Source organism: Psychrobacter sp. SCQQ22 (genome assembly GCF_015864605.1).
Taxonomy (GTDB): domain Bacteria; phylum Pseudomonadota; class Gammaproteobacteria; order Pseudomonadales; family Moraxellaceae; genus Psychrobacter; species Psychrobacter fozii.
Map to the genome: position 1 here is coordinate 115,343 of NZ_JADYWZ010000003.1, position 57,671 is coordinate 173,013.

Here is a 57,671-nt window from a genome sequence, read left to right on the forward strand (position 1 = left end):
ATCAAAAATTTCAACAAATTTTTCGAAACTAATAGAAGTTTTTTCGTCTAAATACGAAGGTATATCATGTGCAAGCATAATGACTAACAATGATTTTAGTATTTGACTCTTGCTATCAAAGGACAAGTCAGAATTAGATTTTTCGAAAATCATACATAAAAACTTCTGAACACGTTGATAGAAACGTAAATTCTTAACACTTAGTGTTTGATAAAATTTTTCATATATAGGAAAGAGCTTCTCATCTTCAATAATATCTTTAATTATAGAGAGTGATTCATCTAATACTAAGAATTCATCAAAAACTTTTTCCTTTTGCTTTTCAAAATCAACTTTATCTTCAGACTCTGCATCATGCAAAATCATAATAACTTGGCAGTTTCGTTCGTTCTTAAGGTAGTTAACTAATCCCATTACCTCTGACATTGGTAAGTTTTTTGATTTTCTTTCAATATCATCTAAACATACCAAAGTGTTTTTGAGATGGGACATAATGATATTGGTAATCAGTTTATTGCCAATGTTTATACCAAAACGTATATCACCAGCAGTACCACCTGTGCTTCCTCCACCTACGAAGTTGAACAATTTTTTAAAATGTGTAGAGACGTCAGTATTTAAGATTGATTCTTCAGTCGAAGTGGTCTGTACTTCAGTGGCAATTGCAAGCTTAAGGCTATCTAAGGAATCCAAACCGAATAAAGAGATATAGGCATATTTCTTGGCAATAAAGCTTTCCTTTTTGCTAGTTTCAAGATCTATTTTTTTGTTGGTAACAAAATTCTCTTTATTAGCTTTATAGAACTCTTTCCAAAGATATGTTTTGCCAATGCCCCATTCACCAGTCAAAGCGATAGCTAGTGGATTATTATGTTGAATAAGCTCCAAAAGCTTATCTTCGAGTTTTTCTACATTTGCCATCGCTGGTTACCTTACATATATTCTTAAATTGATAATGATATTAACACCAAAACAAAAACTCGACCTAACAAAAAAGGCCACCCTATAAAGAGTAGCCTTCTATCACTGATTATTTGAAGTACTAATTATTTCGTACGGCCTTAACCTTCAGGTTTTTTATACCCTTTTGCAGTCATATATGCCTCCAATTTCCAGCATCAGCCTATCTATTGAAATCAAAACAAGTTCAGTAAGCCTATAACGATACCTAATAAAAAACATATACCGAGAAGTAAAGTCTTATACGTGGACATTTCAAACCCCTGTCCAGAACAGCTTGAATAATATCTTCTTTTATCATAACTCTTGAACAGTTCAGTATGACATATTTCTTTTTTAGTAAGTAAGCCAACAGCAACTGGGGTTTTATAATACAGTTTATAATATGTGACTTGAGTACCTACTAGCAATACGTCCTTGCCTGTATATTTACATAAATCGTAGTAAAAAACGGTATCTTCATAGGCATCCCGAATATAGGCTTTATATAAGATACTATCTATATTAGTAATGATGCCATCACTTATATCAGGACCCATTTCTTCCTCTGAAATTTATATGTTGGGCGAAGATTGTAATACCCAATGATCGTGTAGTTGATTCAGTTTAAAAGAGATGCAAGGCAACCGAGTACAGATGTAGACGCGATACTTTGAGCGAGGTTAACTTGTCCGAGTTGTGGCTGTCATCAAGAAACATTAGCTGAACGGAGAGTATTTTATTATTCTCAACAAAAAAAGCCACTCACTAGAGAGTGGCTTTTCATCATCGTCTATCTAAAGATACTAATTAATGTGCAGATGGACGGCCTTCAGGTTTTTTATACCCTTTTGCAGTCATACATGATTCTAGTTTTTTCATATCGCTTTTACTTGGGCGACCGTCCTTATCCATTTTTACGCCCGCTTTTTTAGCACAGTCATCCATAGCTTGCTTCATTTTAGCAGACATCGCAGGTCTTTTATCATTATGATCACTTGTGCCGCTTGAAGCGCAGGCCGCAACACCAACAGTAGATGCTAACAAAATAAATAGTAATTTTTTCATGGAAAGTCCTTAAAAATTTTAGTGGTCATGCAAGAGTGAGTAACGTCAATTCGTGCGTGTTATATCGTTTTTAATCAGTTATTTCTATCATCGTATGCATTTACGCATGATGTTGAGCTATTTGAATATTAATACATTTGAATTTTAAGTATCTTTAATAAACATTAAGAAAGGTAACGTAGGGCAGTAGAGGTAGCTGAAACGGCATATAGGTATATTGACTAGGGTTTATGGCTTGTAAATTATATGACTTTGCCATGCTCAGTAAAAAAGGCCACCCTATTTAGTAGAGTGGCCTTTTATCAATAGTTCATTAACTGATATCAGCTTACTTCTTTCATGCCTTGTTCAAGCATCGGCTTTAAGAATATACCCGTGTAAGACTCTTTGACTTCCGCTACTTCTTCAGGCGTACCTTCAGCGATGATCATGCCGCCACCTTTACCGCCTTCAGGGCCAAGATCAATCACCCAATCCGCCGTTTTGATGACATCCAAGTTATGCTCGATGACCACGATGGTATTACCTTTATCACGTAGGGCATGCAAGATGTTGAGCAGCTTATCGATATCATGGAAATGCAAACCAGTGGTTGGCTCATCCAAGATATAGAGCGTCTGTCCTGTATCACGTTTAGCAAGCTCACGTGCTAGCTTGACTCGCTGTGCTTCACCACCTGATAACGTGGGCGCAGACTGTCCAAGACGGATATAGCTTAGACCAACATCCATCAAGGCTTGCAGGCGACGATAGATCGCAGGAATGGCTGAGAAGAATTCAGTCGCATCTTCAACCGTCATATCGAGCACGTCAGCGATGGTTTTACCTTTATAGTGAATCTCTAGTGTCTCGCGGTTATAGCGCTTGCCTTCACAAGTATCACAGGGCACATACATATCCGGTAAGAAATGCATCTCAACTTTGATGAGACCATCACCTTGACACATCTCACAGCGTCCGCCTTTTACGTTGAAGCTAAAGCGACCGGCTTTATAACCACGGGCACGCGCTTCTTGCGTTTGTGCAAACATCTCACGTACTGGGGTAAACACGCCTGTATAAGTCGCTGGGTTTGAGCGCGGTGTACGACCAATTGGGCTTTGATCGATATCGACCATTTTGTCCAAATGCTCAAGACCGCTAATGCTTTCAAACTTATCGGCAATCAGCGTTGAGGCATTGTTTAACTGCGTTGCGGCTAATGGCATTAGGGTACGGTTGATCAAGGTTGATTTGCCCGAACCCGATACGCCAGTCACGCAAGTCATAATACCAATGGGAATGGTCAAATCTACATCATGTAGGTTGTTGCCTGACGCGCCTTTTAGCTCAATCGTCATCGGTACTTTTTTGGGTTTGGCTTTACCTTTGACTTCCACATCTATCATTTTTGGCTGATGACGAATGGCTGGAATCTCGATTCTCTTTTTACCAGACATGTATTGTCCAGTCAGCGAGTCCTTATTTGCCATGATGTCATCGACCGTACCTTGAGCAATGACATGACCGCCATGTACACCTGCGCCGATACCGATATCGATGACGTGATCCGCTTGGCGAATCGCATCTTCATCATGCTCAACGACCAGTACCGTATTACCCAAATCACGTAAGCGTGTGAGGGTTTTTAGCAGACGATCATTGTCACGTTGATGCAGACCGATGGATGGCTCATCGAGTACATACATCACGCCCATCAGACCGGCACCAATTTGGCTAGCAAGACGAATACGTTGTGCTTCACCGCCCGATAGCGTTTCAGCAGAGCGAGCCAAGGATAAGTAATCCAGTCCAACACTCACTAGAAAGTTCAGACGCTCATTGATCTCTTTAAAGATTTTTTCTGCGACTTCGCCTTTATGACCACCAATTTTTAGCGTTTTATAATATTCTGCTGCATCACCGATAGACAGTTTGACGATTTGAGCGATGGTCTGATCATCAACACGGACATTGCGTGAGATTTCATTCAGACGCGCACCATCACAGACGTTACAAGTCGTATCAGCTAAGTATTTGGCCAGCTCGTCACGGACGAGATTGCTTTGCGTCTTAGCATAACGACGCTCTAGATAAGGAAGCACGCCTTCAAATGGTACAGTTTTATTGGTTTTACGACCGCGCTCATCGGTAAAGTTAAAGGTTAGCTTCTCTTTACCAGAGCCATTCATAATGAGGTCTTGTTGCTCTTTTGGCAGGTCTTGCCACGGCGCATCCATGTCAATTTTAAAATGATTGCACACAGTTGACAGCAGACCGAAATAATAAGCATGACGCTTATCCCAGCCATTGATGGCACCTTGATTGAGCGATTTTTCGTGATGGGTAATCAGTTTCTCAGCAGAGAAGTACTGACGTTTACCGAGACCATCACAGCTTGGGCAAGCGCCGTATGGGTTGTTAAAACTAAACATACGCGGCTCAAGCTCAGAGACGGCACGATCACAGACAGGGCAAGAATGCTTGGCTGACATGACTTGGTTGTCATCGCCGCCTTCTTTTGGATTACCATCCATAAAATGCAGCGTGACCAGACCTTGACCTAAGCGTAGAGCAGTCTCTAAGCTTTCTGCGACGCGGTTGCCCAAGTCATCACGGACTTTAAAACGATCCACCACGACTTCGATGGTGTGTTTTTTCTTTTTATCGAGGGTCGGTAGCTCATCAGTATCGTAGACATCACCGTCGACGCGCACACGCACAAAGCCTTGGCCAATGAGCTGCTCTAGTAAGACGGTATGCTCACCTTTACGCTCACGAATGACGGGTGCCAAAATCATAATCTTGGTGTCATCGGGTAGCGCCATGACTTGGTCGACCATTTCAGTGACCGATTGTGCAACCATTGGCTCGCCATGCTCAGGGCAAAACGGCGTACCAATACGCGCATACAGCAGACGCAAATAATCATAAATTTCAGTAATCGTACCGACCGTAGAGCGCGGGTTATGGTTGGTCGATTTTTGCTCGATGGCAATCGCAGGGGATAGACCTTCGATACTATCAACGTCAGGCTTTTCCATCTGTGATAGGAACTGACGTGCGTAGGCCGATAAGCTCTCGACATAACGGCGTTGCCCTTCGGCATATAACGTATCGAATGCCAATGATGATTTACCAGAACCTGATAAACCAGTGATGACCACGAATTTATCTCGTGGTATGTCTAAATCAATGTTTTTTAAATTGTGCGTACGTGCGCCGCGTATTGCGATATGGTCATGTGCCATCGGTGATAGGTTTCCTATTTGCTAAAATGGTATTTAAAAAAATGTCTAAACGTTAAAAGCGTCAATGAAGTCGAAGTGGTTTATTAAAATTGTGGATAGTGCTGTCATTCATATCGCTCTATAAAGGCGTGGATAGCTTCATAGAGCGATATAAATAATTGCCAATGTGCTCTGGTTTTAGTTTCTTATTTTAAGTTTTCATTTTGATAAGTAAATCTAAATCAAATCAGCAGTGAGTAACAGGTAAGGTTTGTTATAGATTTTGCCAAACAATGTCATTTTATGAGAGGTATTCGTTATATGGTCAATTCTGCACAAACGATATAGTGCTGCTCTGGTAATGTTTGCACCGTCTTACTTTATTGTCATGATGACCGCATTATTCAAGGTACGGTTGCTATCAGATGCACTTGGTAACAAAAATATGGCATCACATTTACCGTTAAGTCTGGGCGCAAAAAGTAAAAGTTTCGGCAACCAAATGACGAATGTCTTATACTAGTGGGCTTGATTTATAGGCTGATGACTCGATAAAAGCAGCAGTGATAAACTAGCTAATGATCAACCAGTGAGGCGAGTATGAATAGCGTAGAAAAACGGGCAATCCTCGGGGTCGGTGGTATCTTTGCCTTACGGATGGTTGGTTTGTTTATGATTGTCCCGGTATTTTCTGTATACGGTAACAATTATGCGCATGCGACGCCATTTTTGATTGGTTTGGCAGTTGGTATTTATGGGCTTGGGCAGGCTATTTTTCAGATACCGATGAGCCTTGCTGCTGACAAATTTCCGCGTAAACCTATTATATTTTTAGGGTTAATCTTATTTGCTATCGGCGGTATCATCGCGGCCAATGCGACAGATATTTATGAGGTCATTATCGGTCGGGCGCTGGCAGGTAGTGGTGCGGTCTCTGCTGTATTGATGGCATTACTAGCGGATGTGACTCGTGAGGAGATGCGTACCAAAGCCATGGCTACGATGGGTTTGACCATTGCGACCTCCATTATGCTTGCCTTTGCCTTTGGCCCGCTGTTGGTTGGTTCGCTTGGCATCTCTGGGCTGTTCTGGCTCACCGCAGGCTTTGCTATTTTGGCAATGTTGCTATTAATGATAGTGCCGACGCCACTAAGGGTACTCAAGCATAATCTAGACAATAAATCGATCGGTCAGCAATTAGCGACAGTACTCAAAATTGGTGATTTAAACCGCTTGCATATCGGTATCTTTGCGCTACATCTGACCATGACTGCGATATTTGTCATTTTGCCGCATCAGCTCAATGAAGTGATGGGATTGTCGGTACGCCAGCAGGGTTTGGTTTATCTACCATTATTGTTTATTGGTTTTGCGGTAGCGATACCTTTTATTATCATCGCTGAAAAGAAACGCAAAATGCGTCAGGTATTTTTGGGTGCATTGGCATTAATAACTGCAGCTTTAGCCATACTCGCACTTGGCAGTCAGGCTGGTATTGGTATTATTTTAGGCTTATTACTGTACTTTATGGGCTTTAATCTCATTGAGGCGACTATTCCTTCGTGGATTTCTAAGCGCGCACCAGTGGCCAATAAAGCGACGGCAATGGGAATAAGTTCATCTAGCCAGTTTTTTGGGGCATTTGTGGGTGGTGCAATGGGCGGGCTATTATTGAGTCAGCCTAGTCTGTTGGCATGGGGTATATTGGCGGTCATTATGGGTGTCGCTTTGCTGCTTATTATACCGATTGCGCAGCCACCATACCTATCAAGCACGACCGTTAGTATTCCTAAAAATGTCAATATGCAAGACTGGTCACGCCAAATGCTAGCAGTAGATGGTGTCGATGAGCTAGTCGTGATGGCAAAAGAGAAAGTGGCCTATCTTAAATTGGATAAAACCCAGCTGACGGACGATTCAAGACAGCAGCTATCAAGCTTGGCACAGAGTCCGCTAGATATATAATAGGCCATACATAATGGTATTAGGTTGGTCGAAAAGGTCTGGATAGTCAAAAACAGAGTAGACAACAACTGTATAGACCGCCACTATTATGAGGGGCAATCTAAATCTCTTCACTTAAATCTATCTCTATTTAAAAGGAATTAATATGAGTAAGTTTACGATGCTGTCTAGTGGTGCTGTTATTGGTAAAGGTGCTCCTCAAACAGCCAAATCATCTACTTCTTTATCTTTGATGCCTCGATCAGTAGCTAAGGTCGTGGTAGGTGCAGGGCTATCAGCCACTTTATTCATCTCTGGCTGTGCAACCCAAAATATTCAAGCCTATCAAAATACGACGCCAACGCTCGATATGCATGAGTTTTTCTCAGGTCAGATTGATGGCTGGGGGATGTTTCAAGGTCGAAATGGTGAGGTTAAGAAACGTTTTTATGTCGATATCGATGCCACTCACGAGGGTGACGACGTTATCGTTTTAGATGAGAAATTCTCGTGGGCAGATGGGTCAAAATCGCAGCGTATATGGCGATTGACCAAGCAAGATGACGGTAGTTGGAAAGGTACGGCAGGCGATGTCATCGGTGAAGCTACAGGGGAAGTCTTTGGTAATACGCTCCATTGGAATTATTTATTAGAATTGCCTGTTGAAGACAAGACTTACAAAGTCAATTTTGACGACTGGATGTATCTTATCAATGAAGATGTCATGCTGAATCGTTCAGTGATGAAAAAATTCGGCGTAGAGCTGGGTAGTGTTACCTTAAGTATGCACCGTCATCGCTCTGACGCTAAGTAGAGTAATAAATCGCGGCGCTATACTAATAGTCAATGAAGGTTGATGGTGTTAATCCACTGATTAAAGTGGCAAAATAGCACTATTACTGTCTTTTGATAGTAGGGACTGCGATAAATGTATTCAGAAGAAATATATCTAGGCGACATAAGGTGTCGCCTTTAGTAGATAGTCTGTAGATATTTAAACTAAAATTAGTTACAGTAAAATTATATTATTAATAGTATTAATCGATACTATTAACGAAAAATTAGAAAGCTTCATCAAATTATTCATAAGCAAAAGGACGGTATCATGCGCGGAGTTAATAAAGTTATCATCATCGGTAACCTTGGAGCAGACCCTGAGGCACGTCAATTTAGTAATGGTGGCGGCGTGACCAATATCTCGGTTGCGACATCAGAACAATGGACAGACAAACAAAGCGGTGAAAAAAGAGAAGCCACTGAATGGCATCGTATTGCACTTTTCAACCGTTTAGGTGAAATTGCGGCACAATACCTGCGTAAAGGCAGCAAAGTTTATATTGAAGGCAGCTTGCGCACACGTAAATATCAAGATCCCAATGGTCAAGACCGTTATATCACCGAGATTCGCGCTGAGCAAATGCAAATGCTAGATGGTGCAACTGGTGGTGGTCAAAGTGGGGATAGCTTTGGTGGTCAGAATCAAGGTCAGGGCAGTAGCTATGGCAATCAAGGTGGTCAAAGCAACCAAAACAACTTTGGTCAGCAAGGCAACAATCAGCCAGCTCAACAGGGTGGCTACAATCAAGCTAGCGGTGGTCAGAACAGCTTCAATAACAATCAAGTACCTGCCCAGCAAAACCAGTTTAATCAACCTGCACAGAAACCTGCTCAATCTAAGCCTACGGCAATGCCAGACGGCCCTGTAGACGACGATATTCCGTTCTAAATCTTATAAGAATCAAAGTGTAAAGATAGTTAGAAACCCCGCTAATAGCGGGGTTTTTTGTATGTGACGATAAATAATTTGAAAAAGTCGTTTTATCGTATTGCTAAAAGCCATATGGGAATTAATTAGACTGTCTTTATCTATATATAGTCATTCCGCTATAAAAACGTTACTGCGTTAACGTCGCTTGAAGTATTGCATATATATCTAGACTCGGTTGCTTTGTAGCAGAGTCAATCCTCTATAGACTGGATACGGTTTCAGTCTCGCTTAGTCTACTATTTGTAGCACTTTCACTCGACTTCCTTGTATCCAAGTTATATTGAATTGAATATGCTTTTAAATCGAATCAACGGTAAGTGTTAATTACCAAATGAAATAAAACGTTTGTCTGTTTCTGATTATACTAATGGTATTAAAAACTCTCATTTTCAAAATAATAAAAATTCAATAATTGGTTGTTGAGTATTCAAAAAGGTTAATAATCGAATAGGTATTGGTTAGAATAATTAAATTTATAAGGTTTATTTCGCTTATTATTTCGTCAATTTATATGTTGAAAACGATAAAAACTACCTTTCATATCCTATATCAACCGTCTGTTCTATTAAATACAATTAATACTAACAGTCTATTGGACAGGTTGATATAATCCACTTGAATCAATGATTTATACGATATTAAACGTTCGGCTTTCGTTTAAAGTGATTTTTATTAGCAAATGAAAAGTCAGGGTTTAGCCATTTAATGGTTTAAAACATAAAAACTTACTTGGTCGGCATCTTAAAATAAGAATGCCCACCTCACTGCTAGTATTGAGTATACATAATGAATTATGGTGATGTGTTTCGAAAAAGTGATTTAGGTAGAGAAGAGATTAAATCTCAGAGTCTAGGTGTATTGCCGCGAGAAGCCAGAACATTACTCATTATGATTGATGGCAGACGCACGTATCAGAGCTATCTTAATACACTCGACAGTAGCAAGATGTTTGCTGAGTTTGGTGGTATTACACCGCTATTTGAGCTGCTTTTGAGCCTTGAGTGTATTGAAATAGCAGTGGCTGGCAGTGCTGAGACAGAAGAGCCCACGCCTGCTCAGACGACGACAGCCGTACCTGTCATTACTCAGTCTCAACCAGCAGTACCTGTCTTTGATGAGAAGTCTGAAATAGAGTTCAATAATACGTTCAATAATAAAAGCACCACTAACGTAAAAGAGTCAGAAAAAAAATCAATCAGTAGTATGTTCAAAACTAAGTCATCTAGTGCTAACTATGAAACGATAAAATCTGATTTAGCTACCTATATTGAAAAGAATGCACCGCCTGTAGAAGCCTGGGGTTATTTATTAAGTTTAGAGCAATGTGGTAGCAGTACGCAATTATTGATCTTAGCAAAAGAAATACAGAATACGGATAGTGGTAATTTATCACGTGGTATGAATGACTTTATCAAAAGAATTCAACGTTAATGTTGACGGTGTTTATATAGTAAAAACGGATATGACAAATATTTAGTTATGAAAAATAACGGTGCTGTCATTGTTGAAAAATCTAGCAAACTAATTGGAGTTTCTTGTGGAATCAGCTGAGCTATCGGAATTAGATCGTCTAAAAATGCGTCATGGTGAGCATGTTATTTTACGTTTGACTTATATTAGCCGTTATAACAGTGACAACCCTACTGGTGAAGTGACACGTATTCTCACCCAAGCGCAGCAAAATAATGAGCGTAATGGTATTACGGGTGCTTTGGTGTTTAACCACAATTACTTTTTGCAAAGTATTGAAGGGGCGAGACCTGTTATCAATGAGCTGCTTAGAAAGTTGGTCGAAGACGATCGACATTATGCACTGCAAGTTATCGAGTGCCGTGAAGTTGAGCAGCGTCATTGGAGTAAGTGGTCAATGAAATATTTAATCCCAAGTGATGAAAACAAGGGGCTGGCACTCAAGTTTTCGACAGGCAATCAGTTTAATCCGTATTTGATGAATACCAATCAAATTATGATGCTGATTGATACGTTATCAGAACTTCAAGAGCAAGAAGAAATCGATGCTTCTAAAAAGAAGAGATCTTGGTTTTCTTTGAGTTGATTGATGTTTAGAGAAGCTATCAGACCCTATAACTTTATTATAAGAGATACGATATGACATCAATAATGGAAGATGCGCCCATTTTAATGAGCATGACATATGCGAGTCGTGCCAATCCAGGCGTGTCAGCTAAAGATTTCAATGAAATATTGAAGCAAGCACAGGTGAATAATGCCGCCAACGGTATCACTGGCATGCTGACATTTAATAAAGATTATTTTTTGCAAACGGTAGAAGGTCCGAGAGCGCAAATTAATCGTCTACTGTATAGCTTAATCGCTGATCAACGTCATTATGATTTACAAATTATTGAAACACGCGAATTAAAGTATAGAACGTGGTCCAAATGGTCTATGAACTATGCCACACCGACTGAAAAAAACGCTGCGATTTATTTAAAATACTCTACCACTGTTGATTTTAATCCGTACTTATTAAGCGCTGAATCAGCCCGTGAATTGATGAATGAGCTTAGTGACCAGCACGACTAATTGAATAGATTTTTTATTTTAATATTACAAATATAAAAATAATTTTCAAAACTAAAAATCTATATCAATATATGGATTTATGTTTATAAAATATGCATTCTGTTAGCTTTGAAGTGCACTTTATGAGTGGTTATTCGGTAAAATATATAAACAAATATTGATTTATAAATGAATATTTGAATCTTCAAACTTTGCCCATTTACCAAATTTTACTATCCGTTGACTTTTGATATATAAGATCTGATAGTTTGCGGTTGTGATAGCATTGCTTTTTGTTTATATTGTCTCCGCCCATAGATATATTGGCTAACCATATTTTTATTACAAAGAATATCTATTTATGACTTTATCGAATAATGAATAAGTCATCTTGGTTCTTAATGGAGAATATAATCTCTATTAAGGTTGTACCTTTTATTTTACAGTTGGATTTACTATGAGCAAAAATAACGCAATTGATTTAGATAATCTAAACGTCGACGAGCTACGAGCTATTACTGAAAATGCTCAGCAGCTTATTGCTAAAAAACAACATCAGCGTCTATATGATGCTTATGTGAAGTTCGAAAAAATTGCAGAAGAAAGCCATGCCTCTATCGAAGAAATTTTGAAAGCGGGTGAAACCCTAGAGAAGAAACGCAGTATTAAATACCGCAATACTGACAACAACGAAGAAACTTGGACTGGTCGTGGTCGCAAGCCTACATGGTTGGTTGAAGCATTAGCAGCAGGTCGTGATATCGAAGATTTTGCTATTTAATGTTGTATTAACTAATAAGTTTTCTTATTAAGTTTGATAGCGATATCGCTGATTATAGTTATTCCATTATGAAAGTATTACTGCGTTAACCTCACTTGAAGTATTTAACATACATCTACACTCGGTTGCCTAGTACTACTTTTAAATTGAATCGACTACAGTAGATGAAAGCCAGTATCTTTCTTGCCATTATTTGGTAAGAAGCTACTGGCTTTTTTATGTCTTCCGCACGCCATATCTTTAGTACTATTAAGGCGTTGATGGTTTGTTAGCCCAATTAATACCCACAGTAGCAGCGGTGTTCTCAGAGAGTAGAGCTATACATTAGATTGCGTATTCATAACATAGATAAACATAGGACTTATCTTATCCAAGTATAATAAAGCAGCAATGTTTTAATAAATATTCATTATGAACAATTGCTGATAAAATAGATGGATAATGATATAAAGGTATAGGGTAGATAAAGTGACAGAAAACATAAAAGTAAAAAAATGGATTTCTTTGGGAATTATTGCGACAGCTTTATTGCTTCTACCTCGGCGTAGTAGTCGAAAGCCTGATATGGACCTCTCAAACAAAAATAATGCAAAATCTGATAGTAATATTAATAGTATTCAGAATGTTAATAACGGCAAAGTAATGAAATAAAGATCAAATTAAAAATTCAATACTTTTAATATAAGTTATTCTAATTATTAATGATGTCTATAAAATGCCGAACGATACAACGCTCAATTAAGAAACGTTGATTTTGGAGTTTATTAATGACCTCTATAGTTCCATTTATAATCGGTTCAATATAATTTGGATACAAGGAAGGCGAGTGAAAGTACTACAATTATTAGACTAAGCGAGACTGACACCGTATCCAATTTATAGAGAATTGACTATATGATATCTAAACAGACATTACCCAAGACTTATCCTCTCATTGATACCCATACTCACTTTGATGCTCCGGTATTTGATAGCGATAGGGAGTTGCTAGTACAGCAAGCTTATAAGCGCGGTGTACGTCATCTCGTATTGGTGGGGTATTCATATCAGTATTTTGAGAGGATGTATAATACTGAACAGCTATTGAACAAGTTGCTAGTGCCCTTGGCTACTGAAGAAAGGGATAGCTCAAATCTGTCACAGATTGAGACTCATACTGCGATAGGCTTACATCCTTTTTATATTAAAGAGCACAGTGAAGATCATCTAAAAAACATGGCGCATATGATTGCTGAGCAGCGGCCAATAGCAATCGGTGAGATTGGATTGGATACTTTCACGGAATCTATGAGAGAGCCTGAGGTATTTGACAAACAAAAACAGTTTTTTAAGGCGCAATTGGACATAGCAGTGCTTCATAAGTTGCCAGTGATGCTACATATCCGAAAAGCACATGCAGAAGCACTGGCAATACTAAAGGCACACGATTATGATGCACACCAATTAGGTGGTATCGCACATAGTTTCAGCGGTGGTGAACAAGAGGCAAAGGCGTTTGTGAGGTTAGGATTTAAGTTAGGTGTTACTGGTCAGATTACCAACCCAAATGCCAAAAAACTGCGGCGTGCCATTCATGCTGCTGTGGAGACTTACGGTATAGAATGTTTGGTTATAGAGACAGATTGTCCAGACATGACGCCTATTCAGTGTCAGATGTCAGACAATAGTTGTGCTGATAAGCAGTCACATGATCGTAACGTACCGGCTAACTTGCCATGGGTATTATCAAGCTTAAGTGAGTTGCTCAATGTGTCGCCAGACAGACTTGCTGAACAATTATGGCACAACAGTTGCAGCGCTTTACATAAGACATGGGCTTATCCTTTAGTATAGTTATACCTATTGTAGGCCATTATTATTTACTGCTAACTTGTACAATAGTAAATAATTCAGTAGTAAATAACTGAAGCACCTATAGATAAAATAATTTAAAAGAGCATTTAATCCGTTATGAATGAAACACAACAATTTGAGCCAACAGAGGCAGAGTTTGTCACCACTGAACACTCTATAGTAGAAGAAGCGACTGTAGAGGATGATCAATATGAGCGTCGTTTTCAAGGTACACGAACACTCTATGGTACCTCAGCAGTTGACACTTTCGCGGCTGCCCATGTCTATGTTATAGGCGTAGGGGGTGTTGGCTCTTGGGTAGCCGAAGCTCTGGCTCGGACGGCAGTGGGTACTATTACCTTGATTGATCTGGATGTGTTGGTTGCTTCCAATGTCAATCGGCAACTACCTGCATTAGATAGTACTTTCGGTCAAAGTAAAATTGTGGCAATGGCAACTCGTGTTCATGAGATTAATCCAAAAGTTACGCTCAATTTAATTGATGATTTTTTGACAGTAGAAAATGTAGCTGCTCTATTACCCAGTCGTGAAGAAGCAAAAGCGGCTGCAGAGCAAGGCAAACCTATCGTTATTTTGGATTGTGTAGATGACATGAGTGCTAAGCTGGCCATTGCGCTACATTGTCGTTTTAATAAACTAAAACTGGTCTGTGCAGGCGGTGCAGGTGGCAAGATAGACCCTAGCCAAATTAAGGTGAGTGACCTAAAGGACAGCTATCAAGACCCGCTACTTGCTAAATTACGTAATAAACTGCGCCATGAAAAAGGCATCAATAGCGCTTTAAAAGAAAAGTTCGGTATTAAATGTGTTTATTCGACAGAGCCACCACGGGTAGATAAAAGCTGTCAAACAGGCGGGTTGCACTGTGGTGGTTATGGCTCGGCAGTTGTCGTTACATCAGTCGTCGCGATGATTATGGTGAGTGAAGCTTTGCAATTATTAATAAAACAGACGGTTATCAAACAGAGCGTCTGATCTTATTTAATGGAGTCTATTTTGTCTATATCTAACGCACCTAAACACAGCTATCCAGTAGCAGCGGATGAAGTAGAACGTATCCATAAGCTCAGAAAATATAAAGTACTGAATAATAATAATGAGCCTGCATTTGAGCGCCTAATCAATCTGGCTAAGCGATTTTTTGATGTATCCGCTATTACTATCAGCTTTATGGATGAAGAGACACAATATCTAAAATCTGCCTACGGCCTTGACGATGTATGCCAAACAACACGTGAAGTCGCTATTTGTAATTACACGGTGCTCTCTGATGAGGTTTTTGTGGTGCCAGATTTAACAGCAGATAGCCGCTTTAGCCAAAGTCCACTGGTGACGGAGGCTCCTTACTTACAGTTTTACGCTGGTGCACCAATTATCCTCATTGAGGACAATAAAAGCTACAATTTAGGCTCTTTTTGCTTGATGGATATAAAGCCTAATCATGATTTCGACGATGAGCAATTACAGATATTGGCTCAATTTGCGATGATGGCAGCCGACGCTTTGCAGCTACAAGATAAGCAGCGTGATGCTAAACATGCTAATGAGATGAAGTCGAGTTTTCTGGCCAATATGAGTCATGAAATCCGTACACCGATGAATGGTATTATTGGTATGGTAGAAATGCTAGGTGATACCAAACTTAGCAAAGAGCAGCAAGATTGTGTGGATAATATCAAAGTTTCCAATGAGCATTTGATGGCCATTATCAATGGCATTTTAGACTTGTCGAAAGTTGAATCTGGGAAAATGACAATTGATCATATTCCGGTCAATTTATCTGAATTATGTAATGAAGTTGTCAGTCTCTTCTCTGTCAAAGCACATCAGCGAAAATTGGTTTTAAACTACAATTATACCGAGTCCTTATCACCCTATATAGAGGGAGACCCAGTACGTCTCAAACAAATCATTACGAATCTCGTCAATAATGCGATTAAGTTCACCCGTGAAGGTGGTCAAGTCAGTATTGATGTTAAACACGTACTTAATTGCCAGTGTGATGGTGTTGACGTGCATGGTACAGCAGATGAGCACCGCTCTCAAGCAATTCCAAACAGCACTTCGAATGAAATTACTGTTCACGATACGAGTATAAAATCTATTCCTCCTAAAGGAATGACGGTATGTATTGAAGTCACAGATACTGGCGTTGGTATTAAAGAAGAATCGTTGGACGCAATATTTAATGCTTATGACCAAGCAAATCAATTCACACATCGTCTCTATGGTGGCACGGGTCTTGGACTTTCAGTTTGTAAGTCTTTGGTCGATTTGATGGATGGCCATATTGAGGTCAGTAGTGAAGTAGGTGTTGGCACTACTTTTACTGTTTTGTTGCCTTTACCTACTATTGATGAAAAGCACTATCAAAAATGGCAAGCAGAAAATGACTTCACTATGATGAAGCCGACGCAAGAACGTGCAGGTCATATACTGTTGGTCGAAGATGACACTGTTAATGCGATTATCGCGAAAAAAGCGCTGACTAATAGTGGTCATACTGTGACGCATGTCGCTGATGGGCAGCAAGCCATCGAAGCGTTTGTACTGTCACCTGAGCGCTACGATGTTATCTTGATGGACCATCATATGCCTATTTTAGATGGGGTGCAGGCGACCATAAAATTGCATGAAATGTATGATTCACAATCATTACCACCTATTATTGCTTTGACGGCCAATGCGATGGATGGTGAACGCGAAAAATATCTAAAAGTTGGTATGCAAGACTATTGCACTAAGCCATTTAAACAAGAGCAATTGAATGCATTGGTACAGTATTGGTTGATACAAAAACAATCAGCAGAGTAGCTGGATGAGAAGTAATTATTGAGCTTGTTGCATAGTTATTTCCTCTCATTGTTATAAGTACAAAAAAGCTGAATCCCTTAATGAGAGATTCAGCTTTTTTATGACATACTCAAAATAATATAGATTGCATATTATTTTTACGTGTTATTAGTTAACGCGAGTTTGATAGTCACCAGTACGAGTATCGACACGTACGACTTCACCTTGCTGTACAAATAGAGGTACACGTACGACAGCGCCTGTCTCTAGCTTAGCTGGTTTACCACCACCACCTGATGTATCACCACGCACACCAGGATCCGTTTCAGTGATCTGTAGCTCAACGAAGTTAGGCGGTGTTACTGATAGAGGTGCACCGTTGAATAAAGTAATGGTACATGATGCATTGCTGTTTTCTTTTAGCCACTGTATTGAGTCGCCCATCGCTGTTTTATCAGCTTGGATCTGCTCAAAGCTTTCTGGATCCATAAAATGCCAAAACTCGCCATCGTTATACAGATAGTTCATTTCAGTATCCATCACATCAGCAGCTTCTAAGCTGTCACCTGATTTAAATGTCTGTTCCAACACTTTACCGCTACGAAGATTGCGTAGTTTGACGCGGTTAAAGGCTTGGCCTTTACCTGGTTTGACAAACTCATTCTCAAGAATAGAACAAGGGTTGCCATCTAGCATAACTTTTAGACCAGCTTTAAATTCATTAGTAGAAAAATTTGCCACAAGAGACTCCTAGGGATGGTAAATATGATGATAAATAATAAGGGGTTGGGGCTTACGGTAAAAAACCTGCTATTAAGCCTAGTGTAGAGCGAGCAGTTGGTATACTTTGATAGGGCACACTCTAAGAGCGTATAATATCGGCTTTTGGGCACAGGTAATAGGCTGTCATGATAAACCATTTAATCACACAAAAAAACTGGCAAACGCAATTATCCGAGGCCATTACTTCTATTGATGAGCTATTAAGTATTTTGCAGCTCGAATCCCTACGTACCAGTGTCTATGTGCCTAAGCATTTTGAGCTGCGGGTACCACGGGGTTTTGTGGCAAAAATGACCGTTGGGGATAGTAATGACCCTTTATTGAAGCAAGTATTGCCAGATCAACAAGAGCAAATCAAGGTAACGGGCTATGTGGCTGACCCCTTACACGAGAATGCTCAAAACCCAGTAAAGGGCATGCTTCACAAATACCAGTCGAGAGTATTGCTGACCATTACAGGTGCTTGTGCTATTCATTGCCGTTATTGCTTTCGTCAGCATTTTGATTACAGCGCTAATATGCCAACGGCCGATGCAAAAGAAAATATCATTCGTTATATTACTGAGCATCCAGAAGTCAATGAGGTGATTTTGAGTGGTGGTGATCCATTGAATGTGACAAACAGGCGTTTGTTTGCATGGCTGGATACGCTAGAGTCGCTCCCGCAACTGACCACGATTCGACTGCATACTCGCTTACCCTTGGTCATTCCAGCACGTCTAGATGATGCATTGCTGGCTAGATTATCTCAAAGTCGCTGCCATATTGTCATGGTGATTCACTGCAATCATGCGAATGAGATAGATACCTTAACGTCCGAATATTTGCAACGTGCGAGGTCCGCTGGCGTGACTTTACTAAACCAAGCGGTTTTATTAAAAAGAATTAATGATAGTGTTGAGACTCAAACACAATTAAGTCAACGTTTGTTCTCATGTGGTGTATTACCTTATTACTTGCATGTATTAGACAAGGTCGCTGGCGCCGCACATTTTGATAAAGACGAGCGGTCGTCAATCGAGCTTTACTGGTCATTACTGGCCGCATTACCAGGCTATCTTGTACCAAAATTAGTAAGAGAGCTACCGAACAAACCTTTTAAGGTGCCAATTAACATTTACAATGTAAATTAATGTAGGCACTATAGGGTATTAAAAAATAGTAAACAAAGAGTGTTTTATTTGAAGGTTTGCATGCTGACAAATAGGTATTGGATGTCTTTATGACTGCTAAAATCTTATCCTGTCAATTTTTGAGAGTAGTGGTTACTTTGCATTATTTTATTATTATAAGTGGTATGGCTAGATAGTTGCCTTTTACTAAGTTACTCAGAGTTACTAGGAAAAATGATGATAACTTTATCGACGTTTCAAGAGTATTTATCGTCTACAGAGCCACTACCGCCATTATCGATTCGAGCGGCAAATGGTCAAGAGAGTTACTTGCTCAAGCTGTTGGCAAATTTGCCTTCGCAAACGCAGGTACAGCAGGTTGAGCAGCTAGAAAAAATACTGACGGTATTGCGCGTGGCTAATATAGATGAGCAGCAACGTCTTAAGTTAATGGCTACTGTGATAGGTGCCTCAGACAAATTAATTGCTGCATTGCGGCAGCATTGTATTTATGAGCCAAAAGGGTTTAATAGCGTTCAATTGGGTTATGTGAATCAGATAAAGTCACTGTATTATCTCATCATTATGGTCTATGACAGAGTTATACGGCATAGAATATCGCTATTAAACAGTCAGCATAAATACACGGCAAGTAATGGTTGGCAACGTTATTTCAATGGTGACAAGTCTTCATCACTGACAATTGCTATCGTTATCTATCAGACGTTGATGATGTATCAAAGACTCCTGTTTGCAGAAGCGCTTTGCTATCAAAAACCCTCTCCTTATTTATGGGCCAAAATCAATCAGCTTTACTATCTTGCCTATCAATATCATGCCACTGAGATTGATTTAAGTAAAGTGATTGATGTCCAACGTGCGGATAATATACATCGCTTGTACTGTCAAATTTGTTTACACAGCTTACTAAACGTACGTGCTATGCGTCGTCCTAATATCTTGCTAGTACAACGTTTGTTACCGGTATGGGCTGAGCATATTATTGCGACGATAGAACCACAAACTGATACTCGGATATACGTAGATTTACAAAGTAATAAGCCGCCTTCTTATCTCACTGCCAATTCTATAATCAATCCATACGAAGATCGCTATCACTGCTTATTTATAGAGTTGGATCCAATGCTCGAGTATTTTAACTCGCGTAGCCAAGCATTAGTTAGGGACGGCAATGCAGGGTTAGAGAGTTACTTACTCCAAAACATAGCAGCGACGATTCGTTATCGTTATCTAAAGTTGCCACTATCGGTAGCACCGAAACGCTATACAGAAAAAGAGGCTGTTTTGGTGACTGGTTTTAATAAAATCCATTACTGCGTGGGTCATTCACAAAGTTTTGCAAGCTTGATTGCTAAAAATGAATTGCCAGATGAGCATCAACCTCGTTACGATACCGTTAGTAAAAAACAAAATGATAGCGATATACTAGCCAATGAAATATTCGACCGTAATGATGATTTATCACTATTTCGCACACTGAAATTATTAGATAAAGTAATCAAGATAGATGAAGAAAGTTTAGAAGAAAACCATGGTAAAGAGAGTATAGAGGCAGTGACTACTGACGATGATGTCGCTATGACAGCACCACCGCCATTACATGTTATGAGTCTTCTGTTAGTCTGTCGTGCTGACACCATCACACCGCCCGATTGGTCACTTGGTGTCGTGCGCTGGCTGAGCCTTGATATTGAAAATCCAGAGGTTGATTGGCAAATATTGGGACATCAATTAGTGGCTTGTGGTCTGCGTTTAGAAGGCACAGCAACGCGCAGTCAACATTTTGTACCAGCATTCATCCTTGGTCGGGAAGAGCATCTGCAAACCACGGGAACTCTGATAGTACCAACGTCTTACTTCCAGACAGATGACAGGGTCATCATGCGTATCAACACCAAACAAACTTTGTTACGTTTGGGGAAGCGGCTACTAATTACGGATGAATTTAGTCAGTATGAAGTGGTGCAGTTGTAGCCTTTTGAAAGGATTGTCAAAAATAGAAAAATAGTAATGTAAATACAGAATTGAATAGACTTTGTTTACTTGATTTCGGCTTCAATAATTAAAGTAGATCAGCACGTTAGATAATGATAAGTTAGTCAGCAATCATTAAAATTATTGTCTATAATGTTCGATATTATTGCTATTTCTTATAAAATATCTTTGGCTAAAAAGTATATTATCTTAATCGTAAAAGCATGCCAGTATCATAAAGATAGCCAAGCCTATTCCCCATAGTGCATTCTGTGCTAGGTTGATCTCCGGAACAGATGTAGGGTATTGACAGCAACATATAAAAATAAGATCACAAAGTTTAAAAGGCTTATTATGCGTACTCAATCTATCTTAAATCTATTAGTCATCGATGATGATCAGCTCTATGCTGAACGTCTTGTGCACTTATTAGGCTGTTATTATGACAGTGTGAATTTAGGGTTTTTAGATGATAAAGAAGAATTATTAAAATTGCTGCGGCAGCCATGGGATGTCTTGGTATTTGGTAATGCTTACGATATGAATTTTACGGATGTAGTAGGTATCGTCCAAGAACAAAACATTGACCTACCTATGATCTGCTTATTAAATGAGGAGATGGTAGCGACCGCCCATAATAATGAAGGGCTGCCCAATATTATTAGCGGTACAATGGTCAAGGCGCTTAAAGTAGACGAAGAAATGGCCGTTGTGATGTCTATCTGTTTACAACATGATAATCTGCGTAGTCGCCGCGAGCTAAAAACATTGCGTCATGTACTCTCTGAAGCAGAGCAGCGTGCTAATGTATTAATCAAAAACTCTAAAAGTGCAGTGGCTTACATAGACCAAGGCATTCATATCTTCGCCAATGACCCTTATCTTCAGCTTTTTGGGTTTGCATCGATGAATGATGCCATCGGTGTGCCTATTATTGATCTGATTGCAGGCGGTGATAACGTTAAGGGCTTCAAGCAATTCTTACGTCAATTCGCGAAAGGAAACCGTCAAGAAGTAGAGTTTAAGTTTGAAAGTCTACGGACGGATGGGAGTACTTTTGAAGCAAAACTACAACTGGCAGCTGCGACCCTAGAGGGTGAGCCAGTTACTCAGGTTATCATCCAACAAAACAACAGTAACAGCGCTGAGGTGGCCAAACGTTTGGCAGCGGCTGAATGTAAAGACAGCTTGACAGGTATTAACAATCGACGCGGCTTTGAAGAGAAAATGGCAGTAATATATCAGCAAGCCCGTCAAGGAGAGCTGACGGCAGGATTGTTATATGTCCAACTCGATAATATTGGTAAGATTCGAAGCAGTTTAGGCTTGCAAGGACTAGATGCAACTGTCAAGCAGGTCGCTTATGCGTTAGATGAGCTAGTAGTAGATGGGCATGTAAGCCGTTTTAGTGATACGGCTTTTACCATACTTGTAGAAGACAAAACAACAGCAGAGCTTAAAACGCTGGCTGAGCAAATCGGCTCGCGTATTAATGGTATGCTCATTGAAGTGGATAAACGCACGACCAGTACCACGGTTAGTATCGGTATCGTCAAAATCGAAAAAAATACAGCAGAGCCAAGCGTATTGCTTGAGCGTGCGATGGACGCTATTAACCAGATTATGATGGAAACCGCCAATAACGGGGCCACTTATCATTTATACGATCCAAGTGAACATGCTAATAGTGATGATCATGCGCTGGCTGAATCATTAATCGAGGCTATTACCAATAATCGTTTTGAGCTAACATTCCAGCCAATATATGATATTAATAACGATCGCAGCGACTTCTTTGAAGTATATTTACGCCTGCCATTGTCAGATGCTGAGAACACAGTGCTGACACCTGACCAGTTTATGGCAGTCGCCAAAAAACATAAGCTGCTCGAAAAGATGGATCGCTGGGTATTGATTAATGCCTGTAGAAAAGTAAACGATGTACGTAAAACACATCCTGAAGCTAAGCTGCTAGTGCAATTGACGAGTGCTTCATTAATAGATAAAAAACTGTCTAGCGTGGCTAGCCAGCTGATAAAAGCCGTGGGCGGTGCAGCAGGCGTGCTTACCTTACAATTTAATGAAAAAGACATTGTAGATCATTTGACGGTTGCGAAAACTCAGTTTGCAGCGCTTAGTCAAGCCGGTTGTCAGATGGGTATTAATAACTTTGGCTCTTCTGCCAAATCCATAGAAATTGCCAGTTTTGTGCAGCCAGATATGGTACGTCTACCGCGTAGCTACGTAGAAGATATTGATTCGGCAGAAAATTTGGAAACGGTCAAATCACTCATCATACGTACTAACGAAGTCAACGTTGATGTGCTGATGCCTTATATTGAAGATGCCGCGACCATGTCTGTCGCTTGGAGCGTAGGTGCACGCTACCTGCAAGGCTATTATTTGGAAGAGCCTAGAAAAATAATGAAAGTTGCGACCTAGACACTAAATAATATTTTTCTTCATATCCGTCATTCAAGTATTATTTATAAGTGTATCTCTCATAAATAGTGCTGTATTTCTATAAGCAGCTATGTATACGTGGCAATTAATAGTACTCTGTGTTTCTTAACATGGTCTCATTATATATGTCGTTCATACATGGCTGACACTCTCTACTCAAAGATTGCCAAAATGCCTAACACTCGTAAATATCAAATGAGCAGTCTGCTTGCCGCTATTTTATTACTCAGTGCTTGCGATCGTACGCCACCTGATCACCGTGCTTCTGTGACATTGCCGCTATATACTGACGGTGATGCAGATAATGGTGCTATTATTTATCAAGATGCCTGTGGGCAATGTCATCAGCTCAATGCTGGACTCAATAAAAAAGGTCCACAGCTGATGAATATCTATGGTGCCCATGCTGCTCAGCTAACAGACTACACCTATAGTAAAGGGCTGAAGCAGTCAGAATGGGTATGGGATGCTGAGACGCTCGATCCTTATATTGCTGACGCGCAAAAAGTCATGACAGACTCAAAGATGTTGTCAAATCCGATGCCAGATGCCAAAGAGCGTGCTGATGTGATTGCCTATTTGTCAACACTCCGTGAGTCAGTACCAGTCGTTGAAAGCGAAGAAAAGTAGCTTCTCATTTATAATGAAAGCCTGTATTCGAGTCCATAAATTGAGACTTATCTAACGACATGACTCTTACCTTGTACTGATCAAATAATGTCTATCTCAATTCTATGACTGAATGTTCAATATGCCCCATTATTTCCATAAAAAATAAGCCGATGATTCACTATGACAACTGTAACCACCGACTACGCCGCTAATCAGCAAAAAATTACGCAGTTAATGAGACAACTGAATCAGATTGTATTGGACAAACCTCAAGTGGTGAAGCTGGCACTTAGCGGCATACTGGCGGGTGGGCACTTACTATTACAAGATTTGCCCGGCATGGGTAAGACTACCTTGGCTCAAGGACTAGCACAGTTATTGGGGCTAAGTTTTAGTCGAGTTCAGTTCACCAACGATATGCTACCTGCAGATATCTTGGGTATGAGCATTTATGACCAAAGCAAACTAAAATTTGAATTTCGTCCGGGTCCTATTTTCACTCAGCTTTTGCTCGCTGATGAGATTAATCGTTCCAGTCCTAAAACACAAAGTGCGCTACTCGAAGCCATGGAAGAGCGACAGGTAACCCAAAATGGTCAGACCTATCGTTTGCCTCAGCCATTTTTTGTGATTGCAACCCAAAATCCATTGCAGCAAGCTGGTGTATATCCGCTTCCTGAATCGCAGCTCGATCGATTTTTATTATGTCTATCGTTGGGTTATCCATCACCAGCTGCTGAGCGTGAGCTGCTAAAAGGTCAGGATCGCCGTGAGTTATTGAAGGGTTTAGATGCGATATTTGATACCGAGGCTGTGTTGTTAGCACAGCAAGGGGTCAAGCAGGTTTATGTCGCAGATGTGGTCTTGGATTACATACAAAGACTGGTCGCAAAAACACGAGCAAGCCAAGAATATCATGGGTTATCACCGCGTGGAGTACTGTCGTTACAACGAGCAGCACAGGCTCATGCCTATGTATCAGGGCACATGGAGATGACCCCTGAAGATGTCCAAGCCGTATTTGCAGCAGTCACAGATCACCGTCTCGGTCAACGCTTTGTACCGGCGCATGTGACGGGTGGTCTAATGACGAAGACTATCGCACAACGTATTTTGGCAGAAGTGCCAGTCGTTATTTAAATGCCTTTTAAGTAAAAGCCGTCTAAGTAAAAGTTAGTTAATGGATCATATGCTCTAGTAGTTGAGTTATTTCGCCATGTATCAATGAATCAATCAATGGCTATTGAAAGCTTGTCACTTAACAGAAATTGTGTTCTTTCTAAGTAAATACTCGAAAGGCATCTGTTGTCAAAACTGTCGTCCAATACCGACGATATTATCAATTCTATGGTAAGGATAGGGTAGTCATGAGTCTTTTGCCAAAAGCCTTAACCGTACCAATTAAGTCAAAACTAAGCCGCTGGTTTGCCTCGCGTGCACCCAAAAGTGACAGTGCTACGCTGAATTTGCGCAACGTATATATCTTTTTTAGTCGTGAAGGTATGCTGTTTGCGGTGTTGTTGATCATCACCTTTATCGCTGGTATTAATTATGGCAATAATCTGGTGTTGGGGTTATGTTTTTATCTTATCAGCATTTGGCTTATCAGTTTTCATGTGACCTTTGCCCATATCTCAGGGTTGAAAGTGAATTTATTAGAAGTCACCATGGCAGAAGCAGGTGCTCCAGTTTGGGTTACCTTGCAACTACGTAGTGAGAGCCGCCAACCCAGACGACAGCTATTATTTGGCTTTGAGGATGTGGATAATAAGGTCAAGAGTAGCGTGGACATTCCAAGCTCTGTCTTGGTCACAAGATTGCAAGGCGAACAAATCATTCGGTTACCTGTCCAGACCAATGCTCGCGGGCAGTTTGAATTACCACGTCTCAGAATAAAAACAGTTTATCCTTTGGGTATTATGAAAGCATGGTCTTATGTCTATTTTGCCCGTACCGCTTGGGTATATCCAAAACCTGAAGCATTTGATTGGGAAACGCAGTATGCAATCGCCAGCTTGGAGGATTTGCCAATAGGTGGGCAGTATCGCCAAGGCCAAGATGACTTTGAACGGCTCGATAACTACATAGAAGGTGAGTCACTGGCACGTGTCTCTTGGGGACATGTAGCTCGCGGTCAAGGAATGCTTACCAAGCACTTCGCTGACCCTATTGGTCATGAGCAGACACTAGACTATGCCGATATGCCTGCTGTACAACATGAACAAAAGCTATCACAACTGGCGTATGGTGCGATGACGTTGGGTCAGCTAGGTGTGCCATTCAATATGTGCTTACCTAATGATAGCCCCTTGGTCACAAAGATGGGTGAAGGTGATGAATTTGCGCAAGATTGCTTGCTAAGGTTGGCAAAAGCACCATGATTAATTCTAAACGCTTGTCTTCGAGTAAAGATAACAGTAGCTTTACAGCAGACTCTAGTAAGTCTGCAAGCTTTGAGCAGTTGGCTTTGGGTCAATATCTTACCACTCATGTGGCATTAGGTAGTGTCACTAAGTCAGGCAGTAACGCCAAATGGTATCGCAAGCTACTTGCACTGCCAGCGTATTATTGGATAATAATTGCGCAAGTTATTGTTATTTTGCCGCATGCTGCACACTTACCATTATGGCTCATAGGCTTTGCTGTGGTGAGTATTATAGCCCAGCTGCCCCGTGTAAAGGCTCGATTTCAAAAGACAGCTCATTTAAAGCGTGTCTATCAAGGCATGCAAATGCTGGGCTTCTTATTGGGTCTTTTGGGATTGTGGTTGACCTACAATACGGCATTTGGGCTAGATATGGGCGTGGCATTTTTAGTGCTATGTCTCATCAGTAAGCTCTGGGAATTGTACAAGCGTCGTGACGCCTATGTAGTATTGAATTTATCGCTATTTGTGTTGGCAGCACTGTTTTTGATGGATCAAGGGCTGCTTACGACTTTAGAGGTGGTGGTTGGGGCAGTCATTGTATTACTGACATTTATTGCGCTAAACGATGATGGCAATGATCGGGGGGATGGTCGCCTGCGCACTTTAGGTGTATTAGGCATTGGTGCGCTGCCATTACTGGTGGTGCTATTTCTATTTTTCCCACGCTTGCCACCGCTATGGTCGGTACAGCTATCAGGTCAGCAAGCGACCACGGGCGTCTCCGACAGCATGTCACCTGGTGACTTCGCCAACTTAGGACAATCAACGGAGTTGGCATTTCGGGTAGAGTTTGAAAATAACCGTCCACCCCAGCAGCAGCTCTATTGGCGTGGATTAGTATTTAGCGATTTTGATGGCGTCACGTGGCGTCGTAACCCTCAACAACGACAGTGGCAACCTTCAGAGCAACGTCCTGCTTGGATTGACAATGCGTTTTCTAGCATTCCCGAAGAAGTACAAGTTGCACCAAATAACTATCAAATCATCTTAGAGCCTACTCAGCAAAACTGGCTATTTGGTCTCGATTATCCTTTTGCTCAGCAACGAGATGTCAGCATTACTTCAGATTTCACGTTATTAAAAGATGAGCCTGTCACTCAGCAGCTGCGCTATAACGTATTGCAGTTTTCACCGATGAGTATCGATCCTATCCTTACGGATGAGTCGCGGCGGATGAATCTTGCACTGCCAAATGATGGGAATCCGAAAGCAAGAGCATTGGCTCAGCAGCTTTTTGCGCAGTCAGGCTCAGACCCTACGCGCTATATAGCAGCTATCGAGCACTGGATTAATCAAACAGATTTTCGCTATACGTTATCGCCGCCACGCTTGAATAACAATCGTATTGACGAGTTTTTATTTGAGACCAAGGCGGGGTTCTGTGAGCATTACTCTTCAAGCTTTACTTATATGATGCGGGCGGCTGGCATCCCTGCCAGAGTCGTCGCAGGCTATCAAGGTGGTGAGCCGAGCCGTGGTGGTAATGTGTGGGAAGTCCGGCAAATGGATGCACATGCGTGGACTGAGGTTTGGCTTGAGGGTCAAGGTTGGGTACGTGTCGATCCGACTGCTTTTGTAGCGCCCGAGCGTGTGGAGCAAGGGATGGACGCGATGACGCAGTCACAAGGCGCTGCGATGTTTGGTGATGGCGCTGGTGCACAGATTGACTATCAACAATATCAAATGCTACAAACCTTACGTCGTCTCTCAGACCAAGCGAGCTACTATTGGCAAAAAGATGTCGTTGGCTACGACCAAGACAAACAAGCAGACTCGCTATTCAAGTGGTTCAATATCAGCTCTATCACGCAACAAATTATTTGGTTAGCCGCGAGTGCCATTACGGTCATGGTTATTCTGGTATTTATCATTTGGCAACGTCGCCGTAAACGCTGGCACCCAGTAGATTTACCACTTGCCCAGTTGTCGAAGCGTATAGGTAAGCAAGATAAGTCACTGGCTCGTACTGATAATGAGGGTCAGTTGGCGTGGCTTGAGCGCTTAGCGATGGCTATTGATTCTAGTGCCTCAAATGACACTGATGCGAGTAATACCAGTCAATTAACAGACAGTGATCACCCTAAAGTTATTCAGAATAAAATCACCCAAATCAAACAAGACTATCGTCATCTACGCTATGGACGCTTAAGCACTGTTGAAATTAATGATAATGAGTACCAGAAAGTGCTTAAGCAGCTAAAGAAAAACTTACACGAATTGTTGTAAGTCCATTTAGCCAGTAGCACTTATTAGCGATAGCGAATAGGTAAATGATAGATAGGTTTGGAACAAATAATGCGTAGCACTAAAGATCGTATTCGCCACGCCTTAGCGTTTGAAATCATTGGCCTACTTATTTTCGCACCACTGGCAAGTTGGGTGTTCGGTTTTGAGCTGCACTCAATGGGTGTGATAGCGATCGCTGGCTCTATTGTCGCGACCGTGTGGAATTATTTTTATAATGTCTTATTTGATAATGCCATGCTTAAACTACGTGGTGAAGTAAAAAAGACCGTTCCCATACGAGTGCTACATGCCGCGCTATTTGAAGGTGGTCTGCTAGTGTTGTTCTTGCCAGCGATTGCTTGGTATCTGGATATCAGCCTTTGGGAAGCATTTAAAATGGATATTGCCATGGCGACATTCTATTTGGTATATGCTTTTGTGTATAACTGGATTTATGACAGGGTATTTCCTATCGCTGAAGCCGGCTAACGGTGGTTTTATCCAGATATGTAGAACGTATTAAGGAGCCAATTATATGGCAATATATGTAGATTTTATGCAGATAGAATTTAAAGGTTATAAGTGGTGCCACCTGCTGGCCGATACGTTGCAAGAGCTGCATGAGTTTGCGGCGTTCATTGAATTAGATGAGCGTTTGTTTCACCGTAATGCCAGTTATCCGCATTATGATGTTACCGTACAAATGCGAGAAACCGCGATTGAGTATGGCGCTATTCCTGCTGATCGCAGAAAAATTATCGAGTGTGCTAAAAAGTTAAAAGTAGAGTTACATGCACAAATAGCGCAGTCCGATAGCTTCTAATAAGTGCATGAACAAATAAAAAAGGTGGGTTATGCTTTCGCTAACTCACCTTTTTTTGCTTAGATTTTTTGACGGTTACTTTGCGACTGCTGCTGTACTGATGCCATTTAGGGCTTTTGAGATGTTATCAATGACGGTGTCACAACCTTTAATATTATGACGGGTTTTTAAGTATTGAGGATCGTTATACGATAGCCATACTTTTTTATCTGCACCTTCACTGATGAGAATTTTTTGTGGCAAATCAATAGCGACGCTTTGCTCACACTGCATCAATGGTGTACCCGCTTTCGGGTTACCAAACATAATAACTTGTGTTGGTCTTAAGGTTAAATCGACACCCTGGGCGTTTTTCTGATGATCGACGCGCGCAAATACTTTCATGCCTTTACTTTCGATAATGGCTGCCAGTTTATCAGCAGTCTCTTGGACAGAATGATGACTTTGCATGGTTATCAAGCCTTTTTCGGTACTGGTAGCCGTCATCGTTGTTGTCATTGAGGGCGTGTCGCTTGGTGAATGTGAAATGTTTTCAACACTGGCGCAAGAGGCCATGGTCAAAGCTAGAGCGGCGATAGAAATGATTTTAATCATAAGTAATCCTTTTTATGGTGGTCGGTTATCCGTAATAGTTTGTAGCATCACATATTTATTATGCGTCATAATATTGTGCGTAATAAACGCTGCTTAGTAAAGAGCCGCATTGCAACCTGCCTTAATCAATTACCAAGCCAATTACTAAGCCAAGTGCTCCGCCAAATAGTCCACTAACAGCCTGATTTTTGGTGATAGCTGGCGGTTATGCGGATAAATGGCCCAAATACTTTCTTCAGGCTCTCTATAGTCATCCAACAAGCTTATCAGCTCTTCAGACGCTAGATGTTTTTGCACATAATAATCTGGCAGCTGGACGATGCCTAGCCCTTTTAGGGCAGCATCAACTAGGCTATGACCACTATTATATTGAATGCTCCCAGAAACGCGCAAATTCCTTTCTTTACCTGCATCCTTACTAGCACGCGGGTCAGTATCTATAAAGTGCCAGTAGTCACGCGTGCCAAGTAAGCAGTTATGTTGACTCAGCTCGCTCAAAGCGTGCGGTGTGCCATATTTATCAAGATAAGAGGGTGCCGCGCAGACAAAGTTGGTGCGATGGCTGAGTTTTTTTGCCATCATCGTGGAGTCGCTTAATTTGCCGATACGAATTGCTAAGTCGTAACCACCCTCAATCAAATCGATCTTTTGATTACTCAAAAAAGCCGTCACTTCGATATCGCTATATTGCATCATAAAGTCATTGACCAACGGCAATAATTGCTGCTCGCCATAAGTGACAGGGGCTGTCAGTTTGATCCTGCCTTGGGGCTTTGACTGCAAATTACTGACAGCCTGCTCAGCAGCATCCAAGCCATCGAGCACACTACGGCAATGCTGATAGAACACGCGACCTTCTTCTGTTAATGATACTTTGCGTGTTGTACGATAGAGGAGTTTAATATTAAGGCGTTTTTCTAACGCGCTTATTTGCCGGCTTACTTGTGCCGTTGAGATACCTAATTCTTTGGCGGCGCGCGTAAAACTCTCGTATTCTGCGACGTAAACGAACTCGCTAACACCATCCCAGCGCATGATTATTACCAATATGTAAAAGATATTTGCAAATATAGCATATTGTTATCACCCTAGAAATAACTATAATAGTAAGCATCCACTCAAACAGTTGATTGTAATCTAGCGTACTGCAATCATCTGTGAATGAGTATCCTAAAAATAGTGGCCTGCTTTTTATAGGCTGTAAATAATAACGAATTAAAAAGAGAAACCGTCATGTCAGATAAATTTATTAAATCGAAAGCCGCCATCGCGTGGGGCCCAAACCAGCCACTATCTATCGAAGAAGTGGATGTCATGCTGCCGCGTAAAGGCGAAGTATTGGTAAAAATCGTGGCAAGCGGCGTTTGTCATACCGATGCGTTTACGCTTTCTGGCGAAGATCCAGAAGGTGTGTTCCCTGCGATTTTGGGTCATGAAGGTGGCGGTATCGTTGAGCAAATCGGCGAAGGTGTGACCAGTGTCCAAGTTGGCGACCATGTCATTCCCCTATACACCGCAGAGTGTGGCGTCTGTAAAATGTGTACGTCAGGTAAAACCAATCTATGCTCAGCGGTACGTGAAACTCAAGGTAAAGGCTTGATGCCGGATGGCACCACACGTTTTTATAAAGACGGCGAACCAATCTATCATTATATGGGTTGCTCGACCTTTTCTGAATATACGGTCTTGCCAGAAATATCTTTAGCGAAAGTCAATAAAGAAGCACCGTTAGAAGAAGTTTGCTTACTTGGTTGCGGCGTTACTACCGGTATGGGCGCAGTGATGAATACTGCCAAAGTCGAAGAGGGCGCTACCGTTGCTATCTTTGGTCTTGGTGGTATTGGTCTGTCAGCAGTGATTGGTGCTGCGATGGCAAAAGCCAGTCGTATCATTGCGATTGATATCAACGAAAGCAAGTTTGAATTGGCTAAAAAGTTAGGCGCCACTGACTGCATCAATCCGAAAGATTATGACAAGCCAATTCAGGAAGTCATCGTTGAATTGACCGATGGCGGTGTTGATTACTCATTTGAATGTATCGGTAACGTCGATATAATGCGTTCGGCGCTAGAGTGCTGCCACAAAGGCTGGGGCGAGTCGGTCATTATTGGCGTCGCTGGTGCCGGACAAGAAATCTCAACCCGTCCATTCCAATTGGTGACTGGTCGAGTCTGGCGTGGATCAGCGTTTGGCGGCGTAAAAGGTCGTTCAGAATTACCAGGCTACGTTGAGCGTTACTTAGCTGGTGAAATCCCACTACAAGACTTCATTACCCATACCATGCCATTAGAAGACATCAACGAAGCGTTTGACTTGATGCATAAAGGTGAGAGTATTCGTACAGTGATACATTTCTAAAAAATATTGTGCAAGAGCAGTATCTGACAGTAACGTTAGATTTTGCTCTGAAAATACGGTTATTAAAAATAAAAAGGCCGCTTCGATTTCGAAGCGGCCTTTTTTAATGTTTATAACATCATCATTTTATATGTATGGTTACAGACCCGTTTACTCAGTCATATCAGCCAATTGCTCTAATATACTGACGTAGTTTTCGACCCCTTGAGCACCGCTAACAAGATGACGCTCATTAAAAATGATTGCCGGTACACTTTGAATACCTTGTTGTTGCCAATGCTGTTCTTCTGCTCGTACTTCCTTAGTAAAGAGCTGACCCTCTAGTATTGCTAGCGCCTCACTACGATCAAGTCCAGTCTCTGCTGCAATATCAGCAAGCACGTTGATATCTGAAATATCTCTGTTATTGGTGAAATGCGCGGCAAACAATGCTTGTTTTAACTCATGCATGCTTCCTTTCTGATCAGCGAAATGTAGCAGCTGATGCAAATCAAAGGTGTTGTGCATGCGCGTGTCATCATTGAAGTTAAATTCAAAGCCAACCTCAGAGCCAGCTTCAGCCATTCTGAGTCGACTAGCATCTGACTCTTGCTTGGTCGAGCCATACTTTTCGATGATGTGCTCACGTAGGTTTTGACCCTCGCTTGGCATGTTTGGGTTTAGCTCAAATGGGTGCCAATGGATGGTGTGCGCTGTGTTGGTTTGCTCCAGTGCTGCTGCCAGTTGGCGATAGCCGATGACGCACCAAGGGCAGACAACATCTGAGACGATATCTATTCGGAGTGGTTTTTCTGATGTGCTCATATTTCCTCGCAGGGATTGTTATTTGTATTTTATTTAAGGCTTCTAATTGCTCATATATCTCATCTAAATGTATCTGCTTAGAGATAGTCGTCGACCAAGAAGCCTCAGTAATAATCATGCTTTAAACATCAAGCGTTAATGAACATTCAAAGCATAATCAGGTGAATACAATGCGCTCTGAGTGACTCATTTGCTCGCTAGATTGCTATTATTCATAGCTGCTTTTTTGCGATAAGGCAGTCAAAAATCAACCTCTGATAACAAAACGTATGAATATTTAACCAATCTGTCATGGCCATGAAATGGGATTTTCTCTACAGTAGCTTTGCCGACATGGGTATTCATAACTTATAACCCATGCTAACACCAAGTATTTAGCAGATAATAAAAACTTAATATTCGATACAGGATGCACAAATGAAAAACATTACTGAAGCGATGAACTGGCGTTACAGCACAAAAGCATTTGATACCAATAAAAAAATCTCAGCAGAAGACTTTCAGAGCCTAAAAGATATCTTGCGTCTCAGTCCTTCGAGCACCAATATCCAACCTTGGCATTTTGTGATTGCTGATGATGAAGCTGGTAAAGCTCGAATCGCTAAAGGCACTGATGGCATGTATGAATTTAATACGGCAAAAGTAAAAGATGCCTCACATGTCATCGTATTCTGTAGTCGTGTCTATGCTGATGACGAGTTTTTGAATGAAATACTAGACAAAGAAGACGCTGATGGTCGTTTTGCCGAACCAAAATTTAAAGAGCAGATGCATCAAGTGCGTAAGATGTTTTTGGATATTCGCCGTTATGAGCAAAAAGACGAGCCACACTGGTTGATAGAGCAGCTATATCTCAACATGGGCGCTTTGCTATTAGGAGCTGCGACTTTAGGTATTGATGCTGTGCCGATGGAAGGGGCGGATTTGAAAGCACTTGATGAAGAGTTTGATTTACGTAGCAAGGGCTATACGGCTGTTGCGGTCGTATCGCTTGGTTATCGTAGTGAAGATGACTTTAACGCTGAGTTGCCAAAATCACGCTTTGATGAAGAGACCATTATTACAAAAGCTTAAGTTATCACGACAGTTTAATGAAAGGATGTGGTCGATCCTGAATACAATGGACACACGACACTATAGCAGTAGGGCCAGTAGAACTAGTAGGGTCAATAGAACATGATGACTGCATGTACTACTTTTATTCTGGCTTGGCTATATCGCCCCTATGTGAATATTCAATACGCCTTGATGAGAGAGCTCAACCACCAACATGATAGAAACAGAACGCTTATATCTTAGACAGTGGCGAGCAAGTGATTTTGCGATATTCGCTGAAATGAACGCTGATCTTGACGTGATGAAGTATTTCCCTAAGCTATTATCACCGAAAGTGAGCGATGCGATAGCCAATAAATGCTCGCAGCTTATTAACGATAAAGGTTGGGGGTTTTGGGCGGTCAGTCTAAAAGAGACAGATAGCTTTATCGGTATGGTTGGCTTAAATGAAGCGCATGCTGATATGTCATTTGCGCCTGCTGTCGAGATTGCTTGGCGACTACACAAAGATTATTGGGGACAAGGTTATGCAACGGAGGCGGCACGGGCTTCATTAAATTTTGCATTTGACACATTAGGATTCGATGAAGTCGTGGCCTTTACTGCAGTGATTAACGAGCACTCACAACTTATCATGCAGCGTATTGGCATGAGTAATACACAAGAAAACTTTTATCATCCAATGCTTGATTCTAATCATCGACTTGCTGAGCACGTTTTGTATAAGATTACCCCGGAGCAAAAGCTGTCTGCTTGAGTGGTTATTTACCTAATTAAACTAATTGAATTTCGTATACTCAAACTAATATATAATTATCGATTTATGTATGCAGACTGAGAATACTATGGAAGATATACTTTTAGAAATTGAAAATGGAATAGCTGAGCTAGTTGGCCTATTTAATCAAGTCAAAGAAGGGATTGGCGATAGGCCTGTCTCCAAAGATATTAGAGAAGGCGTAGGGAGTTTTATAAACTATTATAACGACTACACTGACATTTTACTTGAGGGTGATATAGAAAAAGTAGCTCATACAGCTACTATGATTAGCGTGTATGGCCAATCATTTGCTAGAGCTGTCATTAAAATCGATATAGATGAAAATACAAGAGTTTATAGTGAAAGACTATTGGAAAAGGGTCTTGCTCTTAGAAGTTTTATAGAAAATTCACCAATTTTAACAGCGCCTCTTACAGGCGAAGATCGATCAAAAGTTCTAAACAGTATGCAAAACTATCAATTTCTAAAAAAGCAGATGAAAGGGATGCAAAATGATTTTGAAGAGCATCAAGATAAAGTTGAAAAATTACTGATAGAAAGCGAAAATAAAGCTGTTTCACTAGACAAAGATTTTGACCTTCTTGAAAATATCTATAACGAGAAAATCAGTAAAATATCAAAGAGGTATGAGAAAGAACTACAAGACATTAATGATAAGAATGCTCAGTTAGATCAGCTTCTAGGTAATGCCGCAAGCAGAGTTATTGTCTCAGAGTATGCAGATAGCGCAAAACAAGAAAAAATAGCTGCTGAGTGGTTGAGAGGAGGATCAATTTTTTGCATGGTAATCGTTCTCGGAATAGCCGGATATACTTTTTGGGAATCTATCCATCAAAGCTTTGATCTGTCTAACTCGCTTTTACGATTGGCATTAGTGTTTTTATTATCTGTTCCAGCTGCTTACTTAGCACGTGAATCTACTAAGCATCGTCAGCAACAGTACACACACCTTCAAACATCACTAGACTTGAAGGCTATTAATCCTTATATAGCCTCATTACCTGACGAAGAGCAACATAAAATAAAATCAGAAATTGCTCAAAGAATATTTGCCCCTAAAGATTTTCAATCTATAAGTAATGAGTCTTACCCAATTAACTCTCAAGAAGTCATCATGGCGCTTATTTCGAAGTTCGGAAATGATAAAGACAAACAGTCAGATTAATTGCCCCGAGAAAACGTCAAGATATGCCCCTTAAAAGGCAAATCCAAATCTTACATAAGGCTCTATAAGCTCAGCCAAAATATCAATTTTGGCAGAATTAATTAAGAAATCTCAATCCAGAGGTTTTGAGTGCCCATACCAGCTCTACAAAGGCGCGACTATTCGTCAGGGGCTCACCATCGATAATGAGCACATAGCCTGAACCATCAATCCATAAGAATACAAAACTGGTCTCAGGAATGAGCAGATCGACCTGCTGAAAGAAAGAGATCGCTTGGCTTTCTACGGCCCATCCACGTTGCTTTTGTCGTAGCATAAATCCTGAAAAATCAGCCGCCGCGACACTGAGCATATCCGCTTCTTCTTGGCTGTAGCCAATACGTGCTAAGCAAAACCCTTCATCAGAGCCAATGGCAGCACGGCGTTTGCCCGATAAGCTGGCAACCACATAGGGTAAAAACTGATCTAGTGGCAGATTGGGCGCTGGTAACAGGAGAGACAGTTTCTCAATCCAACCTTGTTCTATGAAGTTTTGCAGCCATTCATCAGAGTAGCGTTCAAGCCAGTCGGCAGCGAGTAACGTCTGCGCATAAGACAACAAGTCTTGTAGTGATAGCTGCTCCTCAGTGGGCTCACCTTGTGAAAATGCCTCAAAAATACCGGCTGGGGTTAGAGTCAGATACGTTTTATCAGCATTTAAATAAGAAGACATAGCAGCTACCATTATGATGAAGGTTATAGAGTGGCGATAAATTAGGTTTTCATATAGTTGAATTCAAATAATTTTGATACAAGGAAACCGAGTGTAAGTGATACATTAGTATGCTTAGCGAGGATGACGATGTAGAAAATTTATATGGATTTGACTATAGTTTGATCAAGGTGCTGCTGACAGTTGTTCCAACGCGCATCAAATTGCCAGTCGCTTTTGCCCAAGCGAAACCAGACTAAAGAGAAAGCAAGGCGATCATTGCGAGCGATACAATGTGCAAAGAACTCGTTTTCGACTTGCTCAATCGTACCCCAATCTTCATTAGTACGTGCTTGCATCAGCTCGGCTGTGATTTCTTTGGAGATTTCCTTGGCATCATCGCTACTGATACGCAACCGCTGATTTTGCTCATTGAGAGACGGCGATATTAATACACTCCAGCGGGTCGCGAGCATACTATTGCGTTGAATATATGTTTTTTTGTCGATACAGTCGCGAAACCCTTGTTGAATATGAGGGTACAGGCGATCTTTGACACGAATGAACAGGTTATTCACATCATAAGGAATGTCATACCAGCAGCCATAAAAGAAGTCTGCAATAGCACCTTGCAGCGGCTCTCTCTCGGTCAATAGTAGCGCCGCATTGATGCGTTGTTCATGAAAGTGACGGTTGTTGGGTGCCAAAAATACTTTACGCGAATATAAGCGGAATACTCTCCGCGCTTCCATCTCGTTTTCTTTAATAAGATCTGAATCAGACATAACAGTGTCCTTTGAGTCATGGTCGCTATATAGTCAAATTCATATAAATCCGTTACATCATCATCCTCGCTAAGCATACTAAAGTATCACTTACACTCGGTTTACTTGTATCGAAATTATTTGAATTCACTACAGTCAATTCCATATAAATCAGATAGATTGTCAGGCCCGTTCAGTCTACTGTTTATAGTGCTCTTACCTGTCTTCTATTGCGTATGTAGCCCAGTAATTAGTCCAACTATTAGTCCAACTATTAGTCTAGCAGTGTCTGCATCAAATCTATCATGAACTCGGCATCTTCTTCATTCATCGCTTCAAACCCCTGAGGCATACCAAGTTCGGCCAAGGCTTCTTGACCATCATCATCGTTGTGCAGATTGAGAATGGCTTCTATAAAGATTTTCGCATCAGGAAAGCCGTCTTTGATAAGTAGCACGTGGCTGATGTCAGCCAAGTCACTTTCGATAAGTACGGAGAGCTGGGTCTTGGTCAACCGTGAAAAGCTATGAAAAATCTCTGCCAAAAAGAACGCGGCTTGGGCATCCCCTTTAATAACTTTACGGGCAGCTGCCTGATAGGTTTCAGTGACATCCCATGTCAGATCAGATTCTTCGATATCAACCGCTTCTAGTAATCGCAAACCAATCAGTTTGACATCTCGGTTGTCTGCCATGGCGACTGTCGCACCAGCCTGAATGTCTTCTAAGTGGTTAATGTCGCTATTTGCAGCAGCGGCAATGACCATTTCATCAGACTTTCCGATAGGGCGAGCGACGGCACGGTAGCCTTGCTCACGGATTAGGGTTGCGGCATCAAAGGGATTGGCGTAAATGACCTGAATGTCACCCGCATTAATGACTTGCTCTTGCTCAGCATGAGATGCAGGGATGTTCAAGTGCATATTTAAATTGGCACGTTTTTGAATCAACGTATTGAACATGTGCCAGCCTGCAAAACGCTCAGGCGAAAAATCTGGGGCGATTAACATATTGTGTGTCGTCATGATTTAGCCTTCCTCATTTTGTTTCATTTGGGCATATTGCGCCATTGCCGCTTCGATTTTGCTGCGTGATGGCTTGCGTCGTACGGATGTATAGCCGACGGTTTCGCCGTGACGAACGTTAGGTACGACGGTTGCATAGACCCAATAATGACTACCATCTTTGCATAAGTTTTTGACATAGCCATGCCATTTTTGTCCTGCTGTGGCAGTGTCCCACAGGTCTTTATAAGCCGCTTTTGGCATGTCAGGATGGCGCAAAATATAATGCTGCTGGCCAATCAATTCATCGACATGGTAACCGCTAATCTCAACAAAAGCATCGTTGACGTGTGTCAGTACGCCATCCAAATCGGTACGCGATACAATCAATTTGCCATCTGGATAAGGGCGTTCGATACCAGTGTCATAGACAGTACGCGACGTGCCATCATGGTAAGTCAGGGTAATTTGTTCGGCAGGCATATCAGGCTTGTGTGCATCAGGGATTGGAGAACCCATGGTCATCTCCTTCATTGGTCGTTATGTAGCCAATCCTGCATAAATTGGATACGGTATCAGCCTTGCGTAGTCTACTACTTGTAGTACTTTCACTCGACTTCTTTGTATCCAAATTATATTGAATCGACTATGTTTATAGTAATTAAAAAGCTAATAAATTCGATAAGCAACTGCCAATCAAATGAGCTTTGCAAGGGCTTCTGAGGCACGTTTGATATCTAAAAATATCAAACCAAGCTTGGCATTTGGTTTTGCCATAATAGTGAGTACCGCCTCATCTCCCGATGACGTCATAATAACGTAGCCTTTTTCACCCTGAATCATAATACGATCGATACTACCACGCGCCAACTCACGACCTGCACGATCACCCAACGATAATAATGCTGCTGACATAGCACCCACACGATCTTCATCGACGCCAGTTGGTAGAGCTGAAGCAATCATCAGACCATCGTTAGAGATTAGGGCAGATGCTTCAACATCTGCTGATGAGCTGTTTAAGTCTTCCAATATCTGTTGAAATGAGTCTGTACGCATATCGCTTTCTCTATGATCAGTGGTGGATTGTTTAAGTAAAAAAACTGGTTAACTATATCCTTGCTTTAAGAAAGGTATTCTAACTCCTTACTAATGATATTGATATACATTTGCTCAATAAAAAACGACATTTTTGGAATTTTTTGCCGTTTACCATCGAATATTTGCCTTTTATCCTTGGTTTCTAAAGGAATTTGACAGAAATCCATTACTTCTAGTAAGGAAATAATGAACGAGTTGGCCTAATTATTTATATTTTTTGATCAGCAATACTATCTGTAGAGCTATTAATCGATGTCTAAAAATTCTGCTAAACAATGCAGCTTAGATTTAGCTAACAAAAATCGCTTATATGTTTCTATGATAGAGATATTTACTAGACTTATAAGTCTTAAAGATGGTATATAGTTATAAGGCGAAAAATGTTGACACCTATCTATTTTCTATAGATATATGAATTCAGTCAGCTTTCTTAATCCCATCTGTCTCTACAAACGCTAACGTGTTGTAGGGACGATTTTAGTTTTACATCAACGTTCGCAATCTTCTTATCCGTTGTGATATCAAGCGACATTGACGTAAGTAAATACGATCCCCAGTTTTATCCTAAGGAAGAGATGTATGAGTATCAGTCAGGCCATCGAAAAAATCGAAGCACGTTATGCGCATCAGCCAGAGTTTATTCAAGCAGTAAAAGAAGTGGCGATTACGATTAAACCTTTATATGATGCTCATCCTGAATATAGTGCATTGAAAGTATTTGAGCGTTTGGTGGAGCCTGATCGGGTATTTGGTTTTCGTGTCAATTGGGAAGATGATAAAGGCGACGTGCAAGTCAATCGTGGCTGGCGTGTGCAGTTCTGCAATGCTTTAGGCCCTTATAAAGGGGGTCTTAGATTCCATCCTACCGTCAATCAGTCGGTACTAAAGTTCTTAGGCTTTGAGCAAATCTTTAAAAATGCGCTAACTGGCTTGCCTATTGGTGGCGGTAAAGGTGGGTCAGATTTTGATCCTAAAGGTAAAACGGACAGTGAGATTCGCCGTTTTTGCTACGCCTTCATGCGTGAGCTACATCATTATGTGAGCAAAGACATGGATGTGCCTGCTGGTGACATCGGTGTCGGCGGTCGAGAAGTCAGCTACATGTTTGCGATGTATAAGAATTTAACACGTGAATCAACAGGTGTTATCACTGGCAAAGGTGTGGGCTTCGGTGGTAGCTTGATGCGTACAGAAGCGACTGGCTATGGTGCGGTATATTTCTTAGAAAATATGCTTCTCGCCCAAAATGACACGCTAAAAGGCAAAAAGGTGCTGATATCAGGCGCAGGCAATGTCTCACTCCATGCTGCCGAAAAAGTGAATGCACTTGGTGGTATTGCCATAACGGTCTCTGACTCGCAAGGGACTTTGCATGATGAAAAGGGTCTTAATCAAGAAAAAATTGATTGGCTCAAAAAACAAAAACAGCAGAACAAGCCGTTAGCAGAGTATGTTGATGTTCATGGTGGAGAGTGGCTTGCCAAGCAAAAACCATGGCAGTTTAAGGCTGATATTGCGATTCCATGTGCTACTCAAAACGAAGTCAATGAAGCTGATGCCAAACTGTTCGTCGAAAATGGTGTGAAGTACGTGGTTGAAGGCGCGAATATGCCGCTCACTGCTGAAGCGATTGATCATATCCGTTTGCACCGTGTCCATTATGCACCTGGTAAAGCTGCCAATGCTGGCGGCGTGGCAGTATCTGCGCTTGAAATGTCGCAAAACTCTGTCCGTCAATATCAAACCTTTGAGCAAGTCGATGAGCGTCTAAAAGGTATTATGAAAGATATCCACGACAGTGCTGCGAATGCTTCAGAACAATATGGTCAAACTGACAATGGTTATGTCGATTATATGGCTGGTGCCAATATGGTTGGTTTCAAACGTGTGGCTGATGCGTTGGTCGCTTTTGGTATTTTAAACTAAGGCTCTACTATATAACTCATAGCCTCATCTAATCATTGCAATAACCAATACTGCGTTTGTCCTCTTGAGACAAACGCAGTATTTTTTTGTCGAAATAATAGCAAGTATTAATCGAGAGTAAACGTTTCTATAGGTGATGTATTTAGATTGATTGTCCAAACAAAGTAATTACACTTTGATACTTTTTCATCCTACAGCGAGTAGAAAACCTCGCTAACATGTACCTACGAATAACGAAGCCAATGTCTATTGATAATGAAAAGTAAGCACTTGGCTAAAAAAGTAAGTCATCAGTGAAGGAGATAATATCATGGAAAAACTGTCTAAAAAGATGCAGTTGACCACTATAGGTGCAGGCCTAGCAGTCGCACTAACCGCAGGTGTCATGAGCACGACTGCCATAGCAGCTCAAACAAATCTATCTACCGAAGTGAAAGCAGCAAAAGGCAACAAGGTTGGCTTAAAGCAAGCGATCACTATCGCAACCAAACATGCATCAGGTATGCTCATCAGTGCTGATTATGATGAGGACGATGATACAGAAAACGGTGTATACGAAATAGAATTTAGCACGGCTAGCGATAGCTATGAAGTGATCGTTGATGCTATTACAGGGGATGTTATTAGTACGGATACTGAACGGTTAGATCGTGATGATATCAACGATTACAATGTACAGCGCCGTGTGAAAGTAAATGTCATGAGTGCGATAGGTATCGCTGAGAAAAAAATAGGCGGTATGACATTAGAAGTCGAGTTTGAAGCAGACCGTGATTACAGTGATCACCCTTTATATTACAAAGTGGATTTACTAAAAGGTGATGAGGTCGTCGGTATCAACATCGATGCCAATACAGGTGAGACGTTTGCCAACAAATATAAGCGCTAGTAGCAATGTTAATAGCAACGTTCAAACAGACCAAACCAAAGCTATTAGCTGAACATATCAGCTAGTGGCTTTTTTAATGGTGATAAATAAAGGTAGGTTGATTGCAAGGTAAGTTGATTACATTGTCTTGCGCCACTTACCTTGAACCATAATGCCTTGGATAGGATTCAACCCCATCTGGTAAGCCAAATCCGCAGGACGGGCGATATCCCACAGTGCTAAATCAGCATCACAGCCTACTTCGATTTTTCCTTTATTAGGTAGCCCTAACGCCTGTGCTGCATAGACGGTCGAGCCTGCTAATACTTCTTCAGGTGTCAGGTAAAATAGCGTACAGCCCATATTCATCGTCAATAAAAGCGACGTTAACGGTGAGGTGCCAGGGTTGCAATCAGTCGAAATTGCCATAGGAACTTGATGTTTACGTAAGGCTTCAATCGGTGGCAGCTTAGTGTCACGTAGCGTATAAAATGCTCCTGGCAATATCACGGCAACGGTATTGCTAGCCGCCATTTTTTTGATGTCTTCTTCTGACAAGTGCTCTAGATGATCGCTCGATAGGCCTTTATATTCAGCAACTAAGGCACTACCACCTATATCAGACAGCTGCTCAGAATGCAGTTTGACTGGTAGATCCAATGAGCGAGCTACTTCAAACACTCGTCTGATTTGTTCTGTGCTAAAGGCGATGTTTTCACAAAATCCGTCGACTGCATCAACCAAGCCTTCTGAATGTAGTATCGGTAACCATTCGCAGACTTGCTCAATATAGTCGTCCGCATGGTCTTTGTACTCAGTGGGTAGGGCATGCGCCGCTAGGTAAGTGGTGCTCACAAGAATGTCGTATTTTTCTCCTAGCTGACGAGCGACTGTGAGCATTTTGCGCTCCGTGTCCAAGTCCAAGCCATAACCTGATTTGATTTCGATACTGGTAACGCCTTCTTTCATAAGCGCGAGTAGACGTTTTTCACTTTGTGCAAATAGCGATTCAATACTGGCGGCGCGGGTAGCACTGACAGTCGCGACAATACCACCGCCTTGTGCTGCAATGTCTTGATAACTAGCACCTTGCAATCTCGCTTCGAACTCATTGCTACGATTGCCACCATAGACGATATGCGTATGACAGTCGATAAGCCCTGGAGTTATCCATTTACCATCTACATCTGTGATTTGGCTAGCTTGATATTCAGGCAGATGAGTATCGATTTGCTCCTGTGCCCCAAGCCAAGTAATTTTGCCGTTTTTAATACCGATGGCAGCGTTCAGTAGCTGTCCGTATGGGATGCTATCAGCATGCTCATTTTCATCATCACTTGTCTTAATACCAAAACCATGCTGCGCTGAAAAGGTGGCGATATTGGCGTTAGTAATGATGTGGTCAAATGATGTCATAGTAGACTCGTCGAGCGTCTTTTCTATAGGACTTTTCGATACGGAGTTCTTTGATTCATTCATAATATGCTCCTGATTTTTGTGAAGTCGATAATCTTTGTTGGCAAGATTTAAGTGCTAAGTAAGTGCTGCTCTACCATAGTTGCTAGTAAGCGAGCAGCGACTTTGCAGCTACGACTGTCAATATCAAAGGTAGGATTGATTTCAGCAATATCTGCGATTTTTACTTTGCCTGATGTCATAATGGTTCTGACCATACGCTCAACGAAACCCAGTTCAATGCCAAAGGCGGCAGGTGCGCTCACACCTGGAACGACACTAGATGGTAAGCAGTCCATATCGATGGTTAGATATATTATATCGACCTGATCTACAAAGTTTTTGACCCGATCAGTAAGTGTATCCCAAGGCTGATAATGACAGTCTTCATCACTAATGACCTGTACGCCCAATTGCTCGGCACGATCGAAAAGCGCCGCCGTGTTAGAGAACCGACTGACGCCGATACAGCAATAATGAAAGGGCTGATCGTGTGCGTCAAGATGCTCGGCAATCTGGCGAAACGGTGTACCAGAGGTCGCAACATCCGACTGACGAATATCAAGATGGGCATCAAAATTAATAATTCCGATAGTAGGCGCGACATCTGCATTTTTTTGACTTTCTAGGGTCTGCCATAATCCCAAAAAGCTGCCGTAAGCAATGGCATGACCACCGCCCAGCCCGATGGATAGACCACCTTGTTTGATAACATTGCTCACTGCATCGGCATATTTGATCTGAGCTTGCTCAAGGGTGCTCTCGGCAAAGCCATCATTATCATCACAATGAATGTCGCCAGCATCACCTAACAAGGTTGATAATTGACCATCAAAACGTTGTTGTAAATCAGCGATGACTGGCAGCGTAGCAAAAGCTCGACGAATCAATGGCGGAGCAGCTCTAGCACCTATGCGGCCTTGATTGCGTCTGACGCCTTGGTCGCACGCAAAACCAATTAGCCCAATATGTTGAGCCTCATAAGGCTGAGCAAGCTGATACCAATAGCGGGCGCGTGCCGTCTCAAATGGCTCTGCACGTCCTATCCACTGGGTCATATCAGCAGGTGTATGGATAATGCGTGTGGTCGTTGTTGCTGTTCTCGCTGTTCTCGCTATTGTCATCACTGCTCTTCGCCCATCAATATTTATTTAGACTCGTACCAATCGCTGCGTAGTGACTGCCAATGTTCAGCAAGCGTACCGTCTAATATCAATTGCTTGGCTGCTTCGATATCAGGGGCTAGATAGCGATCTTTATCATAGAAAGTCACTTTTTCACGTAGTTTTTGATGTGCTACGGTCAACGGCTCTGACGTATCTAATCCGCGATGAAAATCAATCCCTTGACCAGCAGCTAATAGCTCAATGCCGATGATGGTGGCGGTGTTTTGTGCCATCTCGTATAGGCGGCGTGCGCAATAGGTGGCCATAGATACATGGTCTTCTTGATTAGCAGAAGTCGGGATGCTATCGACGCTACCAGGATGGGCGATAGATTTGTTTTCTGACGCCAGTGCTGCGGCGGTCACATGCGCAATCATAAAGCCTGAGTTTACCCCAGCGTTATCCACTAGGAATGGCGGTAAGCCACCTGATAGCGTCGCATCAATTAGCAAAGCGACACGGCGCTCCGACATAGAACCAATCTCGGCAATTGCTAAGGCTAAAATATCAGCGGCAAAAGCGACTGGCTCAGCATGGAAGTTACCACCTGATATGGCGACAGGACCATCTTCGTTATTAAAGATAAGTGGGTTGTCCGTTACGGCATTGGATTCAATTAATAAGGTTTTTCCTGCTTGGTTAATGATATCAAGGCAGGCACCCATGACCTGCGGTTGACAACGCAGGCAGTAAGGGTCTTGTACTCGATCATCCTGCTCGCCATCATGCGAGGCACGAATGGCACTGCCCTTAATCAATTGACGGTGAGCTTTCGCGATTTCAATTTGACCATGATGACCACGCACATCATGAATACGGGCATCAAATGGTGAGTCCGAGCCTTTGGCCGCATCAATCGATAGTGAGCCGACAATAGTGGCGGTCTCAAGCAAATCACGCGCCAAGAAATAACCACGTAATGCCAGCGCGGTTGAGACTTGCGTACCATTGATCAGTGCAAGGCCTTCTTTCGCTGCAAGAGTAATAGGCTCAAGTCCATGCTGGGCTAGAGCGTCAGCAGCAGGCACTTTTTTACCAGCAACAAAGACATCGCCTTCGCCCATCATCGCAAGTGTCATGTGTGACAAAGGGGCTAAATCACCAGAAGCGCCAACTGATCCTTTGGCTGGAATGTTTGGTGTGATTTGATTATTAATTAAGGCCAGCAAACTATCTACTACCTCGCGACGTACGCCAGAGACACCTTGAGCCAAACTGGCAACTTTCATCACCATAATCAGTCGTACTACGCCTGCAGGAAGTGCTTCACCAGTGCCCACAGAGTGAGAAACGATTAGGTTGCGCTGAAGTAGCTCAAGTTGGTCGTCACTGATACGCGTCTTTGCTAAGAGGCCAAAACCAGTATTGATACCATAAGCGCTTTTGTCTCGTGCAATGATCGTACGCACATCTTCGTGTGAGGCATCTATTGCCTCATAAGCGCTCTCAGGTAGTGTAAATATGACAGGCTGCTCATAGATATCACGTAGCATTTTAAAGCTAAGTTGGCGAGGGTGTAGTGTTAGTTTTTTGATGTCGTTCATAGGGGTAATCCTAGTGTTGTAAGCTATATGAGTTATATTATTTTTAATGCGTATCTTTACTAAAATGGGGTTTTTGAAAGTTTTTTAATCAACGAAATATCTATTATTGAATTTGAATCTTCAGCCAATCCAGTTGAAGTACATAGCCAACTGCCCAAAAGCAGCAGCCAATAAAATACTGAGTACCACGCGCTCGAACCAAATGATGATCATTTTGCCAACAGAGACAGGAATTTCAGTGGCAAGCACACATGGAATCATGGCTGAGAAGAACAGCACACTGCTAATGGAAATGACCCCTGCAACATAGCGTGTCAGAATATCTGCTTCACTTAGTAGTAATGCTGGCAAGAACATCTCAGCCAATCCCGCTGACATTCCTTTGGCCGCGATAAGCGGTTCTGGTAAGCCGCCAAGCCATGTAAAGGGATAAAGAAGTAAGCCCAACGCATCGAATACAGGCGTATATTTTGCTAGTAGTAATCCTGTTAAGCCGACCGCGATGATAGATGGCACAATGGCGGCCGCCATCGTCAGGCCATCACGAAAGTTAGACCACAAGATTTGTTTGAGGTCAGTGGCACGGCGCGAAGTGGACAAACCCAAATCAAACGCAGCTGCTAGCCGTGTACCACCTTTATGGTCTAAAGCGGGACGTTCGACATGATCATCAAAGAGACTGATAGGTGGAATACGAGCGGTAATCGCAGTGACAATAAAGGTAATTACTAACGTAGACCAAAAGAACACATTCCAAAACTCCATCAATTTAAGCGTTTTGGCAACAATCACCATGAATGCCGCTGATACGGTTGAAAACCCAGTTGCAATGATAATGGCTTCACGCGCTGAGTATTGCTTTTGTAAATACACGCGATTGGTGATGAGCAAACCAATAGAGTAGCTACCGACAAAAGAAGCAACGGCATCAATCGCTGATGAACCTGGGGTTTTCCAAATAGGTTTCATAATAGGCTGCATGAGCACACCAACCATTTCTAGTAAGCCAAAACCAACCAAGAATGCCAATATCAGCGCCCCAATCGGTACAATCATACCAACGGGTAGCGCCAGTTTTTCAAATAAAAACGGCAGCATGTCCTTTTCCATCATAAAGGCGGGCGCTACGTCAGCCACATACATCACTGCCAATATAAGACCCATGATTTTAAAAGCAGTCATAACCATGTGAGTGATGTTTTTATGCCATGAGCCATCTATAAACGGCTTACTCACTCCATAGAGCATGAGTAGAAACAGTAATGTCACGGACAAGGTATGCTGCTGAGTGACCAGATAGGTCGCGCCATGATCGAACAAAATCGTGCTTTTTTCACCAATGGTAAATGGTACGAAGAACATCACCAAACCGATGGCACTGAATACGATAAGCTGTATTAAAGCAATAGGGGTTGATAGCAGTTTTTTTGACGATGTCGTTGGATTTTCATCGCGCAGATCAGATGTTGTATTTTGCTCAATCATATTATCCTCCTTGATAAAACGCCGAAAATATCCTTACACCCAGTTACAGCGTATAAGGACAAGGGGCAAACTATTTGATCATTGGCAGATTCAATCCATAATCTTTCGCTGTTTTAATAGCCAGATCATAACCTGCATCGGCATGACGCATAACCCCTGAGCCGCAGTCATTGACCAGTACTCGTGCTAAGCGTTTGGCTGCGGCGTCAGTACCATCCGCGACGATGACCATACCTGAATGCTGTGAGTAGCCCATGCCAACGCCGCCGCCATGATGTAGTGATACCCAAGTTGCGCCGCCCGCCACGTTAAGCATACCGTTCAATAGTGCCCAGTCAGATACCGCATCTGAGCCATCTTTCATGCTTTCGGTTTCGCGGTTTGGACTGGCAACAGAGCCCGTATCCAAGTGGTCACGACCAATAACGATAGGGCCTTTTAGCTCGCCGTTTTTGACCATTTCATTAAATGCCAAACCTGCTTTATCACGCTCACCAAGCCCTAACCAGCAGATACGAGCAGGCAAGCCTTGGAACTGAATGCGCTCTTTTGCCATATCTAACCAGCGATGAATATGTTGGTTTTCAGGGAACAGCTCTTTTATTTTTTGATCAGTCTTATAGATATCTTCTGGGTCGCCTGATAACGCTACCCAGCGGAATGGGCCTTTACCTTGGCAAAACAGCGGACGAATATAAGCGGGGACAAAACCTGGGAAGTTAAAGGCATCTTTGACCCCTTCATCGAAAGCGACCTGACGGATGTTGTTGCCATAATCGGTCGTTGGAATATCCATTGCTTGTAGATTTAGCATCGCCTGTACGTGTACGGCACAAGATTTAGCGGCTGCTTTGGTCAATGCTGCATGTTGCTCTGAATCTTCTTGCGCAGCTTTCCATTCTTCTACTGTCCAGCCGCTTGGCAGATAGCCATTAATCAAATCATGCGCCGAGGTTTGATCAGTGACTAAGTCAGGCTTCATGCCGCCAGCGTTCGCACGCTTGACCATTTCAGGCAATATATCTGCGGCATTACCAAGTAGGGCGATAGAAACGGCTTCACCCGCATCGGTATGTTGTTTGATTAACTCGTAAGCATGGTCAAGGTTATCTGCTTGTTTATCAACATAACCAGTGCGCAAACGGAAATCGATACTAGACTGTTGACACTCGATGTTTAATGAAGTTGCCCCTGCAAAAGTAGCCGCAAGTGGCTGCGCGCCGCCCATACCGCCAAGACCAGCGGTCAAAATCCAACGACCTGCCCAGCTGCCATCATAATGCTGACGACCTGCTTCAACGAAAGTCTCGTAAGTACCTTGAACGATGCCTTGGGTGCCGATATAGATCCAGCTACCAGCGGTCATTTGGCCATACATTATTAAGTCTTTGCGATCGAGCTCGTTGAAGTGTTCCCACGTGGCCCAACGCGGTACAAGGTTTGAATTGGCAATCAAAACGCGCGGTGCATTTTCATGCGTTTGAAACACGCCGACGGGTTTGCCAGACTGCACCAATAATGTCTCATCATCTTCTAATTCTTTTAGCGACTCTAGGATTTGATCATAGCTTTCCCAGTTACGGGCTGCGCGTCCGATACCACCGTATACGACTAGGCTTTTTGGGTTTTCCGCCACATCAGGATGCAGGTTGTTTTGCAGCATACGATAAGGGGCTTCGGTCAGCCAGCTTTTGCAATGTAGCGTAGAGCCAGTAGGCGCAGCGATATTACGGCTCTCATCGCGTCGAGTAGGTTTGTTGCTATTGCTATCAGTAGTCATCGTCAAATCCTTGTGAAATCTTTTAAGTCGATTGGGCAATTAAAGTGAGTGGTTTACGATCAGTCTAAGAGTGCACTTAACTGCTTGCTAAATTGGCTAGATTATCGATACTGTCGTAAAGTTGTATATACAAATTATCAAAGATATTTTTTTCATGCAAGGATTTTTTATGGATAGCCGCATTATTTTTGTTATTAACTCGATCAAGACTAAACGCTTAGACATTTTGACTAAGGCTTGCATGGCGGTCTCGTGATATTATGTGGCTACTATTTTTAGTAAAGCTGACGGTTAAAAACGGACATGACAAAGACGATTCCGGCGTATCAACGTATAAAAAACGCCATATTAGACAATATTCACTCTGGTAAGTGGCAAGCAGGTAATGCGATTTCGACAGAAATGGCAATGGCCGAAGAGTTTGGTGTGTCACGAATGACGGTCAATCGCGCGCTAAAAGAGCTGAGCGAGGAGCGGGTATTAGAGCGTCGGCAAGGGTCGGGGACGTTTGTCGCGCAACAGCAGTTCAACCATACGTTTGTAGAAGTGCGCAATATTGCACAGGATTTGAAGTCGGCCAATCGCGATTATGAAGCGAAGGTCGTCAGTAAGCGTGCCATTACGGCTGACATGCTCGACGACGAGTTACGTCGTAAGTTTGGCATTGATGACGCGGCTGTGCTTGTTCACACAAACGCTAGTGATGCGCCTGTGTTATACGAGGTAAAAATCATTCACTTTGCGGATGGTCAGCCCATACAGTTCGAAGAGCGCTGGGTGGATGCAAACAAAGTACCAGCGTTCATTGAGCAAGATTTTAGTGTGGTCAATACCAGTGATTATTTGATTGCCAAAAGCCCACTGGAGCGCGGTAGTTATACCATTCGAGCGTTGGCTGCCCCTGATGAGATTGCTGATTTTTTACAAATTATAGCGCAGTCACCAACGCTGGTATTGTGTCGCCAAACCTATTCGGCTGGTCAAGTCGTCACCTTTGTCAAAATGTGGCATGCTGGCGATCGCTACCAGTTTTCGGGTGATTTATAGGTGTTACCTTTCGCATGCTCACGGATTTTGTACGTTTTTTATGTCTAAATTGAGATACTATGTTCGTAAGCTGCTATTTCATGAACAGCAATGATATTTAGATACGCGTTAAAAATTCAAAAATAAACCAGAAACAGTATTGAAAAATAGGCTAAATAACCTCAAATCGGGCAACCAACACCGAATATTGCAGCGCATTTTATACTGCGCTCTTGTCTCGGTTTTCCCTATTGATTGGCTTTAATTATTTTAACTTTATTCATTCACTCTTATAAGGACGTCTTATGAAACGTCGTACTCTCTTAGCCCTTGCCGCCAGCACCATGTTCCTTGCCGCTTGTGGTCAATCTACTACCAATGAAGCCGATGCGGGTGCGACAGACAGCGCTGCAACAGGCGGTTCTGATTTGCTACAGCGTATCAATAATGGCGGCACCATCAACGTCGGTACAGAGGGTACTTATCCTCCGTTCACGTATCATGATGAGAGCGGCAAACTGACGGGTTATGATGTCGAAGTGACACGTGCCGTTGCGGAAAAACTGGGCGTAGAAGTCGACTTTAAAGAGACCCAGTGGGATGCAATGCTGGCAGGTTTGGATTCAAAACGTTTTGATATGGTGGCCAACCAAGTCAGTTTGACCACGCCTGAACGTCTTGCTAAGTATGACAAAGCCAGTCCTTATAGCTGGTCAGGTGCAGTGGTATTGGCACCGACTGATGACGATCGCTATAGCTCGTGGGAAGGCTTAAAAGGTCTACGTACCGCACAATCACTTAGCAGTAACTATGGTGAGCTGGCAGAACGTTATGAGGCAGAAATCGTTCCTGTCGATGGTATGGCGCAAGCGATTCAATTGGTTAAGCAAGACCGTGCTGATTTTACGATGAATGACAATCTCGCGGTATTGGACTATCTCAAAAAATTCCCAGATGCCAAACTTGAGATTAAACTGACAGCGCCTGCTAGCGAGCAAACAGGCTCAGGCCTAGTGCTTATCAAAGGCGATGATGAAGTCGTGGCAAAACTGGATGAAGCGATGGCGGCATTGGCTGCTGAGGGCACCCTCACCAAGCTTAGCGAAGAGTTCTTTGGTGCTGATATAAGTCAACAAAAATAATGTCAGTTTCTATCATGTCAGCTTCTGTAATGTCTACATCATGGTTCGCGGACTTATTGGCAGTATTGCCATTTATGAGTCCTGATCGAGCGCAGATTGTCATCTCATCGTTTTGGCCAATGCTCAAAGGCGGTATCTATTATTCGATACCGCTGGCGTTGATCTCATTTGCGATTGGTATGGCCATTGCACTGACAGTGGCATTGATTCGTATCGTTCCGCGTGCCACTTGGTTCCATGAAGTAATCTATCGGCTGGCTCGTGTTTATGTGTCCGCGATTCGCGGTACACCGATGTTGGTTCAGCTATTCATTATTTTCTATGGTCTGCCAAGTATCGGGGTGAAGCTTGATCCCTTTCCTTCAGCGATTATTGCGTTCTCTTTGAATATCGGTGCTTATGCATCGGAGACGGTGCGTGCCTCGATTTTGTCGATTCCAAAAGGACAGTGGGAAGCAGGCTCAACGGTTGGCTTGACATATCTACAAACTTTTCGCCATGTGATTTTACCGCAGGCGCTTCGGGTGTCAGTTCCGCCGTTGTCTAATACCTTTATCAGTCTAGTAAAAGATACCTCACTTGCTTCATTGGTACTGGTCACTGAGCTATTCAAACAAGCGCAGATCATCACGGCTCGTAACTATGAGTTTATGCTGGTGTATACAGAAGCGGCGATTATTTACTGGGGTATCTGTCTGTTCTTGACCTTTATCCAAGGCAAGCTTGAAACTAGGCTCGATCGTTACGTGGCAAAATAAGTGGTGGTTAATCAGTGATGATTGCGTAATTGTTAGCCGCACAGCCATTAGTTAGATAGCCATTAGTAATATAAGCCCTTTAGAATAAACAGTCGCAAATAGAGACCAGTACAACAGGAATTTTTATGATCAAAGTCACTAATATTCACAAAGCTTTCGGTGGCAATCAGGTGCTCAAAGGCATCGACTTGACCATCAATAAAGGCAAAGTAGTCGTAATATTAGGGCCTTCAGGATCGGGTAAAACCACCTTTTTGCGTTGTCTCAATGCGCTGGAGATTCCTGATCAAGGCGTGATTGCTTTTGATGATGGTAGCTTGACAGTTGACTTTGCGACCAAGCCTAAGAAAAAAACCTTGCTGGCGTTGCAACGTAAATCAGGCATGGTGTTTCAGTCTTATAACTTGTTTCCGCACAAGACAGCGATTGAAAACTTGATGCTTGGGCCTACGGTCGTACAGGGGCAAAGTAAAGCTCAGGCACGCGAGCAGGCCTTGGCACTACTGGAGAAAGTGGGGCTGTCGGACAAAGCCGATCTCTATCCTTTTCAGCTATCTGGTGGTCAGCAGCAGCGTATTGGTATTGCCCGTGCGCTGGCTATCGAACCGTCATTGCTACTGTTTGATGAGCCAACATCCGCGCTTGACCCAGAGCTGGTGCAAGATGTATTGGGCACTATGAAACAACTGGCATCTGAAGGTTGGACGATGGTCGTCGTCACTCATGAGATTAAATTTGCTCGTGACGTGGCGGATCATGTGGTCTTAATCGAAGATGGTCATGTGGTCGAAGAAGGCAGCCCTAAGCAAATGTTCGAACTATCAGAGCATCCGCGTACACAGGCATTTTTGCAACGTATTGAGCAGTAAAAACGTCTGTTTTTGCGTAAGCGATGATAAAAAAAAGCCCCAATCATGCGGTCATGGTTGGGGCTTTTTTTATAAGCGTAGATAGCAGGTGATGTTAAATAATGAGACAGAGCACTTAAACTTTTTGTCGTTTTTTTAACCTTAACCAACGTGGCACACGAGTGGCAGTACCATTTAGCACAGCATTAAACAAAGCTGCCAGTAAAATCAGCACCACACCCACATACTGAATCAGGGATAGTGACTGATGTAGCAATAGTATGGCAAGGGCAATGGCTGTCAGAGGCTCAAAAATCGTAAACACTGATGCGCGACTGGCAGGGAGCTTCTCTAACGCTTTCATGTACAACCCAAAAGGCACCACAGTTCCGAGTAAAGATAGCCCTAAGACATAACCCCAAGTCAGCAGAGGCAGACTAAATAGTTGCTCATAAGTATTGTAAGTCTCTGGCAATAGCAGCAGTACACCTGCACTGATGATGATGGACGTGAAAAATACTAGCGGAGCAGGGTGAGCATAATGCATAGCACGCTTGCCGAGTACGCCATATAAGGAGTAGCACACGCCTGCTGACAAGCCCAATAAAATACCCCAGTTGACTTGTGCTTGCTCGCCTAGCATCGTCAAGCCCACGCCAAACACAGCCATTAGTGACAGCAGTGCTGATTTTCGCGTAATAGACTCATTGAGCAAAAAGGCTGAAAACAGTAAACTAAACACGGGCGCAGTGTACAGCAGCGCGACAGCAGGACCTGCGCCAACATAGCTGACGGCAAAAAAATAGCAGATGGACATGCTAAGCACACCTATTAGTGACTGAAGTGCCAGTCCTAACCAGTGTTTTGGGCGCAGCTTAATCAGATCAGGCCATAATTTTGGGAGCATGGCCAATATAATAAAAGCGGCCGTGACAATCCGTAGTATGGTCACTTGCCAGCCACTAAAGCCGATTTGATTAAGGTAGGTAGAAAATATACCCAGTGTTCCCCAGCAAATAGCTGCCGTGATAATTTGAATGATGCCTATCCATGATTTTGGTGATGGCACTGCTGTATCCATGTTCGCCATATCGTTCTCTTTTTTATTTGAGTGTCGCAAGATTTACAAGTTATAGGCTGTCCAAGCCTCTTGGGTAACTACAATCTAATCACTATAAAACTGCTAGGGTAGCAACTTCGTTAACCATACCAACGTATGGCTAATAAGGTTTTCTTATATCGATATTGCGTGCTGACGATATACCAAACTCAAAAAATACAGTCAGCTGTGCCAACTCGTTTAGCCTACCAAAAGTAGCGTTTGAACTCGCTTTCTTCACTGCTCAAATTTTGTGAATGGTCTGACGCAATACAATACTGAAATAAGAAAAGACAACCCGATTGAGGGCTGTCTTTTGTTTGTTCGTTATTTTAGTCTATCACGAAAATATTATGGGGTCGCTTAGAAATGTTATCGATATAAATATAATCACCCTAATATGACCGGTTTATACCTGCATCAAAAAGTTACTGAGCAAACGCTTGGCGCCTTCGGTAGCAAATGACTCTGGATGAAACTGTACGCCTTGAATCGGGTAGTCTTTGTGCTGTAGTCCCATGATTTCATCGCCTGCTAGCGCGGATTTCGTTAGGCTATGCTCACTATGTTGCTCGTTATCCACGACGGCAGTGACAGCCAAGCAATCAGGTAGGGTCTCAGCTTTCACCATCAATGAGTGATAGCGCATGATTTCAAGGGCTTGCGGCAATCCTTGATAGACACCCGCACCATCGTGACGAATCGCTGAGACTTTGCCATGCATTGGAACATTGGCACGTATCACATCACCGCCAAACACATGAGCGATGCCTTGCATGCCGAGGCACACACCCAATAGCGGCGTCGTCTTGCCCATTACTTCGATGACCTCTGCACAAATACCGAAGTAGGCAGGATCATCAGGTGCACCAGGGCCTGGTGAGATAATGATTCGGTCAAGATTCATCGCTTGCACGTCAGCCAGTGTAATTTCATTGTTGCGTTTAACGATGACGCTTGCTTCTTCATCGCCATCCATGTTTTGTAAAATCTCACCAATATATTGGTAAAGATTGAAAGTAAACGAGTCGTAGTTATCGATAATTAAAACATTCATGGGTCATAAACTCTTTTGTAAAAATATAGCTAGGTAAAATGTGGTCAATTTACGAATTGTGGCTGGTACAAATGACAGCTACATAAAGCTGTCTAGTACTACTTTCATCGCAGACAGTTTGCGCTGAATTTCCAAGTATTCATCGGCAGGATTGGAGTCGTAAACGTTACCGCCACAGGTCTGTGCATAGGCAGATTCGCCACTGATAAAGAGGCTGCGAATAGGAATAGCAAAGATACAATCGCCATTGAAATTGAATGACCCAAGCGCACCACCATAGGCACCGCGACCATCAGGCTCTAGTTCATTGATGACTTTGATGGCTTCAACTTTTGGTGCACCAGACAATGTGCCTGCTGGGAAGTTGCTGGCAAGTGCGCTAAACATGTCTTCGTTGGGATGTAGGATACCGACGATTTCAGAGGAGATATGCTGCACGTGTGAGAATCGCTTGATATCCATCAAGCTACGGACCTTTACGGTGCCAAATCGTGCCACACGGCCAATATCGTTACGATGTAAGTCGACCAACATATTATGTTCGGCAATCTCTTTGTCATCGTTGAGCAATGCGCGGGCGAGCTTACGGTCTTCTATCACATCGACGCCGCGCTTGGCTGTCCCTGCAAGTGGATAGGTTTCCATCTCACCTTGACGTAAGCGAAATAGCAGTTCAGGTGAGGCACCGATGATGCACTGCTGAGCAAATTTCATAAAGTACATGTGTGGTGAAGGATTAACAGCGCGCAGTTTTTCGTAAATTGGCATTTTATCGCCTGCGATACGATACTTAGACTTGAACCCAACCTCACACTGAAAGATACGCCCAGAGATAATGTCTTCTTTGACCTTCATTACTACTTTGGCATGCTCATCTTGGCTCATACCATCGCCCAAAAACTCAACCGTAGGCTTTTCATAGCTTGGAATATCGATATCAAATAAGGCTTTGATTTGCTCGATGCGATTCTCTTGCTGAGCGGTTGGATAATAGAAATAGAAAATTTCACCAGTCATCTTATCGAGCGTCAAGCCATCTAAATACACACCAAACTTAAATGGTTCAAAGTCGTCGCTAGATTTGGCATTTAGGCTAGGCTCAAAGAAATTCACACTGTCATAGCCTAAATAGCCGACCAGACCACCGCTTTGATCGCGAGCGATAACATGCTGAGGGGTAATCTGACGTAATAGCTGATATGGGTTTTCAGTTTGGTAATGGCTTGTTTGGGCAGTTTTGTTGTCCGTAATCGCAAGGGTAGTGCGGTCTAATGCTGCGATGGTCATAATTGGGTCAAAACCAATGGCATGATGACGTGAGATATGGCTATCTTCGCCCAAGGATTCGAGCAAGTAGCAGGTGTCAAAAGTGCTTTCGATGCGTTTGAATAATGCAAAAAAATCAATATCTTGAGTGAGCTTGATACGCTGCGGTTTGCTAGGAATATCAATCGCCGTAGGTTGGCTATGCTGTAATGTAGGAGATGTCATAACAAAGTCCGAAATAGTTCAAATATGTGTCAGCTAAAAATAGGAGGAATTCAAATAATATGGTGTTAGGTATAGTGGATTGACTGTATTAAGAGTCTTGTCTGTGCGTCGCTAATAGGGCGCTGACATCATGACTTTGCATGACTTTGGCACCGCGCGAGACCGTTGCGATACCGACGCCTAGTTTCTCAGAGATTTCACGTTGGGTAATGTTGTGTTTTAACAAGTCAAAAATACGGATACGGTTGGCAATTTCGCGTTGTTCTTTGTCGGTCAATAGCGCACTAAACAGTACTTCGATATCAGCACTGTCATGACAATCCGCTAGATGCTTTAATAAACTGCGATAAGGATCGGTACTCATAATGTTCAATCTTAATGAAAG

At 42.3% G+C, this 57,671-nt stretch carries 51 protein-coding genes (1 of these 51 cut by a window edge); 29 read left to right on the forward strand and 22 right to left on the reverse strand.

The window, feature by feature from the left end; genetic code table 11:
* The 4 genes from I6E84_RS05255 to uvrA all read right to left on the reverse strand — a co-directional run.
* Positions 1–921: the 5' portion of a P-loop NTPase fold protein gene (locus tag I6E84_RS05255; protein WP_197216614.1), read on the reverse strand. The gene continues 918 nt to the left of window position 1, outside the view; 921 of the gene's 1,839 nt are visible here — the first part of the coding sequence; the start codon lies at positions 919–921; its stop codon lies off the left edge, out of view.
* 215 nt (positions 922–1,136) lie between these two features.
* Positions 1,137–1,499: a hypothetical protein gene (locus I6E84_RS05260; protein ID WP_197216615.1), complete on the reverse strand. Its 363-nt coding sequence runs from the start codon at positions 1,497–1,499 to the stop codon at positions 1,137–1,139.
* Positions 1,500–1,749: 250 nt separating this feature from the next.
* Complete coding sequence (locus tag I6E84_RS05265; protein ID WP_197216616.1) at positions 1,750–2,007, reverse strand: hypothetical protein; 258 nt, start codon at positions 2,005–2,007, stop codon at positions 1,750–1,752.
* 323 nt (positions 2,008–2,330) lie between these two features.
* Positions 2,331–5,237, reverse strand: a complete 2,907-nt coding sequence (uvrA, locus tag I6E84_RS05270; RefSeq protein WP_110923232.1) for an excinuclease ABC subunit UvrA — start codon at positions 5,235–5,237, stop codon at positions 2,331–2,333.
* A gap of 579 nt (positions 5,238–5,816) precedes the next feature.
* Here uvrA and I6E84_RS05275 point away from each other — a divergent pair.
* The 10 genes from I6E84_RS05275 to I6E84_RS05320 all read left to right on the forward strand — a co-directional run bounded on the left by I6E84_RS05275 (position 5,817) and on the right by I6E84_RS05320 (position 16,903).
* Entirely contained in the window at positions 5,817–7,181 is a 1,365-nt protein-coding gene (locus tag I6E84_RS05275) for an MFS transporter (RefSeq protein WP_197216617.1), read from the forward strand.
* Between the two features lie 145 nt (positions 7,182–7,326).
* Positions 7,327–7,974 carry a DUF3833 domain-containing protein gene (locus tag I6E84_RS05280; protein ID WP_197216618.1) on the forward strand — a complete coding sequence of 216 codons (648 nt, stop codon included), beginning with the start codon at positions 7,327–7,329 and terminating at the stop codon, positions 7,972–7,974.
* A 291-nt stretch (positions 7,975–8,265) separates the two neighbouring features.
* A complete protein-coding gene (gene ssb, locus I6E84_RS05285; RefSeq protein WP_197216620.1) occupies positions 8,266–8,886 on the forward strand; it encodes a single-stranded DNA-binding protein in 621 nt (206 codons plus the stop codon).
* 828 nt (positions 8,887–9,714) lie between these two features.
* Entirely contained in the window at positions 9,715–10,359 is a 645-nt protein-coding gene (locus I6E84_RS05290; protein WP_197216622.1) for a hypothetical protein, read from the forward strand.
* Positions 10,360–10,465: 106 nt separating this feature from the next.
* Positions 10,466–10,984: a BLUF domain-containing protein gene (locus I6E84_RS05295; protein WP_227686687.1), complete on the forward strand. Its 519-nt coding sequence runs from the start codon at positions 10,466–10,468 to the stop codon at positions 10,982–10,984.
* A gap of 53 nt (positions 10,985–11,037) precedes the next feature.
* Positions 11,038–11,475, forward strand: coding sequence for a BLUF domain-containing protein (locus I6E84_RS05300; protein ID WP_197216624.1), 438 nt, complete (start codon positions 11,038–11,040; stop codon positions 11,473–11,475).
* Between the two features lie 436 nt (positions 11,476–11,911).
* Positions 11,912–12,235 carry an H-NS family nucleoid-associated regulatory protein gene (locus tag I6E84_RS05305; RefSeq protein ID WP_110923226.1) on the forward strand — a complete coding sequence of 108 codons (324 nt, stop codon included), beginning with the start codon at positions 11,912–11,914 and terminating at the stop codon, positions 12,233–12,235.
* A gap of 894 nt (positions 12,236–13,129) precedes the next feature.
* Positions 13,130–14,068, forward strand: a complete 939-nt coding sequence (locus tag I6E84_RS05310; protein WP_197216626.1) for a TatD family hydrolase — start codon at positions 13,130–13,132, stop codon at positions 14,066–14,068.
* A 117-nt stretch (positions 14,069–14,185) separates the two neighbouring features.
* The gene (locus tag I6E84_RS05315) at positions 14,186–15,064 is read left to right on the forward strand and encodes a ThiF family adenylyltransferase (protein ID WP_197216629.1); all 879 of its coding nucleotides are present in this window, start codon (positions 14,186–14,188) and stop codon (positions 15,062–15,064) included.
* Between the two features lie 21 nt (positions 15,065–15,085).
* Positions 15,086–16,903 carry a GAF domain-containing hybrid sensor histidine kinase/response regulator gene (locus I6E84_RS05320; protein WP_227681313.1) on the forward strand — a complete coding sequence of 606 codons (1,818 nt, stop codon included), beginning with the start codon at positions 15,086–15,088 and terminating at the stop codon, positions 16,901–16,903.
* Between the two features lie 147 nt (positions 16,904–17,050).
* On the opposite strand, the gene efp is transcribed toward I6E84_RS05320, so the two are convergent.
* On the reverse strand, positions 17,051–17,623 hold the full coding sequence (gene efp / locus I6E84_RS05325) for an elongation factor P (protein ID WP_110923222.1): 573 nt from the start codon (positions 17,621–17,623) through the stop codon (positions 17,051–17,053).
* A gap of 167 nt (positions 17,624–17,790) precedes the next feature.
* On the opposite strand from efp, the gene epmB reads away from it, so the two are divergent.
* The 9 genes from epmB (at position 17,791) to I6E84_RS05370 (ending at position 29,324) form a co-directional block, all read left to right on the forward strand.
* On the forward strand, positions 17,791–18,798 hold the full coding sequence (gene epmB, locus I6E84_RS05330) for an EF-P beta-lysylation protein EpmB (RefSeq protein WP_197216633.1): 1,008 nt from the start codon (positions 17,791–17,793) through the stop codon (positions 18,796–18,798).
* A 216-nt stretch (positions 18,799–19,014) separates the two neighbouring features.
* Positions 19,015–20,772, forward strand: coding sequence for a hypothetical protein (locus I6E84_RS05335; protein WP_197216635.1), 1,758 nt, complete (start codon positions 19,015–19,017; stop codon positions 20,770–20,772).
* A 354-nt stretch (positions 20,773–21,126) separates the two neighbouring features.
* Positions 21,127–23,214 (forward strand): EAL domain-containing protein, encoded by a 2,088-nt coding sequence (locus I6E84_RS05340; RefSeq protein WP_197216637.1) that lies wholly within the window; start codon positions 21,127–21,129, stop codon positions 23,212–23,214.
* 192 nt (positions 23,215–23,406) lie between these two features.
* Complete coding sequence (locus tag I6E84_RS05345; protein ID WP_110923218.1) at positions 23,407–23,865, forward strand: c-type cytochrome; 459 nt, start codon at positions 23,407–23,409, stop codon at positions 23,863–23,865.
* 162 nt (positions 23,866–24,027) lie between these two features.
* Entirely contained in the window at positions 24,028–24,987 is a 960-nt protein-coding gene (locus I6E84_RS05350) for an AAA family ATPase (RefSeq protein WP_197216639.1), read from the forward strand.
* 227 nt (positions 24,988–25,214) lie between these two features.
* Entirely contained in the window at positions 25,215–26,228 is a 1,014-nt protein-coding gene (locus tag I6E84_RS05355; protein ID WP_197216641.1) for a hypothetical protein, read from the forward strand.
* Positions 26,225–28,501 (forward strand): transglutaminaseTgpA domain-containing protein, encoded by a 2,277-nt coding sequence (locus tag I6E84_RS05360; RefSeq protein WP_197216644.1) that lies wholly within the window; start codon positions 26,225–26,227, stop codon positions 28,499–28,501. Before I6E84_RS05355 ends, I6E84_RS05360 begins: the two co-directional genes overlap by 4 nt.
* A gap of 69 nt (positions 28,502–28,570) precedes the next feature.
* Positions 28,571–28,990 carry a PACE efflux transporter gene (locus tag I6E84_RS05365; protein ID WP_197216646.1) on the forward strand — a complete coding sequence of 140 codons (420 nt, stop codon included), beginning with the start codon at positions 28,571–28,573 and terminating at the stop codon, positions 28,988–28,990.
* Positions 28,991–29,036: 46 nt separating this feature from the next.
* Positions 29,037–29,324, forward strand: a complete 288-nt coding sequence (locus I6E84_RS05370) for a DUF4031 domain-containing protein (protein WP_197134325.1) — start codon at positions 29,037–29,039, stop codon at positions 29,322–29,324.
* 75 nt (positions 29,325–29,399) lie between these two features.
* On the opposite strand, the gene I6E84_RS05375 is transcribed toward I6E84_RS05370, so the two are convergent.
* Both I6E84_RS05375 and I6E84_RS05380 read right to left on the reverse strand, forming a co-directional pair.
* Positions 29,400–29,918 (reverse strand): DUF302 domain-containing protein, encoded by a 519-nt coding sequence (locus I6E84_RS05375; RefSeq protein ID WP_197216648.1) that lies wholly within the window; start codon positions 29,916–29,918, stop codon positions 29,400–29,402.
* A gap of 144 nt (positions 29,919–30,062) precedes the next feature.
* Positions 30,063–30,953 carry a LysR family transcriptional regulator gene (locus I6E84_RS05380; protein ID WP_197216650.1) on the reverse strand — a complete coding sequence of 297 codons (891 nt, stop codon included), beginning with the start codon at positions 30,951–30,953 and terminating at the stop codon, positions 30,063–30,065.
* Positions 30,954–31,151: 198 nt separating this feature from the next.
* Here I6E84_RS05380 and I6E84_RS05385 point away from each other — a divergent pair, with 198 nt between their 5' ends.
* Positions 31,152–32,276: an S-(hydroxymethyl)glutathione dehydrogenase/class III alcohol dehydrogenase gene (locus I6E84_RS05385; protein ID WP_110923210.1), complete on the forward strand. Its 1,125-nt coding sequence runs from the start codon at positions 31,152–31,154 to the stop codon at positions 32,274–32,276.
* A 150-nt stretch (positions 32,277–32,426) separates the two neighbouring features.
* Here I6E84_RS05385 and I6E84_RS05390 read toward each other — a convergent pair whose 3' ends face one another.
* Positions 32,427–33,080 carry a DsbA family oxidoreductase gene (locus tag I6E84_RS05390; RefSeq protein WP_197216652.1) on the reverse strand — a complete coding sequence of 218 codons (654 nt, stop codon included), beginning with the start codon at positions 33,078–33,080 and terminating at the stop codon, positions 32,427–32,429.
* 417 nt (positions 33,081–33,497) lie between these two features.
* Here I6E84_RS05390 and nfsB point away from each other — a divergent pair, with 417 nt between their 5' ends.
* The 3 genes from nfsB (at position 33,498) to I6E84_RS05405 (ending at position 36,082) form a co-directional block, all read left to right on the forward strand.
* On the forward strand, positions 33,498–34,154 hold the full coding sequence (gene nfsB / locus I6E84_RS05395) for an oxygen-insensitive NAD(P)H nitroreductase (protein WP_197216654.1): 657 nt from the start codon (positions 33,498–33,500) through the stop codon (positions 34,152–34,154).
* Between the two features lie 196 nt (positions 34,155–34,350).
* Positions 34,351–34,893: a GNAT family N-acetyltransferase gene (locus tag I6E84_RS05400; RefSeq protein WP_197216656.1), complete on the forward strand. Its 543-nt coding sequence runs from the start codon at positions 34,351–34,353 to the stop codon at positions 34,891–34,893.
* Positions 34,894–34,981: 88 nt separating this feature from the next.
* Positions 34,982–36,082: a hypothetical protein gene (locus I6E84_RS05405; protein ID WP_197216658.1), complete on the forward strand. Its 1,101-nt coding sequence runs from the start codon at positions 34,982–34,984 to the stop codon at positions 36,080–36,082.
* 97 nt (positions 36,083–36,179) lie between these two features.
* Here I6E84_RS05405 and I6E84_RS05410 read toward each other — a convergent pair whose 3' ends face one another.
* From I6E84_RS05410 to I6E84_RS05430, 5 genes are all read right to left on the reverse strand, one after another.
* Positions 36,180–36,794 (reverse strand): hypothetical protein, encoded by a 615-nt coding sequence (locus I6E84_RS05410; RefSeq protein WP_197216660.1) that lies wholly within the window; start codon positions 36,792–36,794, stop codon positions 36,180–36,182.
* 140 nt (positions 36,795–36,934) lie between these two features.
* On the reverse strand, positions 36,935–37,558 hold the full coding sequence (locus tag I6E84_RS05415; RefSeq protein WP_197216662.1) for a hypothetical protein: 624 nt from the start codon (positions 37,556–37,558) through the stop codon (positions 36,935–36,937).
* A gap of 253 nt (positions 37,559–37,811) precedes the next feature.
* Complete coding sequence (locus I6E84_RS05420) at positions 37,812–38,561, reverse strand: PhnD/SsuA/transferrin family substrate-binding protein (protein ID WP_197216664.1); 750 nt, start codon at positions 38,559–38,561, stop codon at positions 37,812–37,814.
* A 3-nt stretch (positions 38,562–38,564) separates the two neighbouring features.
* Entirely contained in the window at positions 38,565–39,059 is a 495-nt protein-coding gene (locus I6E84_RS05425; RefSeq protein WP_197216666.1) for a PAS domain-containing protein, read from the reverse strand.
* 177 nt (positions 39,060–39,236) lie between these two features.
* Positions 39,237–39,599: a roadblock/LC7 domain-containing protein gene (locus I6E84_RS05430; RefSeq protein ID WP_010201036.1), complete on the reverse strand. Its 363-nt coding sequence runs from the start codon at positions 39,597–39,599 to the stop codon at positions 39,237–39,239.
* Between the two features lie 621 nt (positions 39,600–40,220).
* Here I6E84_RS05430 and gdhA point away from each other — a divergent pair.
* Entirely contained in the window at positions 40,221–41,567 is a 1,347-nt protein-coding gene (gdhA, locus tag I6E84_RS05435) for an NADP-specific glutamate dehydrogenase (protein WP_197101723.1), read from the forward strand.
* 310 nt (positions 41,568–41,877) lie between these two features.
* Complete coding sequence (locus I6E84_RS05440) at positions 41,878–42,456, forward strand: PepSY domain-containing protein (RefSeq protein ID WP_197216668.1); 579 nt, start codon at positions 41,878–41,880, stop codon at positions 42,454–42,456.
* 117 nt (positions 42,457–42,573) lie between these two features.
* Here I6E84_RS05440 and hutI read toward each other — a convergent pair whose 3' ends face one another.
* The 5 genes from hutI to hutU all read right to left on the reverse strand — a co-directional run bounded on the left by hutI (position 42,574) and on the right by hutU (position 49,865).
* Positions 42,574–43,851: an imidazolonepropionase gene (gene hutI / locus I6E84_RS05445; RefSeq protein WP_413786942.1), complete on the reverse strand. Its 1,278-nt coding sequence runs from the start codon at positions 43,849–43,851 to the stop codon at positions 42,574–42,576.
* Between the two features lie 110 nt (positions 43,852–43,961).
* Positions 43,962–45,014, reverse strand: a complete 1,053-nt coding sequence (gene hutG, locus I6E84_RS05450; RefSeq protein ID WP_197216672.1) for a formimidoylglutamase — start codon at positions 45,012–45,014, stop codon at positions 43,962–43,964.
* 23 nt (positions 45,015–45,037) lie between these two features.
* Positions 45,038–46,600 (reverse strand): histidine ammonia-lyase, encoded by a 1,563-nt coding sequence (hutH, locus tag I6E84_RS05455; RefSeq protein ID WP_197216674.1) that lies wholly within the window; start codon positions 46,598–46,600, stop codon positions 45,038–45,040.
* 120 nt (positions 46,601–46,720) lie between these two features.
* Positions 46,721–48,085, reverse strand: a complete 1,365-nt coding sequence (locus I6E84_RS05460) for a YjiH family protein (RefSeq protein ID WP_197216676.1) — start codon at positions 48,083–48,085, stop codon at positions 46,721–46,723.
* Between the two features lie 70 nt (positions 48,086–48,155).
* Positions 48,156–49,865 (reverse strand): urocanate hydratase, encoded by a 1,710-nt coding sequence (hutU, locus tag I6E84_RS05465; protein WP_197216677.1) that lies wholly within the window; start codon positions 49,863–49,865, stop codon positions 48,156–48,158.
* Positions 49,866–50,168: 303 nt separating this feature from the next.
* Between hutU and I6E84_RS05470 the strand changes: the two genes are divergently transcribed.
* From I6E84_RS05470 to I6E84_RS05485, 4 genes are all read left to right on the forward strand, one after another.
* Positions 50,169–50,912 (forward strand): UTRA domain-containing protein, encoded by a 744-nt coding sequence (locus I6E84_RS05470; RefSeq protein ID WP_197216678.1) that lies wholly within the window; start codon positions 50,169–50,171, stop codon positions 50,910–50,912.
* Between the two features lie 284 nt (positions 50,913–51,196).
* Entirely contained in the window at positions 51,197–52,033 is an 837-nt protein-coding gene (locus tag I6E84_RS05475) for an amino acid ABC transporter substrate-binding protein (RefSeq protein WP_197216679.1), read from the forward strand.
* Between the two features lie 74 nt (positions 52,034–52,107).
* Complete coding sequence (locus I6E84_RS05480) at positions 52,108–52,791, forward strand: amino acid ABC transporter permease (RefSeq protein ID WP_197216932.1); 684 nt, start codon at positions 52,108–52,110, stop codon at positions 52,789–52,791.
* A 125-nt stretch (positions 52,792–52,916) separates the two neighbouring features.
* Positions 52,917–53,660 (forward strand): amino acid ABC transporter ATP-binding protein, encoded by a 744-nt coding sequence (locus tag I6E84_RS05485; protein WP_197216680.1) that lies wholly within the window; start codon positions 52,917–52,919, stop codon positions 53,658–53,660.
* A gap of 115 nt (positions 53,661–53,775) precedes the next feature.
* On the opposite strand, the gene I6E84_RS05490 is transcribed toward I6E84_RS05485, so the two are convergent.
* From I6E84_RS05490 to I6E84_RS05505, 4 genes are all read right to left on the reverse strand, one after another.
* Positions 53,776–54,729, reverse strand: coding sequence for a DMT family transporter (locus tag I6E84_RS05490; protein WP_197101739.1), 954 nt, complete (start codon positions 54,727–54,729; stop codon positions 53,776–53,778).
* Between the two features lie 418 nt (positions 54,730–55,147).
* Positions 55,148–55,795, reverse strand: a complete 648-nt coding sequence (locus I6E84_RS05495; protein WP_197216681.1) for an anthranilate synthase component II — start codon at positions 55,793–55,795, stop codon at positions 55,148–55,150.
* Positions 55,796–55,873: 78 nt separating this feature from the next.
* Positions 55,874–57,286 (reverse strand): anthranilate synthase component I family protein, encoded by a 1,413-nt coding sequence (locus I6E84_RS05500; protein ID WP_197216682.1) that lies wholly within the window; start codon positions 57,284–57,286, stop codon positions 55,874–55,876.
* An 88-nt stretch (positions 57,287–57,374) separates the two neighbouring features.
* Complete coding sequence (locus I6E84_RS05505) at positions 57,375–57,650, reverse strand: Trp family transcriptional regulator (RefSeq protein WP_197216683.1); 276 nt, start codon at positions 57,648–57,650, stop codon at positions 57,375–57,377.
* Positions 57,651–57,671: the final 21 nt, after the last annotated feature.

Coding starts and splice junctions, on each gene's coding strand:
- I6E84_RS05260 (WP_197216615.1), bottom strand. CDS start 1,499: ATGGGTCCTGATATAAGTGATGGCATCATTACTAATATAGATAGTATC.
- I6E84_RS05265 (WP_197216616.1), bottom strand. CDS start 2,007: ATGAAAAAATTACTATTTATTTTGTTAGCATCTACTGTTGGTGTTGCG.
- uvrA (WP_110923232.1), bottom strand. CDS start 5,237: ATGGCACATGACCATATCGCAATACGCGGCGCACGTACGCACAATTTA.
- I6E84_RS05275 (WP_197216617.1), top strand. CDS start 5,817: ATGAATAGCGTAGAAAAACGGGCAATCCTCGGGGTCGGTGGTATCTTT.
- I6E84_RS05280 (WP_197216618.1), top strand. CDS start 7,327: ATGAGTAAGTTTACGATGCTGTCTAGTGGTGCTGTTATTGGTAAAGGT.
- ssb (WP_197216620.1), top strand. CDS start 8,266: ATGCGCGGAGTTAATAAAGTTATCATCATCGGTAACCTTGGAGCAGAC.
- I6E84_RS05290 (WP_197216622.1), top strand. CDS start 9,715: ATGAATTATGGTGATGTGTTTCGAAAAAGTGATTTAGGTAGAGAAGAG.
- I6E84_RS05300 (WP_197216624.1), top strand. CDS start 11,038: ATGACATCAATAATGGAAGATGCGCCCATTTTAATGAGCATGACATAT.
- I6E84_RS05305 (WP_110923226.1), top strand. CDS start 11,912: ATGAGCAAAAATAACGCAATTGATTTAGATAATCTAAACGTCGACGAG.
- I6E84_RS05310 (WP_197216626.1), top strand. CDS start 13,130: ATGATATCTAAACAGACATTACCCAAGACTTATCCTCTCATTGATACC.
- I6E84_RS05315 (WP_197216629.1), top strand. CDS start 14,186: ATGAATGAAACACAACAATTTGAGCCAACAGAGGCAGAGTTTGTCACC.
- epmB (WP_197216633.1), top strand. CDS start 17,791: ATGATAAACCATTTAATCACACAAAAAAACTGGCAAACGCAATTATCC.
- I6E84_RS05335 (WP_197216635.1), top strand. CDS start 19,015: ATGATAACTTTATCGACGTTTCAAGAGTATTTATCGTCTACAGAGCCA.
- I6E84_RS05340 (WP_197216637.1), top strand. CDS start 21,127: ATGCGTACTCAATCTATCTTAAATCTATTAGTCATCGATGATGATCAG.
- I6E84_RS05345 (WP_110923218.1), top strand. CDS start 23,407: ATGCCTAACACTCGTAAATATCAAATGAGCAGTCTGCTTGCCGCTATT.
- I6E84_RS05350 (WP_197216639.1), top strand. CDS start 24,028: ATGACAACTGTAACCACCGACTACGCCGCTAATCAGCAAAAAATTACG.
- I6E84_RS05355 (WP_197216641.1), top strand. CDS start 25,215: ATGAGTCTTTTGCCAAAAGCCTTAACCGTACCAATTAAGTCAAAACTA.
- I6E84_RS05360 (WP_197216644.1), top strand. CDS start 26,225: ATGATTAATTCTAAACGCTTGTCTTCGAGTAAAGATAACAGTAGCTTT.
- I6E84_RS05365 (WP_197216646.1), top strand. CDS start 28,571: ATGCGTAGCACTAAAGATCGTATTCGCCACGCCTTAGCGTTTGAAATC.
- I6E84_RS05370 (WP_197134325.1), top strand. CDS start 29,037: ATGGCAATATATGTAGATTTTATGCAGATAGAATTTAAAGGTTATAAG.
- I6E84_RS05375 (WP_197216648.1), bottom strand. CDS start 29,918: ATGATTAAAATCATTTCTATCGCCGCTCTAGCTTTGACCATGGCCTCT.
- I6E84_RS05380 (WP_197216650.1), bottom strand. CDS start 30,953: ATGCGCTGGGATGGTGTTAGCGAGTTCGTTTACGTCGCAGAATACGAG.
- I6E84_RS05385 (WP_110923210.1), top strand. CDS start 31,152: ATGTCAGATAAATTTATTAAATCGAAAGCCGCCATCGCGTGGGGCCCA.
- I6E84_RS05390 (WP_197216652.1), bottom strand. CDS start 33,080: ATGAGCACATCAGAAAAACCACTCCGAATAGATATCGTCTCAGATGTT.
- nfsB (WP_197216654.1), top strand. CDS start 33,498: ATGAAAAACATTACTGAAGCGATGAACTGGCGTTACAGCACAAAAGCA.
- I6E84_RS05400 (WP_197216656.1), top strand. CDS start 34,351: ATGATAGAAACAGAACGCTTATATCTTAGACAGTGGCGAGCAAGTGAT.
- I6E84_RS05405 (WP_197216658.1), top strand. CDS start 34,982: ATGGAAGATATACTTTTAGAAATTGAAAATGGAATAGCTGAGCTAGTT.
- I6E84_RS05410 (WP_197216660.1), bottom strand. CDS start 36,794: ATGTCTTCTTATTTAAATGCTGATAAAACGTATCTGACTCTAACCCCA.
- I6E84_RS05415 (WP_197216662.1), bottom strand. CDS start 37,558: ATGTCTGATTCAGATCTTATTAAAGAAAACGAGATGGAAGCGCGGAGA.
- I6E84_RS05420 (WP_197216664.1), bottom strand. CDS start 38,561: ATGACGACACACAATATGTTAATCGCCCCAGATTTTTCGCCTGAGCGT.
- I6E84_RS05425 (WP_197216666.1), bottom strand. CDS start 39,059: ATGGGTTCTCCAATCCCTGATGCACACAAGCCTGATATGCCTGCCGAA.
- I6E84_RS05430 (WP_010201036.1), bottom strand. CDS start 39,599: ATGCGTACAGACTCATTTCAACAGATATTGGAAGACTTAAACAGCTCA.
- gdhA (WP_197101723.1), top strand. CDS start 40,221: ATGAGTATCAGTCAGGCCATCGAAAAAATCGAAGCACGTTATGCGCAT.
- I6E84_RS05440 (WP_197216668.1), top strand. CDS start 41,878: ATGGAAAAACTGTCTAAAAAGATGCAGTTGACCACTATAGGTGCAGGC.
- hutI (WP_413786942.1), bottom strand. CDS start 43,851: ATGACATCATTTGACCACATCATTACTAACGCCAATATCGCCACCTTT.
- hutG (WP_197216672.1), bottom strand. CDS start 45,014: ATGACAATAGCGAGAACAGCGAGAACAGCAACAACGACCACACGCATT.
- hutH (WP_197216674.1), bottom strand. CDS start 46,600: ATGAACGACATCAAAAAACTAACACTACACCCTCGCCAACTTAGCTTT.
- I6E84_RS05460 (WP_197216676.1), bottom strand. CDS start 48,085: ATGATTGAGCAAAATACAACATCTGATCTGCGCGATGAAAATCCAACG.
- hutU (WP_197216677.1), bottom strand. CDS start 49,865: ATGACTACTGATAGCAATAGCAACAAACCTACTCGACGCGATGAGAGC.
- I6E84_RS05470 (WP_197216678.1), top strand. CDS start 50,169: ATGACAAAGACGATTCCGGCGTATCAACGTATAAAAAACGCCATATTA.
- I6E84_RS05475 (WP_197216679.1), top strand. CDS start 51,197: ATGAAACGTCGTACTCTCTTAGCCCTTGCCGCCAGCACCATGTTCCTT.
- I6E84_RS05480 (WP_197216932.1), top strand. CDS start 52,108: ATGAGTCCTGATCGAGCGCAGATTGTCATCTCATCGTTTTGGCCAATG.
- I6E84_RS05485 (WP_197216680.1), top strand. CDS start 52,917: ATGATCAAAGTCACTAATATTCACAAAGCTTTCGGTGGCAATCAGGTG.
- I6E84_RS05490 (WP_197101739.1), bottom strand. CDS start 54,729: ATGGCGAACATGGATACAGCAGTGCCATCACCAAAATCATGGATAGGC.
- I6E84_RS05495 (WP_197216681.1), bottom strand. CDS start 55,795: ATGAATGTTTTAATTATCGATAACTACGACTCGTTTACTTTCAATCTT.
- I6E84_RS05500 (WP_197216682.1), bottom strand. CDS start 57,286: ATGACATCTCCTACATTACAGCATAGCCAACCTACGGCGATTGATATT.
- I6E84_RS05505 (WP_197216683.1), bottom strand. CDS start 57,650: ATGAGTACCGATCCTTATCGCAGTTTATTAAAGCATCTAGCGGATTGT.